Source organism: Klebsiella sp. A52 (genome assembly GCF_018388785.1).
GTDB lineage: Bacteria > Pseudomonadota > Gammaproteobacteria > Enterobacterales > Enterobacteriaceae > Klebsiella > Klebsiella aerogenes.
In genome coordinates this window covers 3,850,868-3,906,322 of sequence record NZ_CP074437.1, presented here as the reverse complement: position 1 = coordinate 3,906,322, position 55,455 = coordinate 3,850,868, and the positions used below count along the sequence as shown (strand labels likewise).

The following is a 55,455-nucleotide window of genomic DNA, read 5'->3' as shown; positions in this document are numbered from 1 at the left end:
TTTCTTCTTAAGTAAAAGCAGCTTGATCTAAACGAGTCGATGCCGCAGATTCAAGACTCCATTTTTTCATGGAGTCATCTCAATCAGCCGCAAACTCAGCAGACCGTTACTGTCTGAAATGTCGCTGGGTGGCCGGTTCATTAACCTGACAGGCCTGAAGCCTGACATCAAACCATCGCTGGAGGAAGCATGCTTAAAAAATCGATAGTCGCCCTTTCATTGTTTTTCGCTCTGACGCCCGCCGTTTTTGCGGGCAATAGCGAAAGCGAGCTGTTGAATAAAAAGAATGTGATTGATTTTTATAATAAGGCCTTGAATGAAAAAGACTTCTCTGCCGCCAGGCCCTATCTCGGGGATCGCTATGTACAGCACAATCCGATGGCAAAAGATGGCGTGGAAGGCTTCGAGCAGTTTATCGCTTTTCTGAAGAGTAAATATCCCGACTCGCACAGCGAAATTAAGCAGGCATTCGTCGACGGAGATAACGTGATCTTGCATGTTGAAGTGACCGGTCGTGAGCCAGGCGTTACGCGGGCTATCGTGGATATCTTCCGCCTCAACGAACAGCACAAAATCGTTGAACATTGGGATGTTACCCAAAACGTTCCGCAAAAAACCGCCAGCGGCAACGGCATGTTCTAAGACCTTTGACTCACGCTCTTGCTTTCCCTTTTTTCATTCGTACAGAGGATTGCTTGTTTAAATAATTTATTTACTTTACTGTAAAGTAAATAAATTCATGAGATCACACTGATGCTCAACGAAAGAAATTGGGGAAAGCTTCTTTATTTCATTGGCTTATGGCTTTTTAGCTCCAGTGCTGATGCTGGTTTGCCAAACTTCAGCAGTGAATACTTGCGCGCATCACCATGTGTTGCAACCCGCAAATTGTTCACAATCAACTCCTACGGCGTGGCAAAACAGATACCGCCCTTGCCTTTTTCTCCTCTTCCGGCTGACGACGAGCTAAACGAACCAACTGACGCGTTTGCTATGCAAAAATCCCTTAACTGACCAAAGGTGAATAACAATGCTGGCCCGTTTTTTTGTCTTTCGCCCGGTTTTTGCCGCGGTCATCGCCATCTGCATCATGGCAACCGGCGCTCTCGCCATGATGACTTTGCCGGTGGAACAGTATCCGGATATCGCCCCGCCTGCTATTAATGTCTCGGCTAACTATACTGGCGCTTCAGCAGAAACCGTCGAGGATAGTGTTACTCAGGTGCTGGAGCAGCAGATCAAAGGTATCGATGGGTTGATCTACTTTTCCTCAAGCAGCAGTTCAGCTGGCCAGGCCCGCATTAGCCTTAGTTTCGATCAGGACGTTAACCCTGATATGGCGCAGGTACAGGTACAAAACGCGGTAAATCAAGCAATTACACGATTACCACAAGAGGTGCAGCAGCAAGGAATTACCGTTACCAAATCTCAGGGGGACAGCTTGATGGTGTTAGCCTTGTATGACCCAAGCAGGCAATTAACCAGTCTTGATATTAGCGATTTCCTCATCAGCTCTTTACAAGAACCGTTGAGCCGCGTCGAAGGCGTGGGTGAAACCACTGTTTTTGGCGCGCAGTATGCCATGCGCATCTGGCTCAATCCGCTCAAACTGACCAGCTATGGATTGATGCCCTCGGACATACAGGCCGCGATCGAGGCGCAGAATTCGCAAGTGACCAGCGGTGAAATTGGTTCTCTGCCGACGATTGAGGGACAATATTTGAACGCCACGGTGACGACGCAGTCCCGCCTTGGTCATCCGGAGCAGTTTGAGAATATTATTCTACGCACCCATCGCGATGGCTCAGTAGTGTACTTGCGCGACGTGGCCCGCGTGGAAATCGGCGCGGAAAACTATCAAAACCAAACGACGCTCAATGGTTACCCTTCCGCTGGGATCTCAATTCAGTTGGCCTCGGGAGCCAACGCGCTGGAAACGGCGGAGAAAGTTAGGACTGAAGTCGAACGCCTTTCTCCCCGCTTTCCACAAGGCGTAATCGCCGCCTATCCACGCGACAGCACTCCGTTTGTGACGGTATCGATCGAAAGCGTGGTGCATACGCTGATTGAAGCGATACTCTTTGTCGTGGCCGTTATGTATCTTTTTCTTCAAAGCTGGCGTGCAACGCTTATCCCGACCCTGACGGTACCGGTGGTTCTGTTGGGCACTTTCGGCATTCTCAGCCTGCTTGGCTACAGCATCAATACACTGACCCTTTTTGCCATGGTGCTGGCAATCGGGCTGCTGGTAGATGACGCTATCGTGGTGGTGGAAAATGTTGAACGTTTGATGGCAGAGGAAAACCTCACTCCACAGGAGGCCACGCTGCGCTCGATGAATGAGATAACCGGGGCGCTGATAGGTATTGCTCTGGTTCTCTCCACCGTTTTTATCCCGATGGCGTTCTTTGGTGGCTCTGTGGGGATTATCTATCGTCAGTTCACCGTGACCATTGTTTCAGCAATGGCGCTGTCTGCATTGGTCGCTCTGACGCTGACGCCAACGCTGTGCGCCCACCTGCTCAAGCCTGGACACATAAATAAAGGTCGTTTTTTTACCCTCTTCAATCGCGGAGTAACGATAAGTCAGAACAGCTACCTGGCCACACTTCGTCGAATGACCGCCCATCCACTCCGTTTTGTTTGTCTGGCCCTGATACTAACTTTTTTGATGCTCTGGCAATATCAAAAGCTCGCAAGCGGATTTTTGCCCGAGGAGGATCAGGGCGCGGTTATGGTTCAGTACTCGCTGCCGTCTGGTTCGCCGATGTCGATGACCGAGGCCGTTGGCGCGGATATTACCCACTATTTTATGACTGAGGAGAGAGATAACCTCGACGTTATTTTTATGGTCACAGGAAGAAATAATGCCGGTAGCGGGCAGAACGTCGGTATGGCATTCGCTGAGTTAAAACACTGGGACCAGCGTCCCGGGAAAGAAAACAGCGCTCAGGCCATTATTCTACGCGCGAACCAGTATTTTAATAAAAATGCCAGGCAGGCCAACATAAGCGTGATGTCACCCCCGACCATTCGCGGTCTCGGACAATCCAGCGGTTTTGAATTATGGCTGCAGGACAGCGCCGAAAATGGCAGTGCGGCACTTATGCAGGCACAAACCACCCTGCTCAATGCCGCCAGAGAAAATCCTGCTCTTAACGCGGTAAGGATTAATAGTCTGGAGGAAAAGGCGCAGCTGCAAGTCGATGTCGACCGACAAAAAGCGCAGGTTCAGGGGCTGGATCAGGCCGATATCAACAATACGCTTTCAGCGGCCTGGGGGGGCATATATGTTAACGACTTTGTCGATCGAGGGCGGGTTAAACGCGTGTATATCCAGGGAGACGCGCCCTGGCGTTCAACACCGGAAAATTTATCCGCCTGGTTTGTCCGTGGCAACAGCGACAACATGGCGTCCTTCGACAGCTTCTCGACGCTTCGCTGGACCAGCGGACCGCAGATGCTTCAGCGTTTCAATGGGCTGTCGGCCGTGCAGTTTCAAGGAGGTGCTGCGTCTGGCGTCAGCTCCGGCGTGGCAATGGCTGAAATGTCCGAAATGGTCAGCTCGCTGAACGGATTTGACCTGCAATGGAGCGGTTTGTCCTGGCAGGAGCGCTCATCTTCGGTGCAAACGCTGTGGGTCTATCTGGCATCGCTAGCCTTTATGTTTCTGTGCCTCGCTGCCCTATATGAAAGCTGGTCGATCCCCATTGCCGTGATGTTGATTATCCCGTTGGGCATCATTGGCGCGATCAGCGCTTCGTTGCTCGCCGGTTATGAAAATGATATTTATTTCCAAGTGGGGATGTTAACAACAATGGGCCTTTCGGCCAAAAATGCGATCCTGATCGTCGAATTCGGGCTATCGCAGTTTCAGCAAGGAAAAAGCCTGACGGAAGCCGCACTGGAAGGCGCACGGCTGCGCTTGCGTCCGATTATTATGACCTCACTCGCATTTGTTGTCGGCGTGATCCCTCTGGTACTCTCTGCAGGTGCCGGCGCTGCCAGCCAACAAGAAATTGGGACGGCGGTGATTGGCGGCATGCTTTCAGGGACGCTACTGACGTTGCTTTTCGTTCCACTATTTTTCCTGCTAGTGCAGCAAGGAATCATGCGACTGAAAAGTCGCAAACAGTAAGGACTCAATTGATGGTCAATCAACGCGGGCGGCCGATGAAAGCTCGCCCTCGCATTTTGCAAACCGCGCGTGAGCTGTTTCTCCAGCACGGACTGGACGTGTCTTTGGATACCATCGCCGCCGAAGCGGGCACCACGCGTCCGACGCTGTACAGCCATTTTCCCGGTGGTAAAGATGCGCTGCTGCTGGAGACTTTTGCGTTTCTGAATGACACAATGCAGCCCCCCCTACGCCAGCTTTTACAGGAACGTCAGCAGGATTTTCCCGCGCTGCTGCACGGATTTGCAAACGTTGTGCAGCAGCACTTCTATGCCCCTGAGAACATCCATTTTCAGCGCTTACTGATCCAGGTTCTCGTGCAGAAACCCGAGCTATATGTCACGCTTGAGCAACGGCCCTCCGGTCGCGTACTGCAGGCACTCAGCGAGATCCTTGCGCAAAAACGAGACGAGGGACTGTTGACCATCAACGACCCGGAACTGCAGGCAACAGCGTTTCTCGGCGCAATTATGGGTTACCCGCTGCCTGGGGCGCTCATTGCACAAAAAGCAATAGATCCAAAAAGGCTGGAGCAACTTGCCGACTGCGCAATTGAGGGGTTTCTCAAAGCATGGGGGTACAAGCCGTAATGCTTTGCCACAACTATCTGAAAAAACAAGGAGAATACCTGAGGTACTCTCCTTGTTTTATAGGTGGTTAATCAGCTCGACATATATAAGTGGGATAATGCCGGTCCTGGATCAGCCACACCGAAGGCGCAACCTCGGAGATGGTAAGATAGTAACGGGCGGTTGGATTGGCGAAGCTTCCCCATTGCTCATCGGGCGTGTTGTCATTGTGCCTGCGCCAGGTTTTGGTGTAGCTCAATACCACCACTTTATCATCATCCCGCCGCGACCAGATAAAATCGACATCTCTGTCAACAATCATACTCTGGCCATTTGCCCAGGCAGCCCCTTTGTAGGCGGTCAGACCAGTACCGTCGCGGTGAAAATAGAACTGAGCAACTGTATTAACCCGCACTTCACTGGCCTTCCCTTCATTGCGCGTAAAATTAAATAGGGTACTGCAGGCCAGTACATCACGTTTACCAACTCCGGTAGAACAGTAATAAAGCGCCAATCCGCCACCGAGCAGAAAAATACCGAGGCCACAGAAAACTTTAATTTTCATTTTTCTGCTCCACTTTTATAGCGAATGGTTTTACACAAACTGGCTTTATTGATCGGGCATGCGCCGATAAACACTTCATCCGCAGCGACCAGGGAAAAACGAGCGCTGAAATAATAGACGCTGTACTCCTCGCGCTGGCACGCTACGTTGTTTTTATCCAGCAACGCGGCCAGTTTCGATAATACCAACGGCCGCCCATGATCGTTAATAAGCCAGATGCTACATTTAGCGATTTTTTGCTCAACCGGCTTTAGCTTTATCGGCGTCGTTATATTCTGTTGTTGGCGAATAATTATACCAATACCGAATACCGACGCTAATAATGCCGTGAATACCAGCCACCATTTCAGACGTCGTGGTTGCTTCCTCTTTTCAGCGTTTTGTCGCTGGGGTTGAGGTTCGCTTGCGTAAGCGTTTTGCGCTGGTTGAAAAATAACATCCGCCTCAAACCGGAAACCATAGCGTGGTATGGTCACAATCAATTCATGATGTTCTCCCAACGCCTGGAAGCTTTTGCGTAACTCACTTATCGCTTTGTTGAGATTATTTCCCGAAGGTGTGAAACCGAATTCCTGCCACACGCGGGTAATCAACTCCTCACGGCTAAGTTCGCTTCCTTTATGACGAATAAATTCCTGTAACAGACGCACGGCGGGCGCCGAAAGCGTTAATACGGACTCAGGCTGTCCAACAATACTTAATGTGTGAGCTTCAGGATCAAATAACAACGAATTGTTGCATATAAAAAACATATTTCATTCTCGGCTGTTGCCGCTTGCTTTTTATCCCTGTAACTGCAGGCAAGAAATCCCCTTCTGAATTAGCTTATTTTTTCATCAGTAGGAATTTTCTCCCCATCCTGGGTTGCGGCATTTTCTTTTAACTATACAACTTTAAAGCCTGGATTGCAGGATAAAGAACTGTATTTTTTAAGTTAACTAATACAAATTTTCACAACCTGCTGTTCCGGTTAAAGTTTCCCTGTCCTGAAGCAATACGAAAGCAGACGGTGTCGTGGTGTAAAAACGCCGTACATGAACTCAGAGCAGGCAGAATGAATGTGAAAGTAAAAAACAGAGTAAACAAGTCCACTGCGCTTTATCTCGCTGCCCTGTCGATGTCATTTTTCGCAGAAATGACACAGGCTAATATGAGCGTTTACCCGATGGAACTTAACGTCGACAGTTCCGGGACGGCCCAAATCAGAGTGGCCTCTAAAAGCGATGATATTCAGTTCATTCGGGTGAGGCAAAAGAAAATTCTTAATCCGGGTACGCCACAGGAAAAAGAAGTTGAGATGGCAGCCTGGAAAGACGGTGGCGTTGTCGTTACCCCTGAAAAATTCGCCTTAGCGGCAGGCGCTTTACGTATCGTGAGGCTGGTATCTCTGACGCCGCCAGAAAAAGAGAGTACCTGGCGCGTTTATTTTGAAGGGGTAAAACAGCCGGATAGTATTCTGCCCGCAGCATCCGCGGGAACGCCGGCTTCGGCCAAACTCGGCGTTAACGTTATCTGGGGAGCATTGGTTCATTTGGCGCCGGAAAAGCCGGTGGTTTCTCTGCGAATAAATCCCGCAGCTGGAACTTTAAAAAATGACGGCTCTTTGCGGGTACCGCTGAAAGAAATTGGCGCTTGCGATGTTAATGATAAATGCAGGTGGTTTAAAGAAGATGCGACTATTTATCCGGACACCGAGCGAAAATTAAAAGTGCTCACTCAGGTTCGTGGCCAAAAATATAAATTCCGCTATTTCAACTGGATTAATAAAACAGCTGAAGAAGCCGACTTACCCGTCGTGCAATAACACGACATCACTGTCAAAACCACGTGTGGTTTGTTTAAAGAGCTAATGGAGCTCGTTTATAAATATGGAGATATCAATGAAGAAGTATATTAAACCTCTGATGATCGTTGCTGCGATGTCGACTGCGTTCAGCGCAATGGCTATTCAGAAGGATATTACGGTTAATGCCAACGTAGATTCCCAATTGGATATGACCCAGGCCGATAATACGCCATTACCAGCCAGCATCGATATGCAATATCTGCCGGGCCGTGGGCTGGAAAGCTACCGTCTGAATACCAAGATCTGGTCGAACTCAGCCACCAGCAACGTCAAAGTGCGTCTGGTTAGCGCAGCGAATCTGACCAATGAAGATGGCGCCGAAACGGTACCGATGACCGTAAAACTGGGCGATAAAACCCTGAATACCACCGATGCTGAATTCACCGGTAGCGAACTGTTCCCGGGCAGCGTTGAAAACGGTTCTGCGGTCCTGCCGCTGACCATCTCTCAGACCACAAAAGGCATTCTGAAAACCGGTCAGTACAGCGGCGTGGTGAGTCTGATGCTGACTCAGGCGACCACCGCGGAAGGTGGCGCGTAACCCCACAATACGTATAAGGAAGTACATCAGAGGGCGCCTGCCCTCTGATGTCAGGATGACGTCGAGGCTCGTTCATGGCTTTTCACAGAAATGCTCTTCTTTTTGTCGTTTTGTTACCCGCTTCCGTTCAATTAGCCAGCGCCACTATCGTCGTACCTGCGGGCTTTGAGGATCTGGCGAAAACGCAGCGCCTGTGGACAGAAGTGAGTCTGTATGGCACTTCGCTTGGCCTGTTTGAAGCCGATATTACGCTTGAAACGGTAACCTTCGTGGCGCCGGAAACGCTTGTCGCGGCAATTAAACGTCAGTTCAACGATGATCCTGCCTTGATCGCCTCGGTGACCGGCGCCCTTTCCTCTCCGCTTGCGCGTAACGGCAATCTCGCCTGCAGCAGCAATGGTTCCGCGCCGGGTTGCGATTTTATCGACACCAAAAGCGTGGCCCTGATTTATGACGAGAATAACGCGCGCATAAACCTGTTTTTCGACAGGCGGTATCTACCCAAACAAACGGCGGAAAATCAGTGGTATCAGCCTACGCGTAATACCGAAAACGCGCTGATCCACCAGCAAAATATCAACTTCGTGGCCGATGAAAACTATCAGTCGATGACCGTGCAGGGAAACGGCGCGCTGGCCATGACTGAGAATGGGTATTTTAACCTCGACTGGACCTGGCTTGGGCAGCGCTCTCGCCATCAACAGCAGCAGGAGATCACGGTCAATAATGCCTGGTTCCGTCAGGATCTGTGGCATGAATATTACGTTCAGTTAGGTGAAATGGATACGCGCGATCTCTTCAGCGCGGCCGGCGGCAATATCAACCTCAGCCAGCTACCGCTTGGAAAAATTCGCGGTCTGCGTACCGGCTCGACGCGAGCGTGGATCAACCCCGTTCAGCAGTCCAGCGGAACGCCCATTACCGTGCTGCTTTCCCATGACGCGCGTATAGATGCCCGTAGAGGCAATCAGCTGCTGGCCAGTTTTTATCTTAATGCCGGGGCGCAAACCCTGGATACCCGTTCGTTTCCGGACGGGAGCTATACCGTGACGCTGGCGATTTATGAAAACAACCGCCTGACCCGCACCGAGCAGGTTCCGTTTACCCGCACCGGCATCACGCCATTCGACCGCGTCGAGTGGTTTATGCAGGCCGGTGAAACCGATAACGACGATATGAGCGACGAACGCAGCGCCGTGGTGCAAGCGGGTATTCGCCTGCCTGTAACTTCTACGCTGGCGGTCACCAGCGGCGCAACGGTGAAAAAGAACCAGCGTTTTCTGGAGAGCGCGGTCGACTGGAGTCGCGGATTCAATACCGGCCCCATCGATGGCGTCCTCAGCACACGCTTTAGCTACCTTTATGGCAGCCAGGGCCAACGCGGCAATATCCAGCAAATCAGCTACAACGATGGCTTTTCACTAAGCTTCTATCGTAATGCCTTATCGGCTGATAACTGTGACTCCAGCAGTACCGGGTTCGATGCGGTGAATGGTTGCTACCGAAGCCTCTCGGTAATGTTCTCCGTTCCTGTCGGCTCGTGGTATGCCAACCTCGGTTATTCCGATAACCGCAATGAAGGTCGCTATGTTTCGCGGCGTGAATTACCGAATACTGACGATCGGCGCGACAACGGTTTGCCCTGGGAATCGGTGTATATGACCCGCACCCGCTCGCAGGCATGGCAGGCCGGACTGAGCAATTCGTTCAGCACCCGCGGGCTGAATATCAACAGCAGCATAAACCTGTTTATGCGTAACGATCATTCTGGTGATGGCAAGGATAAAGGCGGCTTCCTGAGCGTAAGCCTGTCGCTGGCTCATAACCGTCAGGGCGATGCTTCCAGCTACACTTCCGTGGGGGCCACGTGGCAACAGCAGAAGCATGAAAAGAATCAGCTCAACTATAACATCGCGCACAACTGGTACACCGATGCGCGCGGTGAAAACGAATATGGTCTCAACGCTTCCGGTATTAATAGCGACTCGCTAAATACTTCGGCCTATACCCGTCAGGGCGGCCGTTTTGGTAACGGAAGTTTGACCGTCAGCGATTCGTGGGATCGCCAGGCTCATCGCCACCGGTTCAGCAGCAGCGGTAACTACAGTTCTACGCTGGCGTTATCTCGTTCTGGTCTGTGGTTTGGCCGCTGGGGTGACGGACGCCCGGCGTCAGCCATTGCGGTCAACGTCGCCACGCCGGAAGCATCTCCTGATTCCCGCATTGCCGTTTCGCTTGATAACAGCGGTAGCGCCGATATCCCGGCAAACGCCCGCGCGCTGTTCGCCCTGCCCGGCTATCAGCAAACCACGCTCACTATTAATGAGTCGACGGACATTTCCCACGGCGCCAACAGTGAAATTACGCAGGGGTCGGGAAGCAGAACGGTATTTATGGTGCCAGGAAAAATGCTGCACAGAGAGGTGCAAACCACCACGCGTTACACCTGGCTTGGCCAGTTGACCGATGAACAACACACGCCGTTTATCGGCGGCATGCCGCTCAACGTCAGCGGCTGGAGCGATTTAGGTAATGGCGGCTTTAGCGCGGAAAGCGACAGCCTGATCCAGTCGCTCTATCTGGTGAAACAACAGCAGTTTTACCAGTGCGCGCTGAAGGTGAAGACCATGCGTGACGTCGTGCGTTATGTCGGCACGGTGACCTGCGAAGAACTGACTTATTCCGCGTTACCGGAAACCGTGCAGCAGCAGGCGCAATTACTGCTGGCTGGCCGTACGCCGGCGGTCAGCCCAACGGCGATGAATAACTCTACTCTCTCTACAGGAAAATGATGTGATAACGCGTCTTTTGATTTTACTGCTTGCCTGCATCTGTTTTGCCAAGGCTCAGGCCGGTAGTCCCGCCGGCAGAAATACCAGCGTGGCGTTCGCCTTCGATCGCCAGTCTCCTCCTGCCCGGTTGGATATCTGGCTGCACGAGTCCGGCGGTTATGATTCCAGCGATCCGCAAAAATGGGGACGAAATACCCTGACCTGCCAGTCGCGTACCGATACAACCTATGGCGCCTGCATGACCGCGCCGGTATGGTTTTCGGCAAACCCGGCCGCGCCCTATCCGATAAACCTGCGTTTTACCCACGCAATAACCAACAAAACGGTGGACGTAAAAGTCTATGGCGAACACCGTATGTTTATCAATAACAGAACCTTTGTTTTCGCCAGCTACGTAACGGGCGGTACAGTAGATTTGCCAGCCTGGAACAGTGCGCCCTATTTTGATTTTTACATCGTTCGTAGCGAATTAAACAAACTCGATCAGGCCGGTATCTGGACGGCAACGCTGAAACAGAATTTGCGTGAATGGGGCACCGCCGACTGCAACGGCAACTTTAATGACGTCAATGTTGGCTGCCCAGGCTACCTCACTCTTGCTAACTGGCAGGCAAACCTGCGTATTGAGGTGGTCGACCCGGGCAATCAGCAGATTTACTTACCGGCATTTCCGCACTCCACGCCGGTGGTGAACCTCAACCTCACCAATTTCCCAGGCAGACCCGGCGGCAGTGAGATTAAGGGCGAAAACTCGCTGGATATGTGCCTCTATGATGGCAACAACAGTTCCAGCTCGCGGGCGTTTCTACGCTTTGAAGACGATGGACTTGACGCGGCCGGGCGTGCCGAAGGGGCGTTCTCCATCCGGCGACGGGGGGGCAGCCAGACAGATCCAAGAGATCGTCTTGATTATCAGGTGCTGGTGACCAACCCGACCACCGGCGCAACTGAAGTTGCCGCTAACGGTAAAACGTTGACCTGGGAGGGCACCAACAATCGCCGCTATTTGCGCCAGGTTGTCCTGCCGGGCGGCCGCGAAAGCGTGTTATGCATCCCGGCGCCCATTACCCTGAAAACACCCGCCTTTGCCGCCAGCAGCAAAAACGCGGGTGACTATACCGGTACGTTACGCGTTATCTATACCCCCAGTACGTTATAAAGAGGCTACTGTGAGCTACGTTGTTCTTGATAATAATCGCTTTTATGCGGAGGGGCTGCGCTACGCCCTCCTCCGTCGTAACGTTAAGACGGAAGTGCATAGCGGCACGGTGCAGTGGCAGCCCTTACTGTTAGAGAGCACCACCCTTGTTATTCGCTGCCGTTTCTCCATCAGTGGTACACATCAGTCGCTGGTTGATATTTTGCTTACCCTTGAGGCCCATTGCTGGCAGGGTACGGGCTATCTGGTGTGTAATGAAAAAAGCTGGGGGCTGGCCACCTATCTGCGCAAGCGCTTTGAAACGTTAACGTTGCATATCATTGATGACCGGATTTCCGTTGCGGATGCCGCCTGGCTGTTATCTAAAGAGCCAAGGCGGATCCGCACCCTGCGCTGCTGCCTGACCGAGATGGAATTTAACGTCCTCGACAGACTGGTTAAGGGGCAGTCGGTAAGATATGTCGCGCATATGACGAAGATGAGTGAAAAACAGGTCTCGACCTATAAATGTAATGCGCTGAAGAAACTCAATGCGAATAATCTTCTACAGCTTCTGGTGTAACGACTTGTCCATGCGGCATATCGCCACTATTTTCTCTCTAAGCCAACGGTGAGCGGGATCGCGTTCCATTCTCGGATGCCACATCTGCGAGACGGTGAGCCGCCGGCTTTTAAAAGGCAGTTCAAAAAGATGCACCTGGTCAACTACCTGCTGATTGACTAAATAGAGGGCGGGGATCATAGCGATAAGATCCGATTGCAGCGCCACGGAAAGCGCGGTCGGAAATCCGGGTACGACGCTGGCGATTTTGCGTTTCATGCCGAGTTCGGCCAGTACATCATCGACGGACCCGTGCAGCGTACCTTCTGGTGAGGCCACCACATGACCCCAGGCAACATAATCCGCCACGGTTATCTCTGTCAGGGCGGCCAGCGGGTGCCCCTTACGCACCACCCCCACAAACCGATCTTCAAATAGCCGTTGCAGACGGATTTCAGGCCCCATATTGCTCTGGACGCCAATCTCCAGATCAACCAGTCCTTCCCGTAGATAGCGTGACGTTTTTTCAGGCTTAGGCGCAAAGCGTAAACAGACGTTGGGCGCGGCTTCGGCTACCGCCGCAATCAGCGAAGGGCCAAACGCCACCACAAACCCATCGTTTGCCCTGATGGTAAAAAGACGCTCCAGATTTTGCACGTTGAGCGCTTCGGCCGCTGGCTGCAGCACCGCTTTTGCCTCGAAGACCGCGCGACGGGCGCGATCGCGGGTCGCCTCCGCCCACGGCGTCAGCACCATGTTACGCCCGGCGCGAACCAGGATCGGATCTCCGGTGACGTCGCGTAACCGGCTTAGCGTGCGGCTCATGGCTGACGTACTGAGATTCAAACGACGTGCCGCGCCCGCCACGCTGGCTTCGTTCAGTAATACGTCGAGTGCAATCAATAAATTAAAATCGGGGTCTGACATGACCATCACTCCTGGAACATTCAGATAAGGCGTTTCATGCAACTATAGAGTGTAAATGGTGCGCCTTCCGCCCGGTAAAAGCCATCTTTATAGTTTCGTCATCCAGATATCCTCTGCAGGAGACAACACGATGACACTTTTTTCCAGCCAACCTGGCGATGACGGGCTGCCAGGCCCGGCGCGAGCGCGGGTCATGGCCGCGGTAATGACCACCACGTTAATGGGTGTCTTTGATGGCACCATGGTAAACATTGCCCTGCCGTCGATGGTGCAGGAACTGCAGGCATCATCCAGTACCGCCGTCTGGTTCGCCAACGGGTATCTGCTGGCGGCGGCGATGACGCTGGCGATATTCGCCGCGCTGGCGGCGCGTTTCGGCTACCGCCCGGTGTTTCTGGCCGGACTGACGACATTTATTCTGGCATCAGCAGGTTGCGCGCTGGCGGCGACGCCTGAGCTGCTCATCAGCATGCGGGTGCTGCAAGGGATCGGCGGCGCGGCAACGCTCAGTATCGCGCCCGCCATATTGCGCTCCGTTTTTCCCGGACGACTGCTGGGGCGGATTCTCGGGATACACGCCCTGCTCATCGCTTCAAGCTCCGCCATCGGGCCGGTGCTGGGCGGCACGATCCTGCATACCTTGAGCTGGCAATGGCTGTTTGCAATAAACGTGATCCCCGGCACCGTCGCCTTACTGCTGGCGGTCAGAGCGCTACCGCGGCCGGCAGTTGGCGGGCAAGCCGCTTTTGATACGCCCGGAGCGATATTGTCGGCGCTGCTATTGGGTTCAACGATCATGGCGGCGAATAGCTTGCAGAGCGCTTCGCAGCATATCGATAGTTTGTACTGGACGTTGCTCGCGGCGATAAGCGGTACCGCCTTTATCTGGCGTATCCGGCGTACGAACAACCCGCTGCTGCCGCCTGCGATGTTTAAGAATGAACGTTTTACCCTTTCGGCCTTTACGTCGCTGATCGCCTTCGTAAGCCAGGGGATCACTTTTATTGCGCTGCCGTTCCTGTTCCAGAACGAGTATGGCTATAGTCCGATGCTCTCGGCGCTGCTGTTTACTCCGTGGCCATTAGGGATAGTGCTGATCGCGCCGCACGCCGGCCGTTGGGCGGACTCAATCTCTGCTCCGCTCATCTCGACGCTGGGATTGATGATTTTTGTCGCGGGTTTAATCCTGCTGGCGATGCTGCCCGCTACGCCCGCCGCGTGGGATATCTGCCTGCGGAGCCTGGTATGCGGTATTGGCTTTGGCTGCTTCCAGAGCCCGAATAACCGCGAAATGCTGTCAAACGTGAGTCGCGAACAGGCGAGCTATGCCTCGGGCGTTTTATCTATCATGCGCACATTCGGGCAGTGTCTGGGCGCCGCCTTGATGGGCGTACTGTTGGCAAAAGACGAAAGCGCCGTTCATATTGCGCTGTGGATCGCCGCCGCGGTCTCGGCGTTGTCGGCGGCCGTTAGCGCCAGCCGACTGCGGAAAATAGCTCTTCCTGCGGGAGCGGGATAAGTCTGCGGCGCATCCCCGACAAGAGGATGCGCCCGTTATTGCTTTACCCGGCAAGTTTTATCACCGCCCGGCTGAAGGCATCAATCGCCAGTTCGACATCGGCTTCGCTGACCGATTCCGCCGGATGGTGACTAATTCCCCCTTTACAGCGCACAAACAGCATCCCCACCGGCCAGCGCTCCGCGACAGCAATCGCATCATGTCCGGCGCCGCTTGGCAGCGTCAACGCCGCGCCCTGTACCTCGCATACCGCTTCGGCAATCACCCCCTGTAATCGCGGATCGCAGGTGGTTGCCGCAATGCGATAGAACTCCTCAGCGGCAAACTGCAGGCCGCGACGCCCGGCAATCTCTGCGGCTGACGCCAGCAATGAATCCAGTAATGCATCCAGCGGTTGATCCTGCGGACCGCGGATATCAAGAGTCAATGCGACTTCGCCGGGAATGACGTTAACCGCCCCCGGCGAGCAGCGCAATGTCCCGACGGTAGCGACCAGGTTGCCTCCCTGCTGGCGCGTTGTGCTCTCAATACACAGCATCCACTCCGCGGCGGCGGCAAGCGCGTCGCGGCGCTGGTCCATCGGCACCGTGCCGGCATGACCCGCCTCGCCGGTAAAACAGCAATTGAGGCGCCGCGCGCCGTTGATCGCCTCGACCACACCGAGTGCCGAACCGGCCTGTTCCAGTCGCGGACCCTGCTCGATATGCAGCTCCAGATAGGCGGAAAAATCTTCCGCCGGGCGCGAGGCTGAATGGACGCGTGATGGATCCAACCCGGCGTTGACCATCGCCTGCGCCAGGCTAATGCCTTCGGCATCATACTGGTCCAGCCAGGCATGTGGCCAGCTTCCCGTCAGCCCCTTGCTGCCCAATAGCGTGATACCAAAGCGTGTTCCTTCTTCATCGCAGAAACCGACGATTTCGATGGCCTGCGCCAGTCGGCGCTCCTGATTATGTAAGCTCTGCACCACTTCGATGGCGGCTAACACCCCCAACATGCCATCATATCGCCCGGCGTTGCGTACCGTATCGAGATGCGATCCAAGCAAAATCGCCGGCGCCCCTTCTTCACGGCCTTCATAGCGCCCGCAAATATTACCGACGCTGTCCTGCCAGACGAGCATGCCTGCCTGGCGCATCCAGTGGCCAACCTGCTGATTAGCTTCAAGATGCTGTGGCGAAAGGTAAACCCGCGTCAGGCCTTCCGGCGTTTCGCTTATCGCCGCCAATCTCTCAGCCCTCGCCATCACTCGCGCTGCGGCCAGGTTCATAGCGGTTTCTCGCTGCGATAATGATCCCACGCCGCCTGCATGGCTGCCCCTTGCGTGGTGGGGAATTTCAGGTAATTGAGTACTGATTCCAGCGCGCTGAGGGTAGTCATGACGCAATCTTTGCGCGCGTTGTAACCCATTGTGCCTATACGCCACACTTTGCCGTGCAGCGGGCCGAATGAGGTGCCAATTTCAATGGCGAAATCTTCCAGCATCAGTTGGCGGACCTGGTCGCCATTAATGCCCTGCGGGATGATCACGCCCAATACGTTATTCATTTTGTGTTGCAGGTCGCCAAAGATTTCCAGACCCATCGCCTGAATACCTTTCACCAGCGCGTCGCCGTGCAGTTTGTGGCGGGCAATGCCGTTATCGAGCCCTTCCTCAAGAATCAGACGCGCGCATTCGCGGGCGGCGAACAGCGCGGATGTCGCTTCCGTATGGTGGTTAAGGCGTTCTGGCCCCCAATAATCCATCACCATCCCGAGATCGAAATAGTTGGAGTAAACCATCTCATCGACGCCATCAAGGTGTTCGGCGGTACGGATCCCCTGCTCAACGCATTTACGTCGACGGATAGCCTCTTCCATCCGCGGGCTCAGGGTAATGGGCGAGGTGCCGGAGGGGCCGCCGAGACACTTTTGCATCCCCGCCGATACCGCATCCAGTCCCCAGGCATCGGTCTCCAGCGCATTGCCGCCCAATGAGGCGGTGGCGTCGGTATAAAACAGCACATCATAACGACGGCAGATCTCGCCCAGCTCCGCCAGCGGCTGCAACATGGTGGTCGAGGTGTCTCCCTGTACCGTCAGCAGCATACGTGGACGCACCCGTTTGATCGCATCTTCAATCTGCTCGGGAGAGAACACTTCACCCCACGGCACCTCAATGGTATGCACTTCCGCCCGGCAGCGGCGGGCAATTTCACATAACAGATGGCCAAAGCGGCCAAATACCGGCACCAGCACTTTGTCGCCGGGGCGGATCGCGGAGATCAGAATGGCTTCAATCCCCGCTCGTGACGTGCCATCCACCAGCATGGTCCAGCGGTTGCTGGTGCGGAATACCCCGCGGTATAACGCCATGACTTCGTTCATATAGTGCGTCATAGCCGGATCGTATTGGCCGATAAGCTGGCTGGACATCGCGCGCAGTACGCGCGGGTCGGCGTTGATCGGCCCCGGCCCCATCAGCAGACGATGCGGAGGATTGATTTGTGAAAATTGAGCGATATCCATCGTAGATTCCTTTATTAATTCAGTCCGCGCACGGAGGAGATAAATTGTTTGAGTTCATTGGTTTGTGGCTGGCTAAACAGCGTTTTGCTGTCGCCCTGCTCCCAGACTCGCCCCTGATGCATAAACACCACCCGGTCGCCGACTTCACGGGCAAAATTCATTTCATGGGTAACCAGAATCAGCGTCATTCCTTCCGCGGCCAGCTGTTCCAGCACTTTGAGCACCTCGCCCACCAGTTCCGGATCCAGCGCGGAGGTGATTTCGTCACAGAGTAAAACTTTTGGCGACATCGCCAGCGCGCGGGCGATAGCTACCCGCTGCTGTTGCCCGCCGGAGAGGCTGGAGGGATAGAAATCCAGCCGATCGCCAAGCCCGACTTTTCCCAGCATTTGCTGCGCCAGTTCGCGGCACTCGGCAGGCTTTTTTTTCAATACCCGCCGCGGCGCCAGCATCACATTTTCCAGCGCCGTCATATGCGGAAATAAATTGAAGTTCTGGAATACCATGCCAACGGAGCGGCTAATCTCCCGCGCCTGCGAGTCACGATCGGTAATGGTCATGCCGCCGAGCTTAATACTGCCTTCCTGGTACCCCTCCAGCCCGTTAATGCAGCGCAATAAGGTGCTTTTCCCCGAGCCGCTTCGGCCGATGATGGAAATCACTTCGCCCATATTGATATCGAGATCGACCCCCTTCAGCACGTGATTATCGCCGTAGAATTTCTGCACCTGATTAATGGTGATGAGCGGCATTGAATTTATTCTCCAGATAGCGGCTGTAACGGGACAGCGGATAACACAAGATGAAGTAGCCCAGCGCGACCAGCGCGAAAACCTTAAACGGCTGATACGTCACATTGGTGAGCATGGTGCCAGCCTTGGTGAGCTCGACGAAACCGATAATCGACGCCAGCGCGGTGCCTTTTATCACCTGCACGGCGAAACCCACGGTGGGAGCGATGGCAATCCGCACCGCCTGTGGCGCCACTACGCGACATAACGTCTGGGTGAAATTTAATCCCAGGCAACGCGATGCCTCCCACTGTCCTTTCGGCAAGGCCCGGATACTGCCGTACCAGATATCCAGCAAAAAGGCGCTGGTATAGAGGGTCAGCGCCAGCGCGGCGGCGGTCCACGGCGACACATCGATCCCGAATAACGCCACGCCGAAAAAGGCGAGAAACAGCTGCATCAGCAATGGCGTCCCCTGAAATAGCTCGATATAGCCGCGAATGAGGCGCTGCCCCCAACGTTTTCCCCGCAGGCGCAGCAGCAACAGCGGTAATGTCACCAGCGCGCCGCCAATAAAAGCCGTCAATGACAGCAGCACGGTCCAGCGTCCGGCCAGCAGCAGATTGCGTACGATGTCCCAGTCGGTAAAGGTTGTCATCATGCCTGCACCCTCAGCCATTTACGTCCAGCCGCCATTAGCAGCTGGCGCATCGCTATCGATAACGCTAAATAGAGACCGGTCGTCACCAGATACACCTCGAAGCTCAAAAACGTTCGCGATTGAATTAAGTTGGCGGCAAAGGTCAGCTCTTCATAAGAGACCTGCGATACCACCGACGATCCGAGCATCACGATAATGCACTGGCTCACCAGCGCCGGATAAATACGCTGCAACGCCGGCGGCAACACCACCTGAATAAAGGTCTGACTCCGGCTGAGCCCCAGTACCCGGCCGGCTTCCCACTGCCCTTTTGGCGTCACCTGGATCCCGGCGCGGACAATCTCCGTACTGTAGGCGCCCAGGTTGACGATCATCGCCAGTAGCGCCGCTTCGCCCGCCGTCATCTTCAACCCCAGATTCGGCAGGCCGAAAACAATAAAGAACAGTTGAACCACGAACGGCGTATTGCGGATAACCTCAACGTAAGCCCCCCATATCCGACTCAGCCAGCTTGCCCGCCCGCTACGCAGAGCCGCGCCGACGATCCCGATGGCCAGGCCGCCGAGTGTGGCGAGTACAGTGAGTTGGATAGTGACCCAGAGTCCCGCCACGAGCTCCGGCCAATAAGGCCAGAGCGCGGAAAAATGTAATTGCTCCGTCATCGCCGTACCTTAAGCGGCAAAGTCGCTGGGCAACGGCGCTTTCAGCCACTGCTGTGACAACGTATTGAGGGTGCCGTCCTTAATGCCCTGCGCGATTAAGGCATTCACCTTTTCCTTCAGCGCCGGTTCATTCTTTTTCAGGCCAATCACGCACGGTGAATCCTTAAGCATAAAGTTGGCGACCGGGGCTTTCGCCGGGTTTTGCCGCGAGATAGCCGCCACCACCAGGTTACCCGTCGCTACGTATTGCACCTGACCAGAAAGCCAGGCCGACAGCGTGGTGTTGTTATCTTCGTAACGCTTAATCTGCGTCGCTTTCGGCGCAATGCTGGTCAGCACCATATCTTCCACCGCGCCGCGGGTCACGCCGATACTCTTACCGCTCAGTTCGGCCGCATCTTTCAGGGTACTGCCCTGCGGGCCGAAGACGCCAAGGAAAAACGGCGCGTAGGGTTGGCTGAAATCGATGACCTTTTCCCGCTCGGCGTTCTTACCCAGGCTTGAGATCACCAGATCCACTTTATCGGTCTGCAGATACGGTACCCGGTTGGCGCTGCTCACCGGAACCAGCTGTAGTTTTAGCTTCATCTGCTTTGCCAGATAGCGGGCCATATCGATGTCATACCCCTGTGGCTGGAGATCGGTGCCGACGGAACCAAACGGCGGGAAATCCTGGGGAACGGCGACGCGGATCACGCCGCGTTTTTCAATATCCTGGAGTTGGTCCGCGCGTGCGGCGGTGATTTGTGTTAACAGACAAGCGGCCCCGGTCAGCGCGATCAGCAGTTTTTTCATCATCATTCCCCGTTACGTTAGTATGAAACAAAAGATTCTTTAAATAAACTTCTGCAACTAATGTGCCAGATGCGGACAAAACAAATTTGCGCCGGTTAATCGGCTTTTAGCGGGAAATGACGGGAATATTAACCATAGCGGTAAGAAGAATTGGATTTCTTCTTACCGCATTTTGGCACTAAAAAGGTGCAAAGCACCAGCATGACTCCCCATTATCGTTGTTCAAGCTCATCCAGTTGTTGGTATAACGTAGCGATGTCATGAATGCGCGGGCGACCGCTATCGAGAATTTCATGTAGCAAGGCGTTGGCCAGCAGGTTGATAAGACTATTGGCCGACGCGTAGCTGTCGAAAGCCGACACGCTGTCCAGCGGGGCGCAGAGCCGCCAGCGCGCCAGAGGAAACAGGCTATGCGCCTGCGGCTCGCAGATTAGCAGCTGCGGAACTCCCCGCTGTTGCAGTTGCTGCATCAATGGGCGAATAATTCGCGGCCGACGGCGAAACGCCATCACCACCACCATATCTTCCGCGCTTAAATCGACCAGTTCTTCACTTAGGCTTTGCCCCGGTTGCGGCAGCACCACCACTTGCCCGCGCGCCTGCAGTAACTGCTGACGTAGATGCAACGCCAGCGGCCAGGAGTTACGCATGCCAATAATGACGATGCGCCTGGCTTTCACCAGTGCGTTAATGGCTTCGGCAAACTGCCGGGCATCCAGCGCGTTCACCCACTGCGTCAGGTTTGCCATCTCCTGCTTATAATGCCGCGCCAGCAAGGTATTACCCTGCACCGCCTCGCGATGATCGGTCAACGGCATCCCGCTCTGGCGTAACGTGCGCAGTTCATCGCGCATATCGCGATACTTTTCATACCCCAGCCGTTTAAACAGGCGGCTTACCGTCGCTTTAGATACCCCGCTCAGCTGGGCCAGCTCGGCGCTGTTGTAGCTAATCAGGTCATCAAAGTGGTCGACAATGAAATCCGCCACCCGCTGCTCCTGGGGTGACAACGACGCATATTGCGCCTTCAGCCGTTCATCGAGTTGTTCCATAGCGCCTCTGTAACTTTTGTTTCACTGAACTATACCGCTAACCCCCTTCACAATGCATGCCACAATGAGAAAAGACAAACGGCCGCCGCATCATTGAAACTTTCTTTTCAAAGTGGAACAGCTTTTGCACGGACAGCGTTTGCAGCAGTGGCTGCACGATTCGTTACGAGGATAATTTATGCAGAGTCATTTCTCGACCCAGGGGATGGCGGTCGCCCCCCATCATCTGGCTAGCCAAAGCGCGCTGTCCGTGCTGCGCGAAGGCGGAAGCGCAATAGAAGCGATGGTCGCCGCCGCCGCAACCATCGCGGTGGTCTATCCGCATATGAATGGTTTAGGCGGCGATGGGTTCTGGCTGATCGTGCCGCCGCAGGGCGATCCGATCGCCATTGACGCCAGCGGCGCCGCTGGTTCACTGGCGACGCCGGAAGCCTATGCCGGGCTAACGCACATCCCGCATCGCGGCCCGCAATCCGCTCTGACCGTCGCCGGCACCGTCAGCGGCTGGGATGAGGCGCTGAAAGTTTCACAATCCCTGACCGGTAAATCACTACCGCTTTCGCGCCTGTTACAGGACGCGATTGGCTATGCCGATAACGGTATTCCGGTGACCGCGTCACAAGCCAGCGCCACCGCTGTAAAGTTAGATGAACTTCAGCGCCAGCCGGGCTTCGCTGAGACTTTTCTGGTCAATGGCCGCCCTCCTGAAAGCGGCAGCCGCTTTTGTCAGCCTGCGCTGGCCTCCACGCTAAAACGGCTGGTTGCGGAAGGGCTCGATAGTTTCTATCGCGGCTCGCTGGCGGAACAACTGGCGGCCGGCATGGCCCGTTACGGCCTGCCTATCACGCTTGACGATCTGCGCCAGCATCGCGCGCGCCGCCCGCAACCACTGCGGCTACAGCATCAACACGGTGAGTTATGGAACCTGGCGCCGCCGACGCAGGGGCTGGTGTCGCTGGCCATCCTCGGCATCACTGACCGGCTGGCGATGGAGCAGGCCGACGATGCGCAGACCATCCACCGTATCGTGGAAGCGACAAAACAGGCCTTTAGCCTGCGCGATAAACATATTACCGACCCGCTGCATCTGGACGTGGATATTCAAAGTTTGCTGTCCCCGCAGGCGTTACAACCGCTGGCGGAGAAGATCGACGACCAGCGCGCCGCGCCATGGGGCGCAGGCAAAGGCCCCGGCGATACCGTCTGGATGGGCGTGATGGACAGTAGCGGGCTGGCGGTCTCCTTTATCCAGAGTCTCTACCATGAGTTTGGCAGCGGCGTGGTGCTTCCGGACAGCGGTATTGTCTGGCAAAACCGCGGCGCGTCGTTCAGCCTCGACCCGGCGCATTTGCTGGCGCTGGCGCCCGGCAAGCAACCCTTCCATACCCTTAATCCCGCCGCCGCACGCCTGAACGATGGGCGGGTGATGGTTTATGGCTCAATGGGCGGCGACGGCCAGCCGCAAACCCAGGCGGCGCTGTTCACCCGTTATATCCTGCAGAACGTCCCGCTTCAGGAGAGTATTTCTCGTCCGCGCTGGCTCCTTGGGCGCACCTGGGGACAGACCTCGGACTCACTAAAAGTGGAAGGTCGCTTTGCGCCGCAAACCCTCGCCCGACTCAGGGAACTGGGGCATGAAGTTGAGGTACTGGCCGACTTCAGCGAGGCCATGGGACATGCCGGGGCCATTGTCCGCCATCCTGACGGCCTGTTTGAAGGCGCGTCTGACCCGCGCAGTAACGGCACCGCCGCTGGCTATTAGGAGGAGAAGCATGAAACAAACCGAAAAAGAGTGGCGCGACTGGCTTCTACAGATGGAACAGATCCTCGCCCTTGAACTGGATGAATCGCGCCGCGCTGAGCTGCTGGCGCAATTTCGCCGCATTGCCGATATGGCTGAACCGCTGATGGCCTATCCGCTCGATCAGCGTCTGGAAATCGCCGGAGTGTATAAAGCATGAAGCTACATCAGATGACCATTGCCGACATTCAGCAGTCGCTGAGTCGCGGTGAATTTAGCGCCAGAGAGCTGGCTCGCCTGACGCTTGATGATATTGCGCAAAGTAACCCGCGGCTCAACGCCTGGACGACAGTCACCGGGAAACGGATGCTCGACGAAGCGGACGCTATTGATGCCCTACGGCGAACGAATCAGCCGCTGCCTGCGCTGGCAGGGGTTCCCTACGCGGTCAAAAATCTGTTTGATGTCGCGGGGGAAACCACCCTCGCCGGCGCGCAATTGTTCAGCGATAACCCGCCTGCCCGCGTCGATAGCTGGGCGGTAAGTCAGATCCATAGCGCAGGCGGCCTGCTCAGCGGGATGCTGAATATGGACGCCTATGCTTACGGTTTTACCACGGAAAACAGCCACTATGGCGCGACGCGCAATCCGCACGATCTTAACCGCATTGCCGGCGGCTCCTCCGGCGGCTCAGCGGCGGCGGTCGCCGCCGGATTGGTTAATTTCTCGCTCGGTAGCGACACCAATGGTTCGATTCGCGTTCCGGCATCCCTGAGCGGGATTTTTGGTCTCAAGCCAACCTTCGGCCGCCTGTCGCGTGCCGGCAGCCACCCTTTTGTTCCCAGCCTCGATCATATTGGTCCGTTTGCCCGCACGGTAGAGGATTTAGCCACAGTTTACGATGTTCTGCAGGGGCGAGACGTCAACGATGGGTTTCAGGCCGAACGCGGCGTCGCCCCTGCCACGCCGCATCTACGATATGGCCTCCAGGGGCTGCGTTGCGCGGTTTTAGGCGGCTATTTCAGCCGCTGGTGCGATGACGATGCCCGCGCGGCGGTGGCTCGCGTCGCCCGTTATCTCGAAGCCTCTGAAGAGTATCTCTTCCCCGAAGCGGAGCTGGCGCGCGCTTCTGCGTTTATCATTAGCGCTTCTGAAGGCGGAAACCAGTACCTGCCAGCCTTACGGCGCGAGCCGGAACGCTTTGAACCGCACTCGCGCGAACGTCTGCTGGCGGGCGCGATGATCCCTTCCGCGTGGTACCTGCAGGCGCAGCGCTTTCGTCGCCACGCTCAGCAGCAAGTCGCGTCGCTATTCACCCATGCCGACGTGCTCATCGCCCCGGCAACACCATGCAGCGCGACGCTTATTGGTGAGCAGACGATGGAGATCAACGGCGAGTCTTTACCGATACGCGCAAGCATGGGCATGCTTACTCAACCGATCTCGTTCATCGGTCTGCCGGTGGTGACCGTCCCGCTTCGTTCCACGACGGGGCTGCCTGTCGGGGTGCAGTTAATTTCCGCGCCGTTTAATGAACAGGCCTGTCTGCGCGCCGCCTATGCGCTGGAAGCGATGGGAGTAACCGATTCTCGTCCGGTGGGGGTAGCCGCATGATCGCATCGCAAGACATCAATCTTCCGCAAGTGGTTGCCGAAGTTACGGCGGCCTTTTATCGCTATGAACAGGCGCTGGTGAGTAACGATATCGCGGTGCTGGATGCGTTGTTCTGGCACGATACGCGCACGGTTCGCCTCGGCGCCGGAGAGAATCTGTATGGTATTGATGAGATCCGCGCTTTCCGCGCCGCGCGCCCTGCCGCAGGGCTTGCGCGGGAGTTACGCCATACGGTGATCACCACCTATGGAGAGGATTATGCGGTATGCAGTACCGAGTTCACCCGTGAAGGCAGCGATCGTATTGGCCGTCAGCAGCAAACCTGGGTGCGGTTTTCCTGCGGCTGGCGTATCGTTGCCGCGCATGTCAGTTTGATGGGGCATTGATGCCGTAGTCGCCCCCTGCTTGCGCTGCGCTTAGCAGGGCTACCAACTCACAATGGCACGGATCGTAGGCCGGATAAGGCGCAGCCCCATCCGGCGCGAAAGTGGTTCTTTACCCGCGGTTATTGCCCGGCGGCGCTACACTTACGTGGGCCTACAGATCACATGCCGGCGTAGATACTGTTATCGATTTGCAACGGTTTTGGTCTGGGAAAAACATGTGCTTTGTGTTAATTCTGAGCACATTGCGCTCCCGGTTAATTTTTTCCGCAATATGTTTTCCGTGGCGCTGGGAGCGCACAGAGGGCGGCCAGTCGCCGCCGCCCTCTGTACTCCCGGGCTCTGGCCGCCAAAATCGCCACTTCGTGGTTCCTTCGACTTATCCCGGCAGGCTCCGGGTCGGGCCGAGGCAGCATCCCTGCAAATCACGGCCCTCAGCCCGCATCCATGCGGGCTGCCCCGGCCTGCCGGGAACGTCTCAGCGATTTTGAGGCCACCAACACCGCAGTTTCAGTAGCCATTTACAAGATAGAGATCTTAAGCTCACAACGGTACGGACCATAGATACTGTTATCGGTTTGCTACTTTTTTAAGGGGTTTTCCCGGACGCGGCGCGTTGCGCCTTCTCCGGGCTACCAAATCGCAAAGCGCTGTAGCCCCGGTAAGCGGCAGCGCCACCGGGGATTTTGAGGCTACCAACACCGGCAGTATAAATTAACGGCAGGCCGCACGGACCGTAGGTCGGGTAAGGCGTTAGCCGCCACCCGACAAAACAACGGCGCAATGGGCCTGCCGCTATGGCTGGTACGGATGCACCTGCCGCCAGTGGTCGGCAATCTGCTGGCGGGTACAAATCCACACGCGCTCATGCTGCTGCACGTAATCAAGAAAACGTTGCAGAGCGCGGAAGCGCCCAGGGCGCCCCAGCAACCGGCAGTGCATGCCGATAGACATCATTTTCGGCGACGTTTCGCCTTCCGCGTACAGCACATCAAAGCTGTCTTTCAGATAGGTATAAAACTGTTCAGCGGTATTAAACCCCTGAGCGGTGGCAAAGCGCATGTCGTTGGCATCGAGCGTGTAAGGCACGATGAGATGCGGTTTACGCTGCTCGTCGGCGCAAGGCACTTCCGTCCAGAACGGCAAATCATCGCCATAATAGTCGCTGTCGTAATCAAATCCGCCATGTTCCACCACCAGTTGCCGGGTGTTAGGGCTATCGCGACCGGTATACCAGCCGGTGGGCGGTTTGCCAAACAGGTCGGTCAGCACCTGCACCGCTTTATGCAGATGGTCACGCTCCTGTTCAATCGCCATATGCTGATAGTGGATCCAACGCCACCCGTGGCTGACCACATCATAGTTGGCCGCTTTGATCGCCGCGACGATATCCGGATGACGCGCCAGCGCCATCGCCACGCCAAACACCGTTAACGGCACCCCCCGCTCCTGAAAGGCATGATGGATACGCCAGAAGCCCGCGCGGCTGCCATATTCATACAATGAGTCCATTGACATATGGCGGTCAGGGTAGCTGGCAGCGCCGATGATATCGGAGAGAAACTGTTCGGAACCCGCATCGCCGTGCAGGACGTGATTCTCGGCGCCCTCTTCGTAATTAAGCACAAACTGTACCGCGATACGCGCCTGATTTGGCCACTGCGCGTGCGGCGGCTTTCCCGCATAGCCGCGCAAATCGCGCGGATACGATTCTGCTGCTGGTATCATCTCCCACCCCCTCATTTAATCATTAAACACGGCAAATTTACCGCTAAGCGTTTTACGTTCCGGATAGGCTAAATCACCGTGCTTGCTGGTTGTCAGCCCGAGCGACACCAGAGATTCAACCATCTTCACCGCCGCGCTGACGCCATCAATAACGGGTACCTGAAGTTCCCGGGTCAGTTGCTGCGCCAGGGTCGCCATGCCGCCGCAGCCCAGCACGATAGCGCCGCAGCCGTCCTCCTTTAGCGCCTGAATACAGCGGGCGCGTACTTTTTCCTGCGCCACACCGCTGCCATCTTCCAGTGCCAGCACCGGTAGATCGATCGCATGCAGACCGGCGCAATGGTCATGGAATCCATACTGATGTAGCAGGTGGCGAGCGATAATCAGCGTGCGCGGCAAGGTAGTGACCACCGAGAAGCGGGTAGCGACCAGCGTCGCCATATGCATCGCCGCTTCGGCAATACCAATAACCGGCCCCTGGGCCAGTTCACGGGCGGCCAGTAGTCCCGGATCGCCAAAACAGGCGATGACATGGCCGGAAACGCCCTGCCGCCGTCCGGCTTTAATCTGCTCCAGCACACCGACGGCGGCGATGGCTTCGTCAAAATGCCCTTCAATCGACGGCACGCCGTCCGGTGGACAGACCGCGAGAATATCGGTTCCTGGCGACGCCGCGGCGCGGGCCGCCTCGGCGATGGTTTGCGTCATACCGGGATCGGTATTGGGATTGATCACTTGTATACAGATGGTGGACATTACCGCTCCTTATAGCCGGCGAATAGCCGGGCGAAATCGGGAACCGACTCCCCCGTGCGGGAAAAACATAAACTGGCGACGATGTGTTCAAAGTGATGATTTAGCGCCTCGGTCAGCGCGGTCAGCGCTTTTTCGCGCAGCAGGCCGACAAGGCGCTCGTGGTCATCGCAGCGGCACCCTTGCCGCCACGGCGCGCCCCAGGCGGCAATCACCAGCGATGAGCGTTGACTGAGCCGGGTGACCATCTCCGTTAGCACCTGGTTGCCGGAAATGGCCTGTAACTGAATATGAAAATTAGCGGAATGGCGGATAGCCGCCGGGCCATCATAGGCCTCATGCGCCAGTTGCTCCTGCTGAATAATGGCTTCCAGCGCCGCCAAATGCGGAGGCTGGCAGCGTTGCAGTACATCCGGCAGATTCGCCACTTCCAGTAGCGCGCGGGTGCGGAATATTTCCCGTGCCTCGTCGACCGTCGGACTAGCGACCTGTGCACCACGTTTGGGCGTTAATGTCACCATTTGCACAGCGGCGAGTCGTTGCAGCGCTTTGCGTACCCCCGTGCGGCTGACGCCGAACACCTCCGCCAGCGCCTCTTCCGGCAATTTGCTGCCCGGCAGCAGCTGTTGCTCGACAATCGCGGTCAGCAAGGCTTCGTAGATAGACTCATCCTTGTCATGCAGTCCGGCTGCGGCCTGCAGCGGATTTTCATTGCCCATTGGTCTACTCCACTTTCCATTTTGATATCAAATCGTATACATAAAATAAATATTTTGTATACAAGATTAACCATTCTGGCCTGAATCCTGCAACGCCTTCCGCTATCAACGGCACAACGTTTGTCTTCAGAGGAGCAGGATCCATGCCAAATACACAAAATACGCATCAGCTCAACGCCGGAGACCCGGCATCAGGCTACAGCCCGCGTCTTTGCAACGAGGATCTGGCGCCGACGCGCGAGCAAAACTGGAACTGGTACAACATTTTTTCTTTCTGGATGTCGGACGTGCATAGCATGGGAGGCTATGTAGTGGCGGCGAGTTTCTTTACGCTGGGGCTGGCGAGCTGGCAGGTACTTATCTGCCTGTTGGCCGGAATTGTTATCGTCCAGCTTTGCGCCAATCTGGTGGCAAAACCCAGCCAGATTGCCGGCGTGCCCTATGCGGTCATTTGTCGTCAGGCGTTTGGCGTCTTCGGCGCCAATATTCCGGCGGTGATACGCGGACTGATTGCTTTCGCCTGGTACGGGATCCAAACCTATCTGGCTGCGAACGCCTTGATGCTGGTGCTGCTGAAGTTCTGGCCCTCGCTGGCGGCAATGACGCAAACCTCATTGCTGGGTCTTTCATCGCTTGGCTGGCTCTGTTTCGCTACCATGTGGCTGTTGCAGGCGATGGTGTTCTGGCACGGCATGAGCGCGATTAAGCGTTTCATCGACATCGCCGGCCCGGCGGTATATGTGGTGATGCTGGCGCTGGCGGGCTGGATTGTATACAAGACAGGCCTCGACGGTATCTCCTTTACCCTCGCCAGTAAGACGCTGACCGCTGGCGAGCAAAGTTGGCAGATGATCACCGCCACCGCGCTGGTGGTCTCTTACTTCTCCGGTCCGCTGCTCAATTTTGGCGATTTCTCCCGTTATGCCAGAAGCATGGGCGAAATTCGCCGCGGTAACCGCTGGGGGCTGCCGTTTAACTTCCTGCTGTTCTCGGTGGTGACTGTAGTGATCGTCTCCGGGACGCAATCTTTATTTGGCCGGATGATCACCGACCCGATTGAAACGGTGAGCCATGTGGGTAACGATCTGGCGGTGGCCATCGGCTTGCTGACCATGATCACCGCCACTATCGGCATTAATATTGTCGCCAACTTCGTCTCGCCGGCATTTGATTTTTCCAACTGCGCGCCACAAAAAATCAGTTTCCGCACCGGCGGGATGATTGCCGCCGTCGGCTCGATACTGCTCACCCCGTGGAACCTGTTCAACTCCCCTGAGCTTATCCACTACACCCTGGATGTATTGGGAGCGTTTATCGGGCCGTTGTTCGGCATTCTGCTGGTTGATTTCTATTTGATTAAACGCGGGCAGGTATCGGTCAACGATCTGTTCGATGACACTCCGAAAGGCAAATACTGGTACCGCAACGGTTTTAACCCGAAGGCCATCGCCGCGCTGCTGCCCTCGGTAGCGGTTGGCCTGATTATCAGCTTTATTCCCGCTCTGCATGAAGTGGCCAATTTTAGCTGGTTCATCGGCGTGCTGCTAAGCGGCAGCCTGTATCGCTGGATTGCCCGCGATGAGCGGCAGGCCGCTTCTTCCGCCCGCTTTACCCCCGGCACGCTGGCGCAGAAAGAATAATTCCGCCCGGCCGCGGCATCTGTCGCGGCCTTCTGGCATTAAATTTGCAAAACATTTGCGTAATAGATATCTCCACACTCAAATAAGGCGGCAACATGCTGGAATACCACACCGCGCTACGCGGTGCGTTTTTTGATATTAGCCAACCCGCCGCCAGCGCTGACGATATCGCCCGCTACGCGCGATATATTGATGATGGCGTGCTGTTTATTTACGCCGGAAAGATTCAGGCGTTACTGCCATGGCAGGAAGGCGAAGCATTACTCGATCCACAGAAAGGCTATCGCGATCTGCGCGGTAAACTGCTGCTGCCGGGGTTTGTCGACGCCCATATTCATTATCCTCAAACCGAAATGATCGGCGCCTTTGGCGAACAGCTGCTGGAATGGCTGACCACCTATACCTTCCCGGTGGAAAGCCAGTTTGCCGATGAACGGTACGCGGCAGATATCGCCCGTTTTTTTGTCAACCAGTTGCTCAGCCATGGCACCACCACCGCGCTGGTATTTTGTACGCTTCATCCGGCGTCCGTGGATGCCCTGTTTACCGAGGCGTTGCGCCTGAACATGCGCCTCCTGGCCGGTAAGGTGATGATGGATCGCCATACGCCGGAGTATTTAACCGAAACCGCCGAACAAAGCTATCGCCAGACCCGCGAACTGATCCAGCGCTGGCACCGGCGCGGTCGTCTGGGCTACGCCATTACGCCGCGTTTCGCCCCCACCTCCACGCCGGAGCTGCTGCAAGCTGTTCAGCGTCTGCGGGAGGAGTTTCCCGATACCTGGCTACATACCCATCTGAGTGAAAACCTAAATGAAATAGCGTGGGTAAAGCAGTTATGGCCGGAGCATGAGCACTATCTTGATGTTTATCATCACTATCAATTGACCGGTGAGCGCAGCGTCTTCGCCCACGGGATCCATCTGGCAGAGAAAGAGTGGCGGTGTCTGCATGAGACCGGTTCGGCAATTGCTTTCTGTCCGACGTCAAACCTGTTTCTGGGTAGCGGGCTATTTCGCCTGCCCGCCAGCTGGCAACATCAGGTCCGGATCGGCATCGGCAGCGATGTTGGCGCCGGGACCTCCTTCAGCCTGCTGCGTACTCTCGGCGAGGCCTATAAAGTGGCGCAGCTACAGAGCTATCGCCTGCGCGCCAGCGAAGCGTTTTATCATGCGACGTTGGGCGGCGCGCACGCGTTACGCCTGGATGACAAAATAGGTAATTTCCAGTCGGGAAAAGAGGCCGATTTGGTGGTTATCGACCCGGCGGTGACGCCGCTACAAAGACTGCGCAGCGCCCGCTGTCAGGATGTGTATGAACAGCTGTTCGTGTTAATGACCTTAGGCGATGAACGGAACATTAGTGAGACTTGGGTCAATGGCGAACAGGTATGGTGTAACGAAGGATGAACCGCTGCCCGGCACTGTATTCTGACCGGGCAGCGGACTCAATTTAACTTCCGCGATAGGTCGACCAGCCGCCGGGGGCAATTAAAAACGGCAGATGAAAATGGTCTTTGTCGTCGTTGGTAATCATAAAATCGATCTGCGCCTGTCGGTACAGGGTCTGGCGGCCATCGCGCGCAAACCACGATTGCAGTTCGGCCACCAGCTGATAGTTTCCGGGACGCAGCTGTCCCGTCGCCAGCTCGCCCAGACGGCCATTGCTGTCCGTCACGCCTGATGCCAGGCTGCGCCCTTCGCATAACAGGGTGACCGCCACGCCTTGTGCAGGCTTGCCGGTGGAAATATCAAGAATATGGGTGCTCAGGGTGATCATGCGCTAATAACTCCCGCCAGTCTGAGTAAGGTGATTTCACGTAATTGTTCCAGTGCCGCTTCAATTTCCTGCGCGTCATTATGCGTCAGCCGTTGGGTCAGCGCCTGCAGGATCTCGGCGGCGCTGCGCCCTTTGGCGCGGATCAGAAACACACGGTCAAAGCGGGCTTCGTAACGGGCATTCCCTTCTTTCAGCGCCCGGGCGATAGCGGCATCGTCGGCATTAACCTCCGCCTGCTCCTGGCGAGACAGCGCGGCATGCGCTTCCCCGCCTGTCGGCTTCTCTCCGATCCGCGGGTGGGCGCAGAGCGCCCGCGCCAGGTCCGCCTCTCCCCAGTGCTGCATCAGCTGTTGTGCGCGATCCGTTAAGGCCGTCAGTGTGGCATAGGGTCGCCCCAGCGCCAGCGCTTCGCGCCAGGCGGGGAGCGCCACGCAGGGTTCGAGTAGTCGCAGGGCTTGCGCCTGCGGCAGCTGATTAAAGTGGTTGAGTGTTATCATCATTGCTCCTTGCCGCTGCCGTCATGGCGGCTTTCTCTTGCGGAATAATCAGATTCAATACAATCGCCACCAGCCCGCCGCTGGTAGCGGCAGATCCAAACAGATTGCCGATGATGGGCGGGAAATGGGCAAGGAAAGCGGGAACCGCCTCAATGCCGAGGCCAAAACCAAATGCCAGGCCCACAATCAGCATATCGCGGCGGGTTAGCGGGGTCTGGGTGATAATGCGGATCCCGGCCGCCACGACACAGCCAAACATGACCATCGTCGCGCCGCCTAACACCGGCGTGGGGATCTGGCGCAGGATCTCGCCAAATGGCGGGAATAGACCAAGCAGGATCAGCAATACGCCGATATAACGCCCGACATAGCGGCTGGCGACCCCGGTCATCTGGATGACGCCGTTATTCTGCGCGAAGGTGGTATTGGGAAACGCGCAGATCGCCGCGGCGATCAGGCAGCTAATACCATCCGCGAGGATCCCGCCTTTCAGGCGTGAGCGAAACGCGCCATCATCGATGGACTGTTTTGAGATCAGGCAGTTGGCGGTTAAATCGCCGACGGCTTCAAGAATGCAGACCAGCGACACCAGCGCGACCGGTAAAAAGATGGCGCTATTAAACTGAAAGCCAAAAGGAAAGAGCGCCGGCAGACGAAACCAGCTCTCGCCGATCGGCGCCAGATGAAATTTCCCGCTCAATGCGGCGGCGATACAGCCCACCGCCATGCCGATGACCACCGACGATAAACGCAGCCAACGGTTTTTCGCGCAGCTTAATAACACGATAATCCCTAAGCTCACGCCGCCCAATGCGATATTGCCCGGGCTGGCGAAATCCTTCGCGTGCTCGCCGCCGCTCCAGTTAATAATACTGACCTTTATCAGGCTGATGCCGATCAGCGCAATGACGCTGCCGGTAATAATGGGGGTAAAGAGTTTTTTCAGCGGTTCGATAAAGCGGCTGACGACGACCGGTACCAGCGCGGCAACAACGTTGACGCCGAACAGCATAGCCATAATGTCCTGCGGGCCGCCTCCCTGCGCTTTGACCCACATGCCGCCGGCAATCGCTACGCCGAGAAAAGCGAAGCTGGTGCCCTGCATACAGATCATGCCCGCACCGAGCCCCCAGACGCGGTTAGCCTGAAGAAAGGTGCCAATCCCGGAAGCTATTAGCGACATACTAATTAAATATGGCAGCCATTCGCCAAGCCCCAGCGCGGCGCCAATAATCAGCGGCGGCGTAATAATGCCGACCAGCCCCGCCAGCACGTGCTGTAAGGCGCTAAAAAAGGCCGGCAGCGGCGGGATGCGCTGCTCGAGGCCATAAAGCAGGTTGCTGTTCTGTTCATCAGACATGGGGTCACCGTCTCGTCGTGGGTAAGCGTTAACGATGTAGTGCACAAAGCAGGCCACATTGCTGACTCCCTCTATCTTTATCCACCTAAAAATCGTTTTATCTATTATTTTTCAGTGAAATAGCTTCATTAAAAAGTGGGGGTTCCGTAACGATCGTTGGCGCAAGGCGATGAAACTTTTGATTCCTGAATTCATAAAAAGAAATCTTTGATTCATAAAAAGGCAACATAATCGCAACTTTGCCCTTCTTTGGTGCGCACTCCGCCCATCACCCTTCCGTTTTCCGCTGATTTCGTCTGTTCTGCTACCTGGTACGTAAATTGCTGAACCCCTTAAACAACACACCTAAGGGGAAGACAATGAAAGCAATCGTGATTGGCGCGGGAATCGGCGGCTTGAGCGCCGCGGTGGCGCTCCGTAACGCAGGCATCGCATGCGAAGTGTTCGAAGCGGTAAAAGAGATTAAGCCGGTTGGCGCCGCGATTTCTATCTGGCCCAACGGCGTCAAGTGTATGAACCGCCTGGGGATGGGCAAGATCATCGACGCTTACGGCGGCCCGATGCATTATCTGGCGTATAAGGAGTATCAACGCGGAGAAACGCTCACCCGCTTCAGCCTCGCGCCGCTGGTTGAACGTACGCAGGGCCGCCCTTCGCCTGTGTCGCGAACGGAACTGCAGCGCGAGATGCTCGATTTCTGGGGGCGTGAGCAGGTGCGGTTCAGCAAGCGGGTCACCCGCGTGGAGGAGCATACCGACGGCGTAACCGTCTGGTTTACCGATGGTAGCGAGGCGCACGGCGATGTGGTCATCGCCGCCGATGGCAGCCATTCGGCGCTGCGGCCATATGTGCTCGGCTATACGCCGGAACGCCGCTATGCCGGTTACGTTAACTGGAATGGTCTGGTCGATATTGATGAGTCCATTGCTCCCGCCGATCAGTGGACGACGTTTGTTGGCGAAGGGAAACGCGTGTCGCTGATGCCGGTGGCGGGCGGACGCTTCTACTTCTTCTTCGATGTGCCGTTGCCGGCCGGGTTAGCGGAAGATCGCCTCACCCTGCGCGACGATTTAACCCGCTACTTCACCGGCTGGGCGCCGCCGGTGCAAAAGCTTATCGCTGCCCTCGACCCGCAGACCACCAACCGGATAGAAATTCACGATATTGAACCTTTTGATAAGCTGGTGCGTGGCAAGGTGGCGCTACTGGGCGATGCCGGACACAGCACCACGCCGGATATTGGCCAGGGCGGCTGCGCGGCGATGGAGGACGCGGTCGTGCTGGGGAATGTACTACGCGAAAACAGCGATATTGTCACCGCGCTGCGCCAGTACGAAGCATTGCGCTGTGAACGGGTGCGTGACCTGGTGCTCAAAGCGCGTAAACGCTGTGATATCACCCACGGTAAAGATATGGCGTTAACCAAAGCCTGGTATCAGGAACTGAAAACGGAAACCGGCGAGCGTATTATCAATGGCTTGTGCGAAACCATTCAGGGCGGGCCATTAGGCTGAGAGTGAGCAGCGCTACGCATCTCCTCCATCACCAGCGTGAGTTTTTGAATCGCCATTTGCGCCGGACGAGATAGCTGGCGCGATGGCGCGGTGCATAGCGCCAGGGTCAAAGGCCGCAGCAGCTTATTACGTAGCGGCACAAACGCCAGCGAACCGTTGTTTACCTCGTCCTGCACGTCGAGCAGGCTCAGGACCGCCACCCCGCCGCCTTTAAGCACCAGCGATTTAATCAGACGAATATCATTGCAGCTAACGGTGTTGGGCGGCGAAAAATCATAATGGCGATAGAGCATTGCCACCCGGTCATGCACTATTAACGGCGCGCCGGGAATAATATGCCGTTCATCGCTAAGTTCCCCCAGCGAGATCGCGGGCGCAGCGGCAAAAGGATGGTGCGGATGCAGTACCACCCCGACTTCCATTTCAATAAACGCCAGTACGTTGAGACCCGCCTGACCTTCAGGATCGAGGATCAGACCAAAATCGACATCGGCCTGACGCACTCTGTCGCTGATGCTCTGGCTATCGGCGACCTGCAACATCAGTTCCAGCCACTCGCACTGGTTGATAATCTCTGCCAGCGCCGCGGCAAAGCTCCCTTCGGCTAGCGCCTGCACCATACCGACATTCACCGTTCCGCGTTTTAGCCCCTGCAGTTCATCAAATTTCTGTTGGGTTACGCGAAACTCTTTTTGCCAGCGCAGCAGATTGTCATACAGCAACTCGCCTGCGGTGGTCATCCGCAAACCTTCGGGCATCCGCTCAAACAGCGGCGTGCCGAAGGACGCTTCAGCCTGCAGTATCTGGCGGTTAATCGCCGAAGCCGAAATATGCAGTTTTTCCGCCGCCCGACGCAGGCTGCCGCTGCGGGCCACTTCCATAAAATAGCGAGCAAAGCGTGAGAAAGGACTCATCGGTTACCTGTACTAATTTTTGCAACGGATGGCTGAATTAATGCTGATGGATGTCAACACCCTACTATGGCAACAATTAACTCACAACAATTAAACAATCACTTTAGCCATCAGGAAGCAAAACGATGAACAGACAACCGCTCACGCCCCCCGCGCATTGCACCTTTGAACCCCAGGACTGGCTGCGGCTGGCAAAATGCTGGCATCCGGTGGCGCGTAGCGCGGATATCGGCCGGCAACCGGTGAAGGCCACCCTGCTGGATGAAAAGCTGGTAATCTATCGCCTGCACGAACGCATAGTGGTCGCCCGCGACGCTTGCCCCCACCGCGGGGTACCATTGACGTTAGGTTTTCATGACGAAGAAGGTATCATTTGCCCTTATCACGGCCTGCGCTTTGGGGAAGATGGCCGCTGTAACCGAATCCCCTCCAGTCCAAATCAGCCGATACCGGCGAAATTAAATCTGACCAGCTACGCGGCGGAAGAGCGCTATGGTCTGGTGTGGGTCTGTCTCGATTATGATGCTGACAATCCCCCGCAGTTACCGACCATGCCGCACTGGGCAGACGACGGATTTCAGCAACTGACCTGCCCGGCTTTTGAGGTCAATGGCTTTGCAGGCCGTCAGGTTGAAGGGTTTCTTGATGTGGCGCATTTTGCGTGGATCCATACCGACACCTTCGCCGATGCGGATAATCAACAGGTTCCTGACTACCTGCCTGAGGAAACGGAAAATGGGTTTGTCGTCGACTACTGGAGTACGGTCGGCAATTATCCGGCAAGCGCCGGCTACCGCGCTCCGGAGGGTTTTCAATGGCTGCGTCGCTTTGAGATGCATTTGCCCTTTACCGCCACCCTGACGATTCATTTCCCCGGCGAAGCCCGGCTGGTAATTATGAATGCCGCCTCGCCCGTCTCATCACGGATCACGCGAATGTTTGCCCCTATCGCCCGCAATTTCGACCTGCATGTGCCGGTGGAGGAAGTCTACGCCTTCAACCTTCGCGTGTTTGAAGAAGACCGGCTGATGGTAGAGAGCCAGCGTCCGGAGACGCTACCTCTGGATCTTACCCTGGAAGCACATATTCCTGCCGACCGTAGCTCAATTGCCTACCGTCGCGGCTTGAAGCGGCTGGGTTTCGGTGAGTTTTTCCTGGTCTGAGCAAGGAGTTATATGATGAGTACTCTGATTGAGGTGGTTGTCGATGGTCTCTGGCGTGAAGGCGAACATAATCTGGCGGTCACGTTGGTGACGACTGACGGCGGCCCATTACCCGCATGGCAGCCCGGCGCCCATATCGATCTGCATCTGGCGAGCGGCGTAACCCGTCAGTATTCACTCACCGGCAGCCACAGCAGGCTGGAACGTTATCTGATTTGCGTGGCGAGAGCGGCAGAATCGCGCGGCGGTTCGCGCTACATCCATGAGACGCTGCGACCGGGTCAGAGGATGATGATATCACCGCCGAGAAATCAGTTTGCCCTGCAGACGGCGCGACACGTCACCCTGCTAGCCGCCGGGATTGGCATTACGCCGCTGTATAGCATGGCGCGGGCGTTAGCGGCGCAGGGAAATCCGTTTACCTTGCATTATTACCTCAACCGTCGGGAAAACGGCGCCCTGCTAGCCGCGATTGCCCGCAAGCTGGCGCCAGAAAACGTGAGAATTTATAGCTCAGCTGAAGGCGGGAGCCCGCGAGAAAATCTGGCTGGCAGATTGAGCGTTCCTCACCGTGAGGATCGGCTTTACGTGTGTGGTCCGGCGGGATTTATGGCCGCCGCGCGCCAGGCGGCGGCAATACAAGGCTGGCAGGCTGAGCAGATCCATGAAGAGGCATTTCAGGCGTCAATGCCCGCGAACGACGCCCGGCCAGAAGAGACGTTTACGGTGACGCTCGCCTCTTCTGGCCAATGCTGGCCCGTCGCCGCCAATCAAACCATCGCGCAGGTATTGCAGGAAAATGGTGTGGCAGTGCCGCTCTCTTGTGAGATGGGAATTTGCGGCGCCTGTCTGACCAGGGTGGTTGAGGGAGAGGTGGACCATCGTGATACGGTGCAGTCAGCAGCAGAAAAATGCGCCATCGTGCAGCATGTCGCGCTGTGCTGCTCCCGCAGCCGCAGCACGAATCTGCTCATTGATTTATAAAATAAGGCCAGGCGAAAACTGCCGGTTGTTGCCGCCCTTTTCTAACGTGAAGCGCGGCGCAGCATTTGGCGCTGAATATTAAGCTGTTTTCGCCAGACCCTGTTATGTAAATAAAGGGCGTTTGCACGGTAAAAAGTCTGGCTATTTATGCATCGGATACAGCCGAAAATGAATAATAGTCCCAGCACGGCGCTGATGAGAAATCCCAGTTTGAGTCCGGCGCCGAATAATGCCCCGAGGCAAACAGAAAGAAAATAAACACTCGCAACCAGACCACTAAAAACCATCAAAGCCAGTGATAATTTAAACGCCAGAAAATTGCCTCTGGCAACGAAGTACATCGCCAGAACCATTACCAGACTATAAATTAGCGATACAGGCACAATCGCCGCCATCACGGCATACTGCGGCAGCCCAAATAGATCGAACATTGCCAGGCAGAGATAAGGTTGAGCCAGGGCAAAAGCGAGCATGCTCAGAATCATTGCCCCTATCAGCGGTATTCCTGACATATGCCAGCCGACCGGAATACCCATCCGGTCTTTTAATCTGTCTTTAAGCTTCTCCAGTTGCTGCGGATCGTTGGTTTTTATTCTGTCCCTGACGACCGCACTGAGCAGCAAACTGTCTTTCATGAACTTCAGCATCCTCTGAACATCCTGTTGTCGAGATGGATATACGCGCCAATTATGGCCCTTCCGTCGACGGCGGTGTCGTCGTCCGTAAACTGTTTTCCTGCGATAAGCGCCAGAAATCATGCCCGGCGGGATACTGGTAAAGACGCAGTGAAAACTGCCCGGCCACGGCGGTAATGTATTCAAAAATAGCGGATTGCGTGTTCTCGTAATCCATCCATAGCGTCGAGGAGGTAAAGCAGTAGATTTCCAGCGGCAGCCCGGACGGCGACGGTTTTAACGTCCGTGCCACGATGTACATATCTTTAATGATATCTGGCCGTTCGGCGAGATAGCTCATCAGGTAATGGCGAAACAGCGTCAGGTTAGTCAACCCGTTATCAATAAACCAGCGATCCGCGACGCCGCCCGGATCCCGGCCATCCAGTAATTTACTGAGCGGCTCACTCACCCCGCGGATTGCCAGCATCGGGGTTAACATCTCCTGATTCAGGAAGGTTACCGAGTGCTGATCGATATTAATACTGCGCATGATCCGCCGTGCGCCGGACGAGAACATCGCCTGCCAGTTGGTATACGTTTCTGTAAGGAAATTCTTGGTCGGAATACGCGAAATGGTGTTGTCCCAGTTACGGATAGTAATGGTATGCAGCGCGATATCCGTCACTTCCCCGCTCAGGTTCTTGTCGGGCATTTCGATCCAGTCGCCCAGTTGCAGGACATCGTTGGACGATAGCTGGACGTTGGCCACCAGCGACAGCAAGGTATGTTGAAACACTAACATCAGCACCGCCGCGACGGCGCCGAGGCTGGAAATGATAATCACCGGTGATTTATTCGACATCACGGCGAGGATCATAATCGCGGCCAGAATGTGAACTAAGATTTTACCTATCTGGATATAGCCTTTGATGGAGTGGTTTTTACGTTTGGTCTTACGCAGATAAGAGCTATTGACGATATCCAGCATTTCGTTGAAGAAGATCGACAGAAAAATAAAAAACAAAATTCCGCAGATGGTATTAATCGCCGTTACCAGCGATGCCGGCATATTGGGCATAAACTGCAGAACGTAGTAGACGATAATAACCGGAATGAAGTTTGACAGTTTCTCGGCGATACGGCGGTCTTTTTCCAGCGGCACGTCCTGTTTATGGCTGGCGAAGAACACCTTGCGTATCACTTTAATCAGCAAAAACTTGCACAAAAGATGGGCAAAGATGCCGGAGACGACCAGCAGAATAAGGTTAAAGCCGATCGCCAGAGCCGGATTACTTTCAATAAACGTCAACAGATGATTCAAATACGCCATGCGTTATCGCCTGAATTAATATGCCCTTTTGTATTAGCCATTCACTATCAGCTATTAATACAAAAATTTAACCAATGTGCATCATGACATGTCAAAGCCGCATAAGTCCACGCTTTGCGCGGGGGATCACATTCATTGTATAAATATGTTCATTTGCATTAATGATGCTCTGCGCCCACTATTAAGGGGCCCGAAATGAGGACATATCAACTCCAGGAGGAAACATGTTCAAAGCACTTGCCGCCATCATCGCACTCACCGCATCCGCCAGCGTCATGGCGCAAAGTGATGTCACGCTGACTTCACTTGCCAAAGATAATGCGACCAAAGCGTCGTTCAGCCAGATGGTTAAAGGCCATAAACTCCCGGCCTGGGTTAACAGCGGCGGTACCGGTTCTCCGGCACAGACCGTGAAACTGGGATCTGAATCCTGGCAGGTATTAAGCGCCTGTAAACCACACGATTGTGGTAGCGAACGTATCGCCGTGATCTGGTCGGAAAAATCCAAACAGATGTCGGGCGTCTTCTCGGTGGTAGATGAGAAAACATCGCAGGAAAAACTGACCTGGCTTAACGTCAGCGATGCGCTGTCGATTGATGGCAAAACCGTGCTGTTTGCCGCGCTGAGCGGCAGCCTTGAAAACCATCCTGACGCGTTTAACTACCCGCAATAAACAAAACCCCTGGCTATCCGTTGATAGTCAGGGGGTGCTCACCGTCTTCGCCGCTCTCTATTTACGCTGCCGGCGTAGTGTGCCCGCGAGAAGAGCCAACCGCTGGCTACGACAATAAATCGCGAACAGCACGAATCCCTGGCGGTTAAATATTAGCCGGCAACACAGTAATGCCAGCGCGGCGAACGCCAGCGGCCAGAGACTTTCACCTGCGCTAACCATCGCTCGCAATGCTTGCACCACCGTTGACGCTGAGAGGATAAGAAATAGCGCCAGAAATCCCTTCAGCCCGAGGGTATAACCGCGAGCCAGCAACACGCCGCTGGTTAACAGAAAAAATATTATCACCAGCGCCGGTACAAAAAAACTCGCTACCCGTATCGGTGCCGAGAATGGCGGGAGCGTCTGCAAAAATGGTAGCAAGTTGAATGCAAAAGCCACTAAGAACAGTGGGAATAGCGCGGCGACCGGAAATGGGTTTTGCCGGGGAAGTTCGCCTGGTGGACGCGAAAAGTAGCGTTCAAGTCCTGGCGTGGAGTGATTCAGCAAGCTGGCGTCCCGGCGCGCAATAGCGCGGTCTAACTCCCGACCATGCTGCAGGAGATCGTAGAAGACGGGCCCCACTATCGGAGAAACTATCGACATCAGATGAGGGCCTGGGCGCGAATTATCGCTGCCAAAATAGTGCTGAATGTTTGTGGGCCGCTGAGACGCTCCACCACCTGACCATCGCGGAAAACAAGCGTATTGGGTAACCCCCAGACGCTATATTTCGCCGCCAGCACCGGAGCCTGAACAACATTTACTGTACCGACTAAAACATCAGACGGTAGCCGGTCGGCCGCCTGGAGAAAAAGACTTTCGCTGCTTTGACAAGGGCCGCACCACGGCGCATGAAAACGCACAACAGCCACGCCGTGATAACGTTCAACTTGCGAGAAATTGTCTTCATTCCACTGAATGACGCTCGGATTCATCTTGACCCTTATAACTCTGCACAAAAAGTGATTCAGTTGGGCGATTGTAATCGTTTTCTCGCATAGCCGACAGCTTACGGCGCCAGCATCAATACCTTGAACTGGCTGGGTACGATGCGCATACCGACCGCGTTTGTCGAATTTTGCAGGCTAACGCTGGTTAGACGCGTCGCCGGCGTGCCTTTCAGCAGCACGGTAAATGCGCCGGTCAGATGACGCGATGGCCCCATCACCGTACCTGACGCTACCCCGGTCGCCACGCCGGGGTTATCGCCGTTGGTGAGCGGCGTCACCGTCGCCATATTGTGCGCGGGCATGCCCATAAACAGAATATTGAGCGCGTTAGGGATCGCCGTCGGCCCCAGCGCGATATCCGGATAGGGAATCGGCGTTGGCGCCGGCATCGGCGTCAGACAGACGTCGGGAAAGGCTAAATCGACACCAAAAAGCTGGCAGTTGGCAAACATGATTAGCTCCTTAGCCCATGTGGATCTGTTCTGAATCGACTTTGGTGATCGCTTTTGAGGTGATGACCGTATTGTGCGCATGCAGCCGGGCGTAATCTTCCGCTTTCATATCCAACTGCCCGGCGCGCACCTGCTCGGTCTGCCGGGTGGTGCGCAGCAGATTGTGGCTAATTTGCGTCACCGTTTGCCAGACCGATTCGGCGCGCTTGCCGACAATACGTGACAGTGTCACCCATGCCGAGAGCTTATCGCCGCTGTAGTTCATCTCGCTGATATGGCAGTCCCCCTGCGCAGCATTGACGCACAGCCGCTGACCGCTGAGGCTGAGTTCCCCCTGACTTTGAATATGCAGGTCACCCGGTACGCTGAGCTCCGCCTGGCGGCTTTCATCACGCTCCAGCACCGCTAACAGCCAGATCTGGTTGTCCACGCTGCTGATGAGTACGCGATCCCCAGCCTGCGGCGCGATCAGACAGCTGACCGCTCGCCTACAGTGCCAGCCGCGCCCTTCGCTCTCGACGGTCACGCTACCGTCGGCAAAGCAATGGGTCACCGTGCCGGAAGCCTGCGCCGGCGGCATCACCGCCTGGGCCAGTTTGTGATTAATAGTTGTCATCTGTTGTCTCCTTAACAACGGCTGTGGCGCTGGGCGCTCCACGCCTCAGCGGCTAATAACTCTTCATCGTATTCCAGGATCCCCTGGCGGCCGGTAAACAGCGCTTCGTCCTGGCGGGCGCGATGCAGGCGGGTGCGGGAAAAGGTCGCGCCGCGCAGATCCGCCTGGCGCAGGTCGGCGGCGGAAAAATCACTCCACGTCAGATCGCAGAGCGCGAATCGCGCTCCGGCGGCCTGAACCCGCTGTAAAACGCTCTGGAACAACCTGCTCTGGCTAAAGTCGGCCTGCTCCAGGATCGCGCCGACAAATATCGCCTGGTCGAACAGGCTACCGCGACACTGGGCGCCGCGCAGATCGGCCTCCATAAACAGCGCCTGGCTGGCGTTCACCTGATTGAGCTCTGCTTCACGCAATGACGCGCCTTTGAAATTGCACTGGGTTAGCTGGGCGCCGTTAAACTTCGCGCCGTCCAGCGGACAATCGGTGAACTGGCAGCCGGTAAAACCCTGCCTTGAATAGTCTTTGCCGCGCTGATCGCACTGGAAAAACACCAGCCGATCGCACTGCATTTCGTTCAGCGCGGTGTCCCGCAAATCAATATGGTAAAAGGTGGTCAACAGACCGCGGCTTTGCGCAAAGCTGGCGTGAGTCAGGTCAGCCTCATAAAACACGCTGCGTTCCAGCGTTGAACCGCTAAAACGGCTCCTGCTCATCTGGCAACGCATAAACTGGCTGCTTTGCAGCGTCGTCGCCGAGAAATCGCTCTCTTGCAGGTCGCACTGATTAAACACGCAACTATCAAGCGTGGTTTCAGCGGCCTGAAGATGGGTCATTTCACACTGATTGAAGGTCGTCTGCTTAAGTTGGGCGCCTTGCAGCTGCAGGTTCTGCAGCTGGCATTCGGTAAACAGGGCTTCATGCAGATTGGCATTTTGCAGATTAGCGCCGCGTAGCGACACCTCCTGAAACAGACCGCCGGAGAGATCGCAGCCCTGCAGGTTGATACCATCCAGCGATATTTCATTGAGTGGCTCGCCGTTTTTGATGCGCTGAACGATCTCCTCCGGGCTCAGTATCGTCATATCACTTCTCCATCGCGCTTCGGCAGGGTTTTAATGCGTTTGGTCCATGCGCCATCCAGCCGCGTGGTTTTACTGGTAAAGGATTGTGAAAGATCGGCGCGGAACAGATTGGCGCCTTCGAAATTTGCCCCGGCAAGCTGGCTTTTTTGCAGCAGCGCGCCCATCAGGTTGGCGTCGGTAAAATCGGCCTCGCGAAAATCGGTGCGAACAAACAGACTGCCGACCAGATTCGCGCGCACAAAGCTGGCATCACGGCAATCAGCCTCACTCAGATCGCTGTTTTCGATTTTTGCCAGCGCAAAGCGCGCGCCCTGTAATGGCGTCTGGCGCAAATTGCTCTGCTGCAGCGTAGCGTGGCTGAAGTCGGCGCCGATAAGTGAGCTTTCCGACACCGCAGCGCTGGCTAGCCATGTTGCAGCGCTAAAATCAGCACGCTCCGCGATGGTCTGCACCAGAGAACAGCTTTCCAGCGTCGCCTGATGGAAAATGGCATGCTCCAGTTCAGATTGTAAAAACGAGCATTTGTGCAGCCGCGCGTGGCTGAAATCAGGTTGTGCCAGCGTCAGTTCCATAAAGACGCAGCCATCCAGCTCGGCGCGATGAAAACGGCAGTCAATCAGGCTGATTTCCCGAAGGATCAGCGTTTTTAGCGTCGCATTATCGAAAATGCATTGCGCAAACAGCGCGTTCTGTAGCTGACTATCTTCGAAGCGAGCGCCGGTGAAGTCGCTTTGATGGCACTCCGCCAGTACCAGGCTGGCGCCGCTAAAATCACAGTTACGCAGCGACGAATGCTGTAGCTCCGTTCTGGCCAGCACTGCCCCCTGAAAAGAGGCGTTATCCAGCTGACAGTGGCTAAGGTCCGCGCATTCCAGTAACGCCTTTTCAAAATTGGCGCCGCGAAAATCCATGCCGGAAAAATCAACGCCGGTCAGATCCATCCCGCTAAAATTGCCGCCCTGCGCCATGGTACGCTCGGCGCGTTGGCGCAGGATCATCGCCAGATCGCCCTTCAGCCGGACCGCCGGCGGCTGATGCTGCACCGCGGCCAGATACATCTGATGTAGCGCCTCGCGCGTTTGCGCGCGCTTTTTCTCGCTCAGTTCCTGCTGGTGCTGATGTAGCATCTCCTGCATCCGGTGCATGGATTCGGGGCCGCGCGGTTGGTTTTCATCGTTATTCAACTGCGGATATTGCGCCTCCATCTCACGCTTGCGCTGTTGTGCATCATTCTCCATTTCCTGCGCCTGACGCTCCATGTCGGCGATAAACTCCGGCAGGTCTTCAAGCTTAGGCAACGTGGGTTCGTCGATATCCGCCAACAGGCTATCGATATCACCGCCGCTGGCTTCGATGGCGGCGCGGTGCTGTTCACGCAGCAGACGAGCGCGGTTTTTCATATTCTCCTGCTGCGGACTCGGCGACTGTTCAATTTCATTGTCGATCCACGGGCCGATGGTCTCTTCCGGTATGAGATCCTTTTCGCGGAAGGAGAAGAGCGCGCCCTTCTCTTTATCCATTCGCTGGGCCAGTACCTTGCGATAGTGATTAAGCGAACGGGCGGCGCCCTCTTTTTCCAGCGCCGGGATCAGCTGCAGGACGTCGGCGGCATCGTCTTCATTGATACGAATGTGCCCCTGCCAGATAAGCATCATCTGTTCCCGATGGGGAAAGAACCATACCGTGGTGGCGCGTAAGGCAATTTCTTCAAATAGCGTTTCATCCGCGCGCTGGCGATGAATAAAACAGCGAGCCTGCCACGGCGGCAACTGGCCCTCCTGCATTGGTTTCTCTGGATGCATATTCCAGATCCGCCATTTCGCCCCTGGCGGCAAGGTATCCCGATCCTCCCACCATTGATCGGGACTGGCGGCGTTAAAGACTTTCCAGTCAATATCGCGGGCAAAACCGGGAAACTCCTGTTGTAGCCAACTGGCATCATATTTTTTGCCCATTCGGCTAAAGCGCCGCGGCCACTGAATATCCAACGGGCCAAAACTTGCCGGCTGCGGTTTCTGCTGCGGCGAGCTTACTCTTCCCTCCAGCGGTTCAATATTCGGCAGAGGATGATGTTCGCGCCCCTGCTGTTTTACCGGCGCGACACCAAGCCCGTGCGGGTTGTCGGCATAATCACCGCCGCCAAAGGCGCGGCTCCAGTCGAGGCGCATTTCGCTAAACGGCTGCGGTCGGGTCATACGTTGTCCCGTCCACTCGCGATCGCCGAACACCACCAACGACTTACTCAGTTTGTCGATATCGATGCGCGCCACGCAGGCGCTTTTTTCCTGCTGATGATGGGTATAGGCAAAACCGGTGGCAAGAAATTCGGCGCGGACTTTAGGGATGGCCATATCCACCACGCCGCCGCTGGTTTGCAGTTCGTCGGCGGCAAGCTGCCACAGTTCCATCTCGGGGCGCAGCTGCGGGTTTGGCCCCATATCCGCCAACGCCAGCACCGAAACGCCAAGATAATTTTTGCCCTGCCAGCGGAATGGCCGGTTCAGTACGCTCAGGCGTAAGGGTTTAATGATTTTCATATAGCCCTAATGCGATAGGTTCTTAAGGGGAATTGATGCTTAGCATCAGACATTACGATAATCGAGGTAGTAGAAATGTTGTGGGTCGTCCTGGTGAACGCGAATATTGATTAATTGATTCACCTGAACCTCAGATTGGTCTTGCGCGGGGAATATAACGCCGCGGATGCCCTGCAGTTCTTGCTCATGCCAATGATAACGAAGGGTCAAAATGGCTGAGTAGTGATTATTAATTCGCTGGTCGCGATCGTATTTGATCTGCAGGATGGTGGCCTTAACATTGACACCATTCATTTTCGTTTTTTTATCTTGTCGCGCAGAGCGTATATTCTGCATCGCAACCCAGGCCACAAAGAGCAATACTACCAGCGGAATGGCCCATGCCATGGTTAGCATTATGGTAGAGACGATTTCCATGTTATCTCCTGATTAGCTGTCACAAAAAAAGCGGCCTGTCATATAGCGCAATTCTCTGCGGGTTCGCCGGATCGTATTTAATCGTTGTACCATTACCCGGCTTAAAACGCTCAATGTCGCTGAAATTCAGGGTGTAATTCAGGCTAGCCTGGACTTCCACCTGCTCGCGGGTCTTAAATTTAAAGGTGAGACGATAGACCGGTTTACTTCCGCTCCAGGCGCTGGTCTGGTGTGCGGCAATGATATCCGCGTTGACCGCAATCCCGGATTGCAGGACCTCACTGTGGGTGAAACTATCCTTTAAATACGGATAAACATCCTGATAAAGAAAGCGGGCCATGGGATAGATACCAAACACCAGGACAATCAGCCCCATGACGATAAAAAAGAGTATATCCATAGTGAATTAACCCACATCACCGATTTGCATAATAGCAATCTTATTGCCGCGTCCTTTCTTAACGACAATGGACAGCCCTTTACGTAATAGATGTATTTGTGCTGGTGCAATCAGCGCCTTGGCGCAAAATAATTGAGGCATTTCATCGATGCGAAAATATATATCGAAAAATAGATTATTACCGAGCATTACATTAGTTTGTTGCCAGAATTCAATCTGCGACCTCAGTAAGTCTCCTCGCCAGCGCTCGCGTTTTAAAAAGATTTTCCCTGACTTTAGTTGTAACGATGACTTTCTGAATGTGAAATAGGTGGCTATCATGAATAATATACTTACTGACAAACCAATAATCACGGGTATCATTTCCCCTGGAGACATATTGGTGATCCATTTTTCAAATGACATAATTATCCCTGGTGGGTTTCAGTTAAGGCTTCGCAACTCATGATTTTAGGTAAAAAAACATCTTGGTTTTCTCACAATATAGAGAGACTCCATCACTCCATCTCCCAGGGTGTTGGTAATAACCCTTTGGGATTATCAGGCATGTAGTAGATGTAAATAGTATTGTTTCTCATGATTTTTACCATATTTTGCGGGGAAATATACTGTTTAGCCGTTGCCGTCACCAGACCTGAGTCAGTATTGAAAGATAATTCCATTTTAAGTTTAGTGCTCCCTCCGCCACTCGCGCCAATTTTTTCCATGCTTAATATTTTAGCCTCGGTACGAATGCCATTTGCCTTAAACTTATCATAATTGGAGCCTGAACGATAACAATATAAGAACAAACCAAACAAAATTAAAACGGCTAATATTAATGTTCCCCACATAGAGTCAAACATAATGATCCATTAATGATGAAGTTCACCACATATTAGAAATTATGTGAGTGTTTTTAAGTGGCCACCTAAATGGCCACGAGCATAGAGGTCTAGTGGATACCCTGTTTATTCATAATCCACATCCATAACAGCCATTCGTTTTGGCGGAACGCCCTCATGCTTTATAGTTAATTGAAGTCCCGGTTTTAATTTGGGGATTTCTGAAGCACGTACCACGGCGGCAGCATTATACTGTTTTGTCGTACCCTCAATGTTCGCCTCAAAGGTAAATACAAAATAATAATCAAAATTATTGGTCGCGTTAGTTTGACGCCAACTTACCAGAGATGCGTTTTTGATCTCACCGGGCCAGCGCTCACGGCTTAGCCAGTTTTTTATTTCAGTAAGGTCCCCGCCCTGTCCTTTGAGACTTCGCAACGAACCGAACAACAGAAAAAAGCTAAATGCAACCGATGCAATAACAATTAACAAAGAGTGTTGATAAATAAAGTTCATTGTTAGCTCTTTTAGGTTTTAAATATAAATAATTGTCACATTATAAAAATAATGGTCTGTCATAAATTGCGATTCGTTTAGGATTTTTAGCGTCGTATTTTATTGTTGTCCCATTGCCGGGTTTAAATCTCTCAATTTCTTCAAAGCTTAGCCCCATATCAACACTCGCTTCGGTTTCAACACCTTCAAGAGTTTTAAATTTTAAGGTCAAATGGTATATTGGCTTATTTCCACCCCACATACTAGTTTGATGAGATGCAATAATATCGGCATTTACTGCGATTCCTGTTTTAAGAACAGCGCTTTCAATAAACCCAGCCTTGATCATAGGGATAACGGAACTACGAAAATTCCGCCCAATAATATAGAGTGCTATAAGGCATGCCACAAGCAGAATATAAAACCATTTTGTATTTAGAAAATCCATTTAATCAATTCCAGGTTGTGATTTTATAGGTAGAATGAAATATCAAATACTACAGCACCATTACACATTTAATAATTAACGGAAGTAACCGCTATCTTTACAAGCGTGTCATTACTGTACTTTACTGATAATAACATTCCTTTCTTTAATTTATGAATGTCACCGGGTCTTACAATGCCTTTCGCAATGTATTTTTTTACATAACCGTTTATATTTGCACTAAAATAGAAATCATAAATATAATCATTGCCGTACTTTGTTTCTGTCTGACGCCATGATTCTAGCGGAACCTGGATTGTTTGACCGGACCACTTATCTCTCGATAACCAGTTTTTAATTGCTGAGACTTCAGATTTATTCGGTTTGAATGCAGCGAATGATATACCTAATGCTATGATTGTCACCACAATGCCAAAGATAAAAGATGATTCCGTGATGACATTCATAGGGTTGCATCCGTGTTATTAACAAAAACCATCATCGATTGCTTACTCCATATCCCCAGGAACAAGGTAGACTTTTTCAGGGGTACCTGGGAGGTAATATAAACAAACTATATTTTTCCTACCAATTTTAACCATTTCTTCCGGAGTTATAAAACGACGAGCATGTGTGACGACAACTCCATCGGGAGTCATAAATTCCAATTCAAAATCAAATTTCATATTCCCGGTGCCAGAGGTACTTATATGTTGCTTACTAATAATTTTAGCTTCAACTTTAAGGTCTTCCTTACGAAACTTCTCATCATTATTTCCTGACTTCATTATACTGTATAAGAACCACCCCAAAACTAAAATGGTTATAAAGATAGACCACATTGTTGAATTTGACATCGTAAAATCTTACATTAAGTGAACCATTGATGGCTGTCTTATTTTAAATGCAAAAAATTGAGAAATCGTTAGGTTCTGGATTGATTATTTATTACCAGCTAAAACCAATGGAAAGGAAACGCAGCATTTGGAGGCCGTTTCTATGCCATGTTCCCTATCAAAGGGTAAAGCAGCAATTATATGTCGTGCATCGACTAGTATTAGCCTACGCTCATGACTGCTGTTTTTTTTGGGGGTACTCCCTGGTATTTGAACATTACAGGCATATCCTTTTTTAATTTAATGACTTCAGAGGTCTTTAACACAGTTGCTGCTTTATATGTTTGAGCTTCACCACTCAAATTAGACTCGATAGTAAAAATATAGAAATGGTCAAAATTATTGGTAGTTGATGTTTGTTTCCATTCTTTTAATTTCCCTGTTGCTAATTCGCCGTTCCAGTTGTCCCTTGTAACCCAATTTCTTATTTCACTAAAATCTTCCTTCTGTCCCTTTAATCCTCTGAGACAGATGAAGATGAATATCAACATTACACCTAACGCAATAGGGCCTGAGTGTTCAGAAAGAAAATTCATATATACCTCTTACATAAACATGTGGATAAAACCAATAACTACATTCTGCAATGAAGATTCTATTTTTGTTAGAGATCTAGTTACATTCATTGGAGAGTGGACAATACTTGCTAATGACGTTGGCATGTTTAATGGTGTCCAACTAAACGATGCACCATTCACAGATGTGCTAAGTCCGTTGAAGGAGTGTGTTGTGCCATTTAATGATACACTTATTCCCTTGTTAGTGAACAACCCCTCAGGGGAAACAATTTCTACTTTAGTATCGCTTTTTATAGATATTTTTAATGGTGAGTTAATAGATATTTTGCCTTGAACCGTTTCATTAAGTTCACCCAGGATATTTCTAGCAACATTCCCTTTAACGTCTACTATTTGATTATTATCCACGGTAAGTTTGTCAATACCTTGGATATGCGTTACAACCCCTTTTTTGTATGTCACTCTGGTGGCAGCGGAAACTGCGCTTGTAGAGGCTGCTGCCAAATAATCTGTTGCGTAGAGCTTGGTCCCTGGTGCAGCCATAATCTGCCCAGCGGTATTTTTAATATCAAAAGGTATATTGGGAACTGCACTTTCTGTACCTTTGGCATCGACAACCTGACCAAAGATAACATCTGGCGTTTCGTACATTATCTTCGATGCCGCCAAAGTGCTAACCGTATCACCGCTTTCGGTTACCACATTGCCGGTATAACTATTACTTGAATAACCTGTAACCGATTTAGTTTCACTATCGACAATGCTTTCATTACGTCCATTAGCCGTGATAGCGATGGTTTGCCCGGCATTAAAGGTTTGCGTATCGTGGCCTACCACACTAGTGGAACGCGTATTTAGATGTGAATAGATCGTTTGCTGATGAACAACTTCATTGTGCATCCCTTCAACAGACACGTTCATATTTTTTTCAGAATGCAAATCGACGGACTCTTCACCAAGCTTATCTTCAAAAAACAGGTAACTGGCATTGTCCTGATTCCCATCCTTACTCCGCGTCATAAAGCCCATCCGGGTGGCGTCGCCGGGGAGATCCCATGGCGGCATGCTGGCTTCATTATACACACGTCCGGTGACGATCGGGCGGTCAGGATCGCCGTTGATAAAATCAATGACCACTTCATCGCCGACGCGGGGAATTTGCACGCCGCCAAAGCCCTGGCCTGCCCAGGCGCTCGACACGCGAACCCAGCAGGAGCTGGTGTCATCGCCTTTGGCGTGGCGGTCCCAGTGAAACTTCACTTTGATGCGGCCATACCTGTCGGTCCAGATGCTTTCCCCTTCAGGCCCGACAACTTTCGCCGTCTGCGGGCCATAGGTGCGCGGCCAGTCGGTTACCTGCGCCGGGCGATAGACTACCGAAGAGGGGATCACTCTAAAATGGATTTGGTGCGAGATATCGCTATTGCCGCCGCTGGCGTAGCTGTTCTCTTCAAACAAGTAATCTGCGGCGGTCGTCAAATATTCGCCGTTATCGCTAAAGAATGGCGCATTGGTTAGGGTAAACGTTGCGCCGGGAGCGATGCCTACCGCGGTGGCGGACGCCTGGATCTGCTGATGTTCTACCTGCCAGCGCTCCTGGCGGATACGGGCGTAGAATTCACCGTGTCCGTGATCGACAAACCGCCCCGGCCAGTCGTACACGTCGATACTGCCCGGCGAGGGCGATGCCGGGTTCTGCCGCGCCTGAAACAGCCAGGCGTTAGGTTTACGGAAATCATAGTCATCGAGGCTGTAAATCCCCGGCGTCACGCTATCTTCCAGCGCCCACTGACCGATCCCCTCTTCAGTGGTAATACTGCCCGATGCCGTCTGGTGGTAGGGAATGGTTTCATAGCCGCTTACCGGTTGATGCTGGGTGGCTGAATCGGTCAGAACCATCGTATGTTTACCCGCCTCGTGACGGAAATGGTAGGCAATCCCCTCCAGCTCCATCAGGCGGCTGATAAAGGCGAAACTACTTTCCTGATACTGGACGCAGTAATCCCAGACGCGGTAACTGCCGTTCAGCTTATCCTCAACGTTGACCTGATATTCGCTCAGCAACGTATTGATGATCTGCGGTACCGTCTGCCCCTGGAATATACGCAGGTTGCGGTCGCGTTTCATCGGCCATAAGTCGGGTTCAACGATCAGTTGGTAAGCGGCGTAGCGGATACCGCTCAGTTCAACGGCGCTCACCGCCACGCGGGTAATTTTACCATTGAAATAACGCGAACTCAGCGCGTTTTGCGTCGGAATGGTCACGGTGACCGGCTGGCCAAGCAGCTTGCTGCGATCCAGACGCGCATCGCTGCCAAGCAGCGTTAAGCTGAGCTCAAACATTTCCGACATGGCTTCATGTCCGCTGAGTTTCCAGAAAAGCAGCCCCTCAACGGGGAGCTGAACGGTGATCCTGTTAGACATAATATTATTCCATTCAGGGGGATACAGTTTGTGCAGCATTAGCTGCGCGTTAACAGTGGGTTCGGCAGATCGACCAGCACCTGTTGCGGGTCAAGGCGCAAGTAGCGTAACGGAATCGGCTTTCCCGGTTGAAAGTTTTGGATACGCGTAATATCAATAACGATATCCCGCTGACCGGTCAGCAATTCACCTTTTTCGTTAACGTAATTAAAATCGACGCTAATATTAATAAACCCGGAATTACCGCCCGAGCGGCTTCTCACATTTGTGATGGTGCCAGACACCGCAACGCCATCATTGTGGATAGCCGCTTTGATTTTTTTATTTTTCGCATCGCGAATCAGCAATGACGCAAAAATATAAATAAACAGTAGGACCACGGCCAGAACGATTACGTTAGTAAAAATACTCATCTTCCACTCGTCAGTTTTGGCTTATCAACTCGATGGATTAATAAGCCAGGTTCCCGGTTTGGCGATCTCCAGCGTCTGCTCGCGGGTTTGTCCATTACCCTGCAGGGTAATTTCATAATGCCCCGGCGCCAGCTTCAGCGAGGCGAAGCCGTTCGTGGCCGGTTGCGTATTATGAGGTTCGCCATTGAGTTTGAGCTTTTCCCCTTCCCGCATGCGCACGTAAACCTGAGCAACAGGCGCCGCGGCGGCGGCAGGTTTACTCTCTTTAACGGCAACGGGCGGAGCGGGCTGCGCGTTAGCGGTCTGCGTTGTTACCGGCGGCGTAACCGCCGCTGGCGGCTGGGTGCTGGCGCTCTGTGCTGGTTGCGCCTCGCTGCTGCCGCCGCTGAACAGCATACCGCCGGCAATAATGCCGACCAGTACGCCTGCGGCGACCATCCCCGGAACCTTATAGCGCCGCCAGTCTGTCGCGGCCGGCGCCTGTTCTTCCTCTTCGACCAGCGCCAGCATGGTGCCGGTTTTTTTGACCGACAAGACGTCATCGATACTGGACACCGGCATTTCAATCAGCTCGGCAAACGCGTCAATTGACTGGGGACGATCCTCCACCCGCAGCGCCAGAGCTTTATCCACCGCCTGTAGCAGCGGCAGCGAGTAACCCGCCGGCTTCAGTTCCGCCAGCGGCTGATAGTTGTCCTGAATACTCCGCACCACGCTCACCGGCGGCGGTGAACCCACGATCAGCGTATGCAGCACCGCGCCGACGGCATAAATATCGGTCCAGGCGCCCTGTTCGCTGTCATTATCGTCGGTATACTGCTCGATAGGCGCATAACCCGGGCGCAGCATAGTTTCGGTTTCGTCGGAGAGATTACCGATGGTCCGGCGCGCCGAACCGAAATCGAGTAGCACCGGCAGGCCGTTATCCTGGATCTGGATATTTTCCGGTGAGATATCACGATGCAAATAGCCGGCGTCGTGAATGGTTTTAATGGCGCCGAATAGCATCGGCAGCATCCGGCGGATCCATGCCTCATCGATGAGGTTTGGCTGTTGTTCGCGCAGGCGGCTCAAGGTGGTGCCGCTATAAAACAGCGTGCCCATATAGGCGGTGTCGTTCTGAACCCAAAAGCGCAGCACGTGCAGCAAGTTGGGATGATTAAAGCGCGCCAGCAGCCGCGCCTCCTGGATAAAGCTGTTTAATCCAGCGGAGAACGCTTTGCTAAAGCGCTCGCTACGCAGTACCAGGGTCATATCTTCGTTACGTACCGCCAGCGACGAAGGCATAAACTCTTTAATCGCGATGGTACGTTCCAACTGATGGTCCCAGGCGCGATACACAATGCCGAAACCGCCGCCGCCAATCACTTCCTTTATTTCAAATTCGTTAAAACGATACCCGACCGGCAGCGCGTTCAGGACAGTCCGATTGTTTTCGTGATCCGTCATCTTAAGACTCACTTTCTGATGGTGTTACGCGGCAAACTGACAATGAAACTCGCCTTGCGCATAGCTGATGCGCAGTTGCGTAAACTGCTCATCGTTACGGTTGGCGGTTAACAGAATTTGGCTCATCTGCGGCAGCAGCGTGTTGGTCAGAATCGCATCGACCATACGCCCGCCGGATTCCACTTCGGTACAACGCTGAACCACCTGCTCGACGACGCTGTCGTCAATCTCGCAGACAATGTTGTGATTGTCCTGCAGACGGCGCTGAATACGCGCCAGCTGCAGACGCACGATTTGCCCCAGCATCGCATCGCTCAGCGGGTAGTACGGCACCACCAACAGGCGGCCAAGCAGCGCTGGCGGGAAGACCTGTAACAGCGGCTGACGCAGCGCGCCGCTCAGCGCTTCCGGCTCGGGCATCAGATCCGGATCGGCGCACATAGCGCTAATCAGCTCGGTACCGACGTTAGACGTTAAGATAATGATTGTGTTGCGGAAATCGATATGGCGGCCTTCACCGTCTTCCATCCAGCCTTTATCAAACACCTGGAAGAAAATTTCGTGCACGTCCGGATGCGCCTTCTCGATTTCATCCAGCAGCACCACGCTATACGGGCGGCGGCGTACCGCTTCAGTCAGCACCCCGCCTTCGCCGTAACCCACGTAACCCGGCGGCGCGCCCTTCAGGGTCGAGACGGTATGCGCCTCCTGGAACTCACTCATGTTGATGGTGATAATGTTCTGTTCGCCGCCGTACAGCGCTTCCGCCAGCGCCAGCGCGGTTTCGGTTTTACCTACGCCGGATGGACCGCATAGCATAAAGACGCCGACCGGCTTATTGGGATCGTCGAGCCGCGCGCGTGACGTGCGGACACGTTTGGCGATCAGATCCAGCCCGTGGCGTTGGCCAATCACTCGCTGGTTGAGCGTGTCGGCCAGGCTCAGTACGGCGTCAATCTCATTTTTGACCATCCGCCCCAGCGGAATGCCGGTCCAGTCAGCGACCACCGCCGCCACCACGTTCTCATCTACCGCCGCGAACAGCAGCGGCATCTCAC

General features: G+C 54.3%; 58 protein-coding genes and 1 pseudogene (1 of these 59 running past the window's edge). 21 read left to right on the top strand and 38 right to left on the bottom strand.

Annotation, left to right across the window (positions count from 1 at the left end):
• Positions 1 to 15: 15 nt before the first annotated feature.
• The 5 genes and pseudogenes from KGA69_RS24375 to KGA69_RS18395 form a co-directional block, all read left to right on the top strand.
• A pseudogene (locus tag KGA69_RS24375) lies at positions 16 to 149 on the top strand (hypothetical protein); the annotation flags it as partial.
• 40 nt (positions 150 to 189) lie between these two features.
• Entirely contained in the window at positions 190 to 642 is a 453-nt protein-coding gene (locus KGA69_RS18410; RefSeq protein WP_015705397.1) for a nuclear transport factor 2 family protein, read from the top strand.
• Between the two features lie 111 nt (positions 643 to 753).
• Positions 754 to 1,014: a hypothetical protein gene (locus KGA69_RS18405; RefSeq protein WP_047048336.1), complete on the top strand. Its 261-nt coding sequence runs from the start codon at positions 754 to 756 to the stop codon at positions 1,012 to 1,014.
• Positions 1,015 to 1,030: 16 nt separating this feature from the next.
• Positions 1,031 to 4,138, top strand: a complete 3,108-nt coding sequence (locus KGA69_RS18400) for a multidrug efflux RND transporter permease subunit (protein ID WP_213292555.1) — start codon at positions 1,031 to 1,033, stop codon at positions 4,136 to 4,138.
• A gap of 11 nt (positions 4,139 to 4,149) precedes the next feature.
• On the top strand, positions 4,150 to 4,767 hold the full coding sequence (locus KGA69_RS18395) for a TetR/AcrR family transcriptional regulator (protein WP_020078793.1): 618 nt from the start codon (positions 4,150 to 4,152) through the stop codon (positions 4,765 to 4,767).
• Between the two features lie 67 nt (positions 4,768 to 4,834).
• On the opposite strand, the gene KGA69_RS18390 is transcribed toward KGA69_RS18395, so the two are convergent.
• A complete protein-coding gene (locus tag KGA69_RS18390; protein ID WP_045394405.1) occupies positions 4,835 to 5,311 on the bottom strand; it encodes a hypothetical protein in 477 nt (158 codons plus the stop codon).
• Positions 5,308 to 6,063, bottom strand: a complete 756-nt coding sequence (locus KGA69_RS18385; protein ID WP_045394404.1) for a winged helix-turn-helix domain-containing protein — start codon at positions 6,061 to 6,063, stop codon at positions 5,308 to 5,310. The genes KGA69_RS18390 and KGA69_RS18385 overlap by 4 nt, the downstream gene beginning before the upstream one ends.
• A gap of 302 nt (positions 6,064 to 6,365) precedes the next feature.
• Between KGA69_RS18385 and KGA69_RS18380 the strand changes: the two genes are divergently transcribed.
• The 5 genes from KGA69_RS18380 to KGA69_RS18360 all read left to right on the top strand — a co-directional run bounded on the left by KGA69_RS18380 (position 6,366) and on the right by KGA69_RS18360 (position 12,211).
• Positions 6,366 to 7,115: a fimbrial protein gene (locus KGA69_RS18380; protein ID WP_045394403.1), complete on the top strand. Its 750-nt coding sequence runs from the start codon at positions 6,366 to 6,368 to the stop codon at positions 7,113 to 7,115.
• Between the two features lie 76 nt (positions 7,116 to 7,191).
• Positions 7,192 to 7,698, top strand: a complete 507-nt coding sequence (locus KGA69_RS18375; RefSeq protein ID WP_015366620.1) for a CS1 type fimbrial major subunit — start codon at positions 7,192 to 7,194, stop codon at positions 7,696 to 7,698.
• Between the two features lie 74 nt (positions 7,699 to 7,772).
• On the top strand, positions 7,773 to 10,490 hold the full coding sequence (locus KGA69_RS18370; RefSeq protein WP_213292554.1) for a TcfC E-set like domain-containing protein: 2,718 nt from the start codon (positions 7,773 to 7,775) through the stop codon (positions 10,488 to 10,490).
• Between the two features lies 1 nt (position 10,491).
• Entirely contained in the window at positions 10,492 to 11,649 is a 1,158-nt protein-coding gene (locus tag KGA69_RS18365) for a CfaE/CblD family pilus tip adhesin (RefSeq protein ID WP_213292553.1), read from the top strand.
• A gap of 10 nt (positions 11,650 to 11,659) precedes the next feature.
• On the top strand, positions 11,660 to 12,211 hold the full coding sequence (locus KGA69_RS18360) for a LuxR C-terminal-related transcriptional regulator (protein ID WP_047067504.1): 552 nt from the start codon (positions 11,660 to 11,662) through the stop codon (positions 12,209 to 12,211).
• Here the strand turns inward: KGA69_RS18360 and KGA69_RS18355 are convergent.
• Positions 12,194 to 13,117: a LysR family transcriptional regulator gene (locus KGA69_RS18355; RefSeq protein WP_063447087.1), complete on the bottom strand. Its 924-nt coding sequence runs from the start codon at positions 13,115 to 13,117 to the stop codon at positions 12,194 to 12,196. The genes KGA69_RS18360 and KGA69_RS18355 overlap by 18 nt on opposite strands.
• Before the next feature lie 130 nt (positions 13,118 to 13,247).
• On the opposite strand from KGA69_RS18355, the gene KGA69_RS18350 reads away from it, so the two are divergent.
• Entirely contained in the window at positions 13,248 to 14,636 is a 1,389-nt protein-coding gene (locus tag KGA69_RS18350; protein ID WP_213292552.1) for an MFS transporter, read from the top strand.
• 43 nt (positions 14,637 to 14,679) lie between these two features.
• Here KGA69_RS18350 and hpxK read toward each other — a convergent pair whose 3' ends face one another.
• The 7 genes from hpxK to hpxU form a co-directional block, all read right to left on the bottom strand.
• On the bottom strand, positions 14,680 to 15,906 hold the full coding sequence (hpxK, locus tag KGA69_RS18345) for an allantoate amidohydrolase (RefSeq protein WP_063447089.1): 1,227 nt from the start codon (positions 15,904 to 15,906) through the stop codon (positions 14,680 to 14,682).
• Positions 15,903 to 17,144 carry a pyridoxal-phosphate-dependent aminotransferase family protein gene (locus KGA69_RS18340; RefSeq protein ID WP_213292551.1) on the bottom strand — a complete coding sequence of 414 codons (1,242 nt, stop codon included), beginning with the start codon at positions 17,142 to 17,144 and terminating at the stop codon, positions 15,903 to 15,905. The genes hpxK and KGA69_RS18340 overlap by 4 nt, the downstream gene beginning before the upstream one ends.
• Before the next feature lie 14 nt (positions 17,145 to 17,158).
• Positions 17,159 to 17,896, bottom strand: a complete 738-nt coding sequence (locus KGA69_RS18335) for an amino acid ABC transporter ATP-binding protein (RefSeq protein ID WP_045394384.1) — start codon at positions 17,894 to 17,896, stop codon at positions 17,159 to 17,161.
• Positions 17,877 to 18,533, bottom strand: coding sequence for an amino acid ABC transporter permease (locus KGA69_RS18330; RefSeq protein WP_047079255.1), 657 nt, complete (start codon positions 18,531 to 18,533; stop codon positions 17,877 to 17,879). Before KGA69_RS18330 ends, KGA69_RS18335 begins: the two co-directional genes overlap by 20 nt.
• Positions 18,533 to 19,198, bottom strand: a complete 666-nt coding sequence (locus KGA69_RS18325; protein ID WP_049059825.1) for an amino acid ABC transporter permease — start codon at positions 19,196 to 19,198, stop codon at positions 18,533 to 18,535. Before KGA69_RS18325 ends, KGA69_RS18330 begins: the two co-directional genes overlap by 1 nt.
• A gap of 9 nt (positions 19,199 to 19,207) precedes the next feature.
• Positions 19,208 to 19,993: a transporter substrate-binding domain-containing protein gene (locus tag KGA69_RS18320; protein ID WP_045394380.1), complete on the bottom strand. Its 786-nt coding sequence runs from the start codon at positions 19,991 to 19,993 to the stop codon at positions 19,208 to 19,210.
• Positions 19,994 to 20,205: 212 nt separating this feature from the next.
• Complete coding sequence (gene hpxU / locus KGA69_RS18315; protein WP_063447090.1) at positions 20,206 to 21,045, bottom strand: MurR/RpiR family transcriptional regulator HpxU; 840 nt, start codon at positions 21,043 to 21,045, stop codon at positions 20,206 to 20,208.
• Positions 21,046 to 21,223: 178 nt separating this feature from the next.
• Between hpxU and hpxW the strand changes: the two genes are divergently transcribed.
• The 4 genes from hpxW to hpxZ are packed head-to-tail and all read left to right on the top strand — an operon-like array spanning position 21,224 to position 24,786.
• Positions 21,224 to 22,807, top strand: coding sequence for an oxamate amidohydrolase (gene hpxW / locus KGA69_RS18310; RefSeq protein WP_213292550.1), 1,584 nt, complete (start codon positions 21,224 to 21,226; stop codon positions 22,805 to 22,807).
• Positions 22,808 to 22,817: 10 nt separating this feature from the next.
• A complete protein-coding gene (gene hpxX, locus KGA69_RS18305; protein WP_015366605.1) occupies positions 22,818 to 23,006 on the top strand; it encodes an oxalurate catabolism protein HpxX in 189 nt (62 codons plus the stop codon).
• A complete protein-coding gene (locus KGA69_RS18300; protein WP_063447092.1) occupies positions 23,003 to 24,400 on the top strand; it encodes an AtzE family amidohydrolase in 1,398 nt (465 codons plus the stop codon). Before hpxX ends, KGA69_RS18300 begins: the two co-directional genes overlap by 4 nt.
• Positions 24,397 to 24,786, top strand: a complete 390-nt coding sequence (gene hpxZ / locus KGA69_RS18295; RefSeq protein ID WP_063447093.1) for an oxalurate catabolism protein HpxZ — start codon at positions 24,397 to 24,399, stop codon at positions 24,784 to 24,786. Before KGA69_RS18300 ends, hpxZ begins: the two co-directional genes overlap by 4 nt.
• A gap of 792 nt (positions 24,787 to 25,578) precedes the next feature.
• On the opposite strand, the gene puuE is transcribed toward hpxZ, so the two are convergent.
• Genes puuE through KGA69_RS18280 form a run of 3 tightly spaced genes read right to left on the bottom strand, consistent with a single transcriptional unit; the run spans position 25,579 to position 27,983 of the window.
• On the bottom strand, positions 25,579 to 26,511 hold the full coding sequence (gene puuE, locus KGA69_RS18290; protein ID WP_045394367.1) for an allantoinase PuuE: 933 nt from the start codon (positions 26,509 to 26,511) through the stop codon (positions 25,579 to 25,581).
• 15 nt (positions 26,512 to 26,526) lie between these two features.
• The gene (gene hpxA / locus KGA69_RS18285; RefSeq protein ID WP_213292549.1) at positions 26,527 to 27,267 is read right to left on the bottom strand and encodes an allantoin racemase; all 741 of its coding nucleotides are present in this window, start codon (positions 27,265 to 27,267) and stop codon (positions 26,527 to 26,529) included.
• Positions 27,267 to 27,983 carry a GntR family transcriptional regulator gene (locus KGA69_RS18280; protein ID WP_015705421.1) on the bottom strand — a complete coding sequence of 239 codons (717 nt, stop codon included), beginning with the start codon at positions 27,981 to 27,983 and terminating at the stop codon, positions 27,267 to 27,269. Before KGA69_RS18280 ends, hpxA begins: the two co-directional genes overlap by 1 nt.
• Before the next feature lie 143 nt (positions 27,984 to 28,126).
• Here KGA69_RS18280 and KGA69_RS18275 point away from each other — a divergent pair, with 143 nt between their 5' ends.
• Together KGA69_RS18275 and guaD are read left to right on the top strand one after the other, a co-directional pair.
• On the top strand, positions 28,127 to 29,623 hold the full coding sequence (locus KGA69_RS18275) for an NCS1 family nucleobase:cation symporter-1 (RefSeq protein WP_213292548.1): 1,497 nt from the start codon (positions 28,127 to 28,129) through the stop codon (positions 29,621 to 29,623).
• A 95-nt stretch (positions 29,624 to 29,718) separates the two neighbouring features.
• Positions 29,719 to 31,032: a guanine deaminase gene (gene guaD / locus KGA69_RS18270; protein WP_047048384.1), complete on the top strand. Its 1,314-nt coding sequence runs from the start codon at positions 29,719 to 29,721 to the stop codon at positions 31,030 to 31,032.
• 43 nt (positions 31,033 to 31,075) lie between these two features.
• Here the strand turns inward: guaD and uraH are convergent, their stop codons facing one another.
• The 3 genes from uraH to KGA69_RS18255 are packed head-to-tail and all read right to left on the bottom strand — an operon-like array spanning position 31,076 to position 33,259.
• Positions 31,076 to 31,402, bottom strand: a complete 327-nt coding sequence (gene uraH / locus KGA69_RS18265; protein WP_049059422.1) for a hydroxyisourate hydrolase — start codon at positions 31,400 to 31,402, stop codon at positions 31,076 to 31,078.
• Positions 31,399 to 31,899 (bottom strand): 2-oxo-4-hydroxy-4-carboxy-5-ureidoimidazoline decarboxylase, encoded by a 501-nt coding sequence (uraD, locus tag KGA69_RS18260; protein ID WP_047056833.1) that lies wholly within the window; start codon positions 31,897 to 31,899, stop codon positions 31,399 to 31,401. Before uraD ends, uraH begins: the two co-directional genes overlap by 4 nt.
• The gene (locus tag KGA69_RS18255; RefSeq protein WP_213292547.1) at positions 31,877 to 33,259 is read right to left on the bottom strand and encodes a nucleobase:cation symporter-2 family protein; all 1,383 of its coding nucleotides are present in this window, start codon (positions 33,257 to 33,259) and stop codon (positions 31,877 to 31,879) included. The genes uraD and KGA69_RS18255 overlap by 23 nt, the downstream gene beginning before the upstream one ends.
• 359 nt (positions 33,260 to 33,618) lie before the next feature.
• Between KGA69_RS18255 and hpxO the strand changes: the two genes are divergently transcribed.
• Complete coding sequence (gene hpxO, locus KGA69_RS18250) at positions 33,619 to 34,773, top strand: FAD-dependent urate hydroxylase HpxO (protein ID WP_047048394.1); 1,155 nt, start codon at positions 33,619 to 33,621, stop codon at positions 34,771 to 34,773.
• On the opposite strand, the gene hpxR is transcribed toward hpxO, so the two are convergent.
• Positions 34,752 to 35,687 carry a LysR family hpxDE operon transcriptional regulator HpxR gene (gene hpxR / locus KGA69_RS18245; RefSeq protein WP_213292546.1) on the bottom strand — a complete coding sequence of 312 codons (936 nt, stop codon included), beginning with the start codon at positions 35,685 to 35,687 and terminating at the stop codon, positions 34,752 to 34,754. The genes hpxO and hpxR overlap by 22 nt on opposite strands.
• A gap of 125 nt (positions 35,688 to 35,812) precedes the next feature.
• Between hpxR and hpxD the strand changes: the two genes are divergently transcribed.
• Together hpxD and KGA69_RS18235 are read left to right on the top strand one after the other, a co-directional pair.
• Positions 35,813 to 36,850 (top strand): molybdenum cofactor-independent xanthine hydroxylase subunit HpxD, encoded by a 1,038-nt coding sequence (gene hpxD, locus KGA69_RS18240; protein WP_049061058.1) that lies wholly within the window; start codon positions 35,813 to 35,815, stop codon positions 36,848 to 36,850.
• Positions 36,851 to 36,865: 15 nt separating this feature from the next.
• Positions 36,866 to 37,834 (top strand): PDR/VanB family oxidoreductase, encoded by a 969-nt coding sequence (locus KGA69_RS18235; protein WP_063447100.1) that lies wholly within the window; start codon positions 36,866 to 36,868, stop codon positions 37,832 to 37,834.
• A 41-nt stretch (positions 37,835 to 37,875) separates the two neighbouring features.
• Here the strand turns inward: KGA69_RS18235 and KGA69_RS18230 are convergent, their stop codons facing one another.
• Both KGA69_RS18230 and KGA69_RS24370 read right to left on the bottom strand, forming a co-directional pair.
• Positions 37,876 to 38,481 (bottom strand): hypothetical protein, encoded by a 606-nt coding sequence (locus KGA69_RS18230; RefSeq protein WP_223683728.1) that lies wholly within the window; start codon positions 38,479 to 38,481, stop codon positions 37,876 to 37,878.
• Positions 38,482 to 38,521: 40 nt separating this feature from the next.
• A complete protein-coding gene (locus KGA69_RS24370) occupies positions 38,522 to 39,781 on the bottom strand; it encodes a mechanosensitive ion channel family protein (protein WP_045394337.1) in 1,260 nt (419 codons plus the stop codon).
• Between the two features lie 224 nt (positions 39,782 to 40,005).
• On the opposite strand from KGA69_RS24370, the gene ivy reads away from it, so the two are divergent.
• Positions 40,006 to 40,455 carry an Ivy family C-type lysozyme inhibitor gene (gene ivy / locus KGA69_RS18220; RefSeq protein WP_045394335.1) on the top strand — a complete coding sequence of 150 codons (450 nt, stop codon included), beginning with the start codon at positions 40,006 to 40,008 and terminating at the stop codon, positions 40,453 to 40,455.
• Positions 40,456 to 40,512: 57 nt separating this feature from the next.
• Here the strand turns inward: ivy and KGA69_RS18215 are convergent, their stop codons facing one another.
• From KGA69_RS18215 to tssH, 19 genes are all read right to left on the bottom strand, one after another.
• Positions 40,513 to 41,100: a hypothetical protein gene (locus tag KGA69_RS18215; protein WP_045394332.1), complete on the bottom strand. Its 588-nt coding sequence runs from the start codon at positions 41,098 to 41,100 to the stop codon at positions 40,513 to 40,515.
• Entirely contained in the window at positions 41,100 to 41,432 is a 333-nt protein-coding gene (locus KGA69_RS18210) for a thioredoxin family protein (protein ID WP_045394330.1), read from the bottom strand. Before KGA69_RS18210 ends, KGA69_RS18215 begins: the two co-directional genes overlap by 1 nt.
• 74 nt (positions 41,433 to 41,506) lie before the next feature.
• Positions 41,507 to 41,899: a DUF4150 domain-containing protein gene (locus tag KGA69_RS18205; protein WP_015366584.1), complete on the bottom strand. Its 393-nt coding sequence runs from the start codon at positions 41,897 to 41,899 to the stop codon at positions 41,507 to 41,509.
• Positions 41,900 to 41,909: 10 nt separating this feature from the next.
• Positions 41,910 to 42,515: a DUF3540 domain-containing protein gene (locus KGA69_RS18200; protein WP_015366583.1), complete on the bottom strand. Its 606-nt coding sequence runs from the start codon at positions 42,513 to 42,515 to the stop codon at positions 41,910 to 41,912.
• A gap of 11 nt (positions 42,516 to 42,526) precedes the next feature.
• Positions 42,527 to 43,597, bottom strand: coding sequence for a pentapeptide repeat-containing protein (locus tag KGA69_RS18195; protein WP_063447101.1), 1,071 nt, complete (start codon positions 43,595 to 43,597; stop codon positions 42,527 to 42,529).
• The gene (locus KGA69_RS18190; protein ID WP_045394325.1) at positions 43,594 to 46,134 is read right to left on the bottom strand and encodes a DUF2169 family type VI secretion system accessory protein; all 2,541 of its coding nucleotides are present in this window, start codon (positions 46,132 to 46,134) and stop codon (positions 43,594 to 43,596) included. Before KGA69_RS18190 ends, KGA69_RS18195 begins: the two co-directional genes overlap by 4 nt.
• 45 nt (positions 46,135 to 46,179) lie before the next feature.
• Positions 46,180 to 46,551 carry a hypothetical protein gene (locus KGA69_RS18185; protein ID WP_045394322.1) on the bottom strand — a complete coding sequence of 124 codons (372 nt, stop codon included), beginning with the start codon at positions 46,549 to 46,551 and terminating at the stop codon, positions 46,180 to 46,182.
• Between the two features lie 19 nt (positions 46,552 to 46,570).
• Positions 46,571 to 46,951, bottom strand: a complete 381-nt coding sequence (locus KGA69_RS18180) for a DUF3592 domain-containing protein (RefSeq protein WP_049059881.1) — start codon at positions 46,949 to 46,951, stop codon at positions 46,571 to 46,573.
• A gap of 6 nt (positions 46,952 to 46,957) precedes the next feature.
• Positions 46,958 to 47,356 carry a hypothetical protein gene (locus tag KGA69_RS18175; RefSeq protein ID WP_049059882.1) on the bottom strand — a complete coding sequence of 133 codons (399 nt, stop codon included), beginning with the start codon at positions 47,354 to 47,356 and terminating at the stop codon, positions 46,958 to 46,960.
• A gap of 92 nt (positions 47,357 to 47,448) precedes the next feature.
• The gene (locus KGA69_RS18170) at positions 47,449 to 47,796 is read right to left on the bottom strand and encodes a DUF3592 domain-containing protein (protein WP_049059883.1); all 348 of its coding nucleotides are present in this window, start codon (positions 47,794 to 47,796) and stop codon (positions 47,449 to 47,451) included.
• Between the two features lie 105 nt (positions 47,797 to 47,901).
• Entirely contained in the window at positions 47,902 to 48,291 is a 390-nt protein-coding gene (locus KGA69_RS18165) for a hypothetical protein (protein ID WP_015705440.1), read from the bottom strand.
• A 40-nt stretch (positions 48,292 to 48,331) separates the two neighbouring features.
• Positions 48,332 to 48,718, bottom strand: coding sequence for a DUF3592 domain-containing protein (locus KGA69_RS18160; RefSeq protein ID WP_042897410.1), 387 nt, complete (start codon positions 48,716 to 48,718; stop codon positions 48,332 to 48,334).
• Positions 48,719 to 48,786: 68 nt separating this feature from the next.
• Entirely contained in the window at positions 48,787 to 49,164 is a 378-nt protein-coding gene (locus KGA69_RS18155; RefSeq protein WP_045394312.1) for a hypothetical protein, read from the bottom strand.
• Between the two features lie 42 nt (positions 49,165 to 49,206).
• On the bottom strand, positions 49,207 to 49,554 hold the full coding sequence (locus KGA69_RS18150; protein WP_223683730.1) for a glycogen/starch/alpha-glucan phosphorylase: 348 nt from the start codon (positions 49,552 to 49,554) through the stop codon (positions 49,207 to 49,209).
• A 200-nt stretch (positions 49,555 to 49,754) separates the two neighbouring features.
• Positions 49,755 to 50,129 carry a hypothetical protein gene (locus KGA69_RS18145; protein ID WP_223683731.1) on the bottom strand — a complete coding sequence of 125 codons (375 nt, stop codon included), beginning with the start codon at positions 50,127 to 50,129 and terminating at the stop codon, positions 49,755 to 49,757.
• A gap of 9 nt (positions 50,130 to 50,138) precedes the next feature.
• Entirely contained in the window at positions 50,139 to 52,535 is a 2,397-nt protein-coding gene (locus KGA69_RS18140; protein WP_049059988.1) for a type VI secretion system Vgr family protein, read from the bottom strand.
• A gap of 38 nt (positions 52,536 to 52,573) precedes the next feature.
• Positions 52,574 to 52,948 (bottom strand): DUF3592 domain-containing protein, encoded by a 375-nt coding sequence (locus KGA69_RS18135; protein ID WP_213292545.1) that lies wholly within the window; start codon positions 52,946 to 52,948, stop codon positions 52,574 to 52,576.
• 24 nt (positions 52,949 to 52,972) lie between these two features.
• The gene (locus KGA69_RS18130) at positions 52,973 to 54,397 is read right to left on the bottom strand and encodes a serine/threonine protein kinase (protein ID WP_213292544.1); all 1,425 of its coding nucleotides are present in this window, start codon (positions 54,395 to 54,397) and stop codon (positions 52,973 to 52,975) included.
• A gap of 24 nt (positions 54,398 to 54,421) precedes the next feature.
• Positions 54,422 to 55,455 carry the 3' portion of a type VI secretion system ATPase TssH gene (gene tssH / locus KGA69_RS18125; protein WP_213292543.1) on the bottom strand. The gene runs 1,579 nt beyond the window's last position, so 1,034 of the gene's 2,613 nt are visible here — the last part of the coding sequence; its start codon lies off the right edge, out of view; its stop codon occupies positions 54,422 to 54,424.

What these genes read in the sequence shown, in the direction of transcription:
- KGA69_RS18410 (WP_015705397.1), top strand. Translation starts at nt 190, where the DNA reads ATGCTTAAAAAATCGATAGTCGCCCTTTCATTGTTTTTCGCTCTGACG.
- KGA69_RS18405 (WP_047048336.1), top strand. Translation starts at nt 754, where the DNA reads ATGCTCAACGAAAGAAATTGGGGAAAGCTTCTTTATTTCATTGGCTTA.
- KGA69_RS18400 (WP_213292555.1), top strand. Translation starts at nt 1,031, where the DNA reads ATGCTGGCCCGTTTTTTTGTCTTTCGCCCGGTTTTTGCCGCGGTCATC.
- KGA69_RS18395 (WP_020078793.1), top strand. Translation starts at nt 4,150, where the DNA reads ATGGTCAATCAACGCGGGCGGCCGATGAAAGCTCGCCCTCGCATTTTG.
- KGA69_RS18390 (WP_045394405.1), bottom strand. Translation starts at nt 5,311, where the DNA reads ATGAAAATTAAAGTTTTCTGTGGCCTCGGTATTTTTCTGCTCGGTGGC.
- KGA69_RS18385 (WP_045394404.1), bottom strand. Translation starts at nt 6,063, where the DNA reads ATGTTTTTTATATGCAACAATTCGTTGTTATTTGATCCTGAAGCTCAC.
- KGA69_RS18380 (WP_045394403.1), top strand. Translation starts at nt 6,366, where the DNA reads ATGAATGTGAAAGTAAAAAACAGAGTAAACAAGTCCACTGCGCTTTAT.
- KGA69_RS18375 (WP_015366620.1), top strand. Translation starts at nt 7,192, where the DNA reads ATGAAGAAGTATATTAAACCTCTGATGATCGTTGCTGCGATGTCGACT.
- KGA69_RS18370 (WP_213292554.1), top strand. Translation starts at nt 7,773, where the DNA reads ATGGCTTTTCACAGAAATGCTCTTCTTTTTGTCGTTTTGTTACCCGCT.
- KGA69_RS18355 (WP_063447087.1), bottom strand. Translation starts at nt 13,117, where the DNA reads ATGTCAGACCCCGATTTTAATTTATTGATTGCACTCGACGTATTACTG.
- KGA69_RS18350 (WP_213292552.1), top strand. Translation starts at nt 13,248, where the DNA reads ATGACACTTTTTTCCAGCCAACCTGGCGATGACGGGCTGCCAGGCCCG.
- hpxK (WP_063447089.1), bottom strand. Translation starts at nt 15,906, where the DNA reads ATGAACCTGGCCGCAGCGCGAGTGATGGCGAGGGCTGAGAGATTGGCG.
- KGA69_RS18340 (WP_213292551.1), bottom strand. Translation starts at nt 17,144, where the DNA reads ATGGATATCGCTCAATTTTCACAAATCAATCCTCCGCATCGTCTGCTG.
- KGA69_RS18335 (WP_045394384.1), bottom strand. Translation starts at nt 17,896, where the DNA reads ATGCCGCTCATCACCATTAATCAGGTGCAGAAATTCTACGGCGATAAT.
- KGA69_RS18330 (WP_047079255.1), bottom strand. Translation starts at nt 18,533, where the DNA reads ATGACAACCTTTACCGACTGGGACATCGTACGCAATCTGCTGCTGGCC.
- KGA69_RS18325 (WP_049059825.1), bottom strand. Translation starts at nt 19,198, where the DNA reads ATGACGGAGCAATTACATTTTTCCGCGCTCTGGCCTTATTGGCCGGAG.
- KGA69_RS18320 (WP_045394380.1), bottom strand. Translation starts at nt 19,993, where the DNA reads ATGAAAAAACTGCTGATCGCGCTGACCGGGGCCGCTTGTCTGTTAACA.
- hpxU (WP_063447090.1), bottom strand. Translation starts at nt 21,045, where the DNA reads ATGGAACAACTCGATGAACGGCTGAAGGCGCAATATGCGTCGTTGTCA.
- hpxW (WP_213292550.1), top strand. Translation starts at nt 21,224, where the DNA reads ATGCAGAGTCATTTCTCGACCCAGGGGATGGCGGTCGCCCCCCATCAT.
- hpxX (WP_015366605.1), top strand. Translation starts at nt 22,818, where the DNA reads ATGAAACAAACCGAAAAAGAGTGGCGCGACTGGCTTCTACAGATGGAA.
- KGA69_RS18300 (WP_063447092.1), top strand. Translation starts at nt 23,003, where the DNA reads ATGAAGCTACATCAGATGACCATTGCCGACATTCAGCAGTCGCTGAGT.
- hpxZ (WP_063447093.1), top strand. Translation starts at nt 24,397, where the DNA reads ATGATCGCATCGCAAGACATCAATCTTCCGCAAGTGGTTGCCGAAGTT.
- puuE (WP_045394367.1), bottom strand. Translation starts at nt 26,511, where the DNA reads ATGATACCAGCAGCAGAATCGTATCCGCGCGATTTGCGCGGCTATGCG.
- hpxA (WP_213292549.1), bottom strand. Translation starts at nt 27,267, where the DNA reads ATGTCCACCATCTGTATACAAGTGATCAATCCCAATACCGATCCCGGT.
- KGA69_RS18280 (WP_015705421.1), bottom strand. Translation starts at nt 27,983, where the DNA reads ATGGGCAATGAAAATCCGCTGCAGGCCGCAGCCGGACTGCATGACAAG.
- KGA69_RS18275 (WP_213292548.1), top strand. Translation starts at nt 28,127, where the DNA reads ATGCCAAATACACAAAATACGCATCAGCTCAACGCCGGAGACCCGGCA.
- guaD (WP_047048384.1), top strand. Translation starts at nt 29,719, where the DNA reads ATGCTGGAATACCACACCGCGCTACGCGGTGCGTTTTTTGATATTAGC.
- uraH (WP_049059422.1), bottom strand. Translation starts at nt 31,402, where the DNA reads ATGATCACCCTGAGCACCCATATTCTTGATATTTCCACCGGCAAGCCT.
- uraD (WP_047056833.1), bottom strand. Translation starts at nt 31,899, where the DNA reads ATGATAACACTCAACCACTTTAATCAGCTGCCGCAGGCGCAAGCCCTG.
- KGA69_RS18255 (WP_213292547.1), bottom strand. Translation starts at nt 33,259, where the DNA reads ATGTCTGATGAACAGAACAGCAACCTGCTTTATGGCCTCGAGCAGCGC.
- hpxO (WP_047048394.1), top strand. Translation starts at nt 33,619, where the DNA reads ATGAAAGCAATCGTGATTGGCGCGGGAATCGGCGGCTTGAGCGCCGCG.
- hpxR (WP_213292546.1), bottom strand. Translation starts at nt 35,687, where the DNA reads ATGAGTCCTTTCTCACGCTTTGCTCGCTATTTTATGGAAGTGGCCCGC.
- hpxD (WP_049061058.1), top strand. Translation starts at nt 35,813, where the DNA reads ATGAACAGACAACCGCTCACGCCCCCCGCGCATTGCACCTTTGAACCC.
- KGA69_RS18235 (WP_063447100.1), top strand. Translation starts at nt 36,866, where the DNA reads ATGAGTACTCTGATTGAGGTGGTTGTCGATGGTCTCTGGCGTGAAGGC.
- KGA69_RS18230 (WP_223683728.1), bottom strand. Translation starts at nt 38,481, where the DNA reads ATGCTGAAGTTCATGAAAGACAGTTTGCTGCTCAGTGCGGTCGTCAGG.
- KGA69_RS24370 (WP_045394337.1), bottom strand. Translation starts at nt 39,781, where the DNA reads ATGGCGTATTTGAATCATCTGTTGACGTTTATTGAAAGTAATCCGGCT.
- ivy (WP_045394335.1), top strand. Translation starts at nt 40,006, where the DNA reads ATGTTCAAAGCACTTGCCGCCATCATCGCACTCACCGCATCCGCCAGC.
- KGA69_RS18215 (WP_045394332.1), bottom strand. Translation starts at nt 41,100, where the DNA reads ATGTCGATAGTTTCTCCGATAGTGGGGCCCGTCTTCTACGATCTCCTG.
- KGA69_RS18210 (WP_045394330.1), bottom strand. Translation starts at nt 41,432, where the DNA reads ATGAATCCGAGCGTCATTCAGTGGAATGAAGACAATTTCTCGCAAGTT.
- KGA69_RS18205 (WP_015366584.1), bottom strand. Translation starts at nt 41,899, where the DNA reads ATGTTTGCCAACTGCCAGCTTTTTGGTGTCGATTTAGCCTTTCCCGAC.
- KGA69_RS18200 (WP_015366583.1), bottom strand. Translation starts at nt 42,515, where the DNA reads ATGACAACTATTAATCACAAACTGGCCCAGGCGGTGATGCCGCCGGCG.
- KGA69_RS18195 (WP_063447101.1), bottom strand. Translation starts at nt 43,597, where the DNA reads ATGACGATACTGAGCCCGGAGGAGATCGTTCAGCGCATCAAAAACGGC.
- KGA69_RS18190 (WP_045394325.1), bottom strand. Translation starts at nt 46,134, where the DNA reads ATGAAAATCATTAAACCCTTACGCCTGAGCGTACTGAACCGGCCATTC.
- KGA69_RS18185 (WP_045394322.1), bottom strand. Translation starts at nt 46,551, where the DNA reads ATGGAAATCGTCTCTACCATAATGCTAACCATGGCATGGGCCATTCCG.
- KGA69_RS18180 (WP_049059881.1), bottom strand. Translation starts at nt 46,951, where the DNA reads ATGGATATACTCTTTTTTATCGTCATGGGGCTGATTGTCCTGGTGTTT.
- KGA69_RS18175 (WP_049059882.1), bottom strand. Translation starts at nt 47,356, where the DNA reads ATGTCATTTGAAAAATGGATCACCAATATGTCTCCAGGGGAAATGATA.
- KGA69_RS18170 (WP_049059883.1), bottom strand. Translation starts at nt 47,796, where the DNA reads ATGTTTGACTCTATGTGGGGAACATTAATATTAGCCGTTTTAATTTTG.
- KGA69_RS18165 (WP_015705440.1), bottom strand. Translation starts at nt 48,291, where the DNA reads ATGAACTTTATTTATCAACACTCTTTGTTAATTGTTATTGCATCGGTT.
- KGA69_RS18160 (WP_042897410.1), bottom strand. Translation starts at nt 48,718, where the DNA reads ATGGATTTTCTAAATACAAAATGGTTTTATATTCTGCTTGTGGCATGC.
- KGA69_RS18155 (WP_045394312.1), bottom strand. Translation starts at nt 49,164, where the DNA reads ATGAATGTCATCACGGAATCATCTTTTATCTTTGGCATTGTGGTGACA.
- KGA69_RS18150 (WP_223683730.1), bottom strand. Translation starts at nt 49,554, where the DNA reads ATGTCAAATTCAACAATGTGGTCTATCTTTATAACCATTTTAGTTTTG.
- KGA69_RS18145 (WP_223683731.1), bottom strand. Translation starts at nt 50,129, where the DNA reads ATGAATTTTCTTTCTGAACACTCAGGCCCTATTGCGTTAGGTGTAATG.
- KGA69_RS18140 (WP_049059988.1), bottom strand. Translation starts at nt 52,535, where the DNA reads ATGTCTAACAGGATCACCGTTCAGCTCCCCGTTGAGGGGCTGCTTTTC.
- KGA69_RS18135 (WP_213292545.1), bottom strand. Translation starts at nt 52,948, where the DNA reads ATGAGTATTTTTACTAACGTAATCGTTCTGGCCGTGGTCCTACTGTTT.
- KGA69_RS18130 (WP_213292544.1), bottom strand. Translation starts at nt 54,397, where the DNA reads ATGACGGATCACGAAAACAATCGGACTGTCCTGAACGCGCTGCCGGTC.